At 47.6% G+C, this 57671-nt stretch carries 40 protein-coding genes (1 of these 40 running past the window's edge); 23 read left to right on the top strand and 17 right to left on the bottom strand.

The features are described 5' to 3' along the window. From QUA53_RS19395 to QUA53_RS19380, 4 genes are all read left to right on the top strand, one after another. A protein-coding gene (locus QUA53_RS19395) for an AAA family ATPase (protein ID WP_333096131.1) crosses the window boundary here: on the top strand, nucleotides 1-2746 show its final stretch. It extends 3020 nt beyond the left edge of the window; the window shows 2746 of its 5766 coding nt (coding positions 3021-5766); its start codon lies off the left edge, out of view; its stop codon occupies nucleotides 2744-2746. 461 nt (nucleotides 2747-3207) lie between these two features. After that, entirely contained in the window at nucleotides 3208-3840 is a 633-nt protein-coding gene (locus QUA53_RS19390) for an alpha-ketoglutarate-dependent dioxygenase AlkB (protein ID WP_333096132.1), read from the top strand. Nucleotides 3841-4456: 616 nt separating this feature from the next. Then, nucleotides 4457-5350, top strand: coding sequence for an isoaspartyl peptidase/L-asparaginase family protein (locus QUA53_RS19385; RefSeq protein WP_333096133.1), 894 nt, complete (start codon nucleotides 4457-4459; stop codon nucleotides 5348-5350). A 202-nt stretch (nucleotides 5351-5552) separates the two neighbouring features. After that, on the top strand, nucleotides 5553-6827 hold the full coding sequence (locus QUA53_RS19380; RefSeq protein WP_333096134.1) for a carbamoylphosphate synthase large subunit: 1275 nt from the start codon (nucleotides 5553-5555) through the stop codon (nucleotides 6825-6827). 41 nt (nucleotides 6828-6868) lie between these two features. On the opposite strand, the gene QUA53_RS19375 is transcribed toward QUA53_RS19380, so the two are convergent. Then, nucleotides 6869-7297: a universal stress protein gene (locus QUA53_RS19375; protein WP_333096135.1), complete on the bottom strand. Its 429-nt coding sequence runs from the start codon at nucleotides 7295-7297 to the stop codon at nucleotides 6869-6871. Between the two features lie 323 nt (nucleotides 7298-7620). Further along, nucleotides 7621-8934 carry a histidinol dehydrogenase gene (gene hisD / locus QUA53_RS19370; RefSeq protein WP_333041543.1) on the bottom strand — a complete coding sequence of 438 codons (1314 nt, stop codon included), beginning with the start codon at nucleotides 8932-8934 and terminating at the stop codon, nucleotides 7621-7623. An 895-nt stretch (nucleotides 8935-9829) separates the two neighbouring features. Here hisD and rpsT point away from each other — a divergent pair. After that, on the top strand, nucleotides 9830-10132 hold the full coding sequence (gene rpsT / locus QUA53_RS19365; RefSeq protein WP_333066838.1) for a 30S ribosomal protein S20: 303 nt from the start codon (nucleotides 9830-9832) through the stop codon (nucleotides 10130-10132). Nucleotides 10133-10356: 224 nt separating this feature from the next. After that, nucleotides 10357-11136, top strand: coding sequence for a TatD family hydrolase (locus tag QUA53_RS19360; RefSeq protein ID WP_333096136.1), 780 nt, complete (start codon nucleotides 10357-10359; stop codon nucleotides 11134-11136). Between the two features lie 342 nt (nucleotides 11137-11478). Here QUA53_RS19360 and QUA53_RS19355 read toward each other — a convergent pair whose 3' ends face one another. Continuing rightward, nucleotides 11479-11622: a hypothetical protein gene (locus QUA53_RS19355; RefSeq protein WP_333096137.1), complete on the bottom strand. Its 144-nt coding sequence runs from the start codon at nucleotides 11620-11622 to the stop codon at nucleotides 11479-11481. 102 nt (nucleotides 11623-11724) lie between these two features. Here QUA53_RS19355 and rpoB point away from each other — a divergent pair, with 102 nt between their 5' ends. The 4 genes from rpoB to QUA53_RS19335 all read left to right on the top strand — a co-directional run bounded on the left by rpoB (nucleotide 11725) and on the right by QUA53_RS19335 (nucleotide 22880). Then, entirely contained in the window at nucleotides 11725-15111 is a 3387-nt protein-coding gene (rpoB, locus tag QUA53_RS19350) for a DNA-directed RNA polymerase subunit beta (protein ID WP_333041547.1), read from the top strand. Nucleotides 15112-15253: 142 nt separating this feature from the next. Then, nucleotides 15254-16342 carry an HNH endonuclease gene (locus QUA53_RS19345; RefSeq protein WP_333096138.1) on the top strand — a complete coding sequence of 363 codons (1089 nt, stop codon included), beginning with the start codon at nucleotides 15254-15256 and terminating at the stop codon, nucleotides 16340-16342. Nucleotides 16343-16425: 83 nt separating this feature from the next. Then, nucleotides 16426-18300 (top strand): DNA-directed RNA polymerase subunit gamma, encoded by a 1875-nt coding sequence (locus tag QUA53_RS19340; RefSeq protein WP_333048306.1) that lies wholly within the window; start codon nucleotides 16426-16428, stop codon nucleotides 18298-18300. A 452-nt stretch (nucleotides 18301-18752) separates the two neighbouring features. Next, nucleotides 18753-22880 (top strand): DNA-directed RNA polymerase subunit beta'', encoded by a 4128-nt coding sequence (locus tag QUA53_RS19335; RefSeq protein WP_333096139.1) that lies wholly within the window; start codon nucleotides 18753-18755, stop codon nucleotides 22878-22880. A gap of 311 nt (nucleotides 22881-23191) precedes the next feature. Here QUA53_RS19335 and QUA53_RS19330 read toward each other — a convergent pair whose 3' ends face one another. After that, nucleotides 23192-23587 (bottom strand): response regulator, encoded by a 396-nt coding sequence (locus tag QUA53_RS19330; protein WP_006632892.1) that lies wholly within the window; start codon nucleotides 23585-23587, stop codon nucleotides 23192-23194. A gap of 1567 nt (nucleotides 23588-25154) precedes the next feature. Here QUA53_RS19330 and QUA53_RS19325 point away from each other — a divergent pair. From QUA53_RS19325 to QUA53_RS19315, 3 genes are all read left to right on the top strand, one after another. Next, a complete protein-coding gene (locus QUA53_RS19325; protein WP_333096140.1) occupies nucleotides 25155-27707 on the top strand; it encodes a DNA topoisomerase (ATP-hydrolyzing) in 2553 nt (850 codons plus the stop codon). Nucleotides 27708-28098: 391 nt separating this feature from the next. Further along, nucleotides 28099-29361 carry an ATP-binding cassette domain-containing protein gene (locus QUA53_RS19320; protein ID WP_445304929.1) on the top strand — a complete coding sequence of 421 codons (1263 nt, stop codon included), beginning with the start codon at nucleotides 28099-28101 and terminating at the stop codon, nucleotides 29359-29361. A gap of 125 nt (nucleotides 29362-29486) precedes the next feature. Further along, nucleotides 29487-29639, top strand: a complete 153-nt coding sequence (locus QUA53_RS19315) for a chlorophyll A-B binding protein (RefSeq protein ID WP_172186457.1) — start codon at nucleotides 29487-29489, stop codon at nucleotides 29637-29639. Nucleotides 29640-29853: 214 nt separating this feature from the next. On the opposite strand, the gene rpoD is transcribed toward QUA53_RS19315, so the two are convergent. The 4 genes from rpoD to trxB form a co-directional block, all read right to left on the bottom strand. Beyond that, nucleotides 29854-31020: an RNA polymerase sigma factor RpoD gene (rpoD, locus tag QUA53_RS19310; protein WP_190735350.1), complete on the bottom strand. Its 1167-nt coding sequence runs from the start codon at nucleotides 31018-31020 to the stop codon at nucleotides 29854-29856. A 688-nt stretch (nucleotides 31021-31708) separates the two neighbouring features. After that, nucleotides 31709-31873 (bottom strand): hypothetical protein, encoded by a 165-nt coding sequence (locus QUA53_RS19305; RefSeq protein WP_333096143.1) that lies wholly within the window; start codon nucleotides 31871-31873, stop codon nucleotides 31709-31711. 1000 nt (nucleotides 31874-32873) lie between these two features. After that, nucleotides 32874-33758, bottom strand: coding sequence for an ABC transporter permease (locus QUA53_RS19300; RefSeq protein WP_333096144.1), 885 nt, complete (start codon nucleotides 33756-33758; stop codon nucleotides 32874-32876). 264 nt (nucleotides 33759-34022) lie between these two features. Then, nucleotides 34023-35393 carry a thioredoxin-disulfide reductase gene (gene trxB / locus QUA53_RS19295; RefSeq protein WP_333096145.1) on the bottom strand — a complete coding sequence of 457 codons (1371 nt, stop codon included), beginning with the start codon at nucleotides 35391-35393 and terminating at the stop codon, nucleotides 34023-34025. Nucleotides 35394-35978: 585 nt separating this feature from the next. On the opposite strand from trxB, the gene QUA53_RS19290 reads away from it, so the two are divergent. Together QUA53_RS19290 and QUA53_RS19285 are read left to right on the top strand one after the other, a co-directional pair. Beyond that, on the top strand, nucleotides 35979-36995 hold the full coding sequence (locus tag QUA53_RS19290; RefSeq protein WP_333096146.1) for a methyltransferase domain-containing protein: 1017 nt from the start codon (nucleotides 35979-35981) through the stop codon (nucleotides 36993-36995). A 308-nt stretch (nucleotides 36996-37303) separates the two neighbouring features. Beyond that, nucleotides 37304-37498, top strand: a complete 195-nt coding sequence (locus QUA53_RS19285) for a helix-turn-helix transcriptional regulator (RefSeq protein WP_333096147.1) — start codon at nucleotides 37304-37306, stop codon at nucleotides 37496-37498. 18 nt (nucleotides 37499-37516) lie between these two features. Here the strand turns inward: QUA53_RS19285 and QUA53_RS19280 are convergent, their stop codons facing one another. After that, a complete protein-coding gene (locus tag QUA53_RS19280; RefSeq protein ID WP_333096148.1) occupies nucleotides 37517-38428 on the bottom strand; it encodes a GGDEF domain-containing protein in 912 nt (303 codons plus the stop codon). Nucleotides 38429-39017: 589 nt separating this feature from the next. Beyond that, nucleotides 39018-39512: a DUF427 domain-containing protein gene (locus QUA53_RS19275; protein ID WP_333096149.1), complete on the bottom strand. Its 495-nt coding sequence runs from the start codon at nucleotides 39510-39512 to the stop codon at nucleotides 39018-39020. A 112-nt stretch (nucleotides 39513-39624) separates the two neighbouring features. Between QUA53_RS19275 and QUA53_RS19270 the strand changes: the two genes are divergently transcribed. From QUA53_RS19270 to QUA53_RS19260, 3 genes are all read left to right on the top strand, one after another. Further along, entirely contained in the window at nucleotides 39625-40887 is a 1263-nt protein-coding gene (locus QUA53_RS19270) for a GH25 family lysozyme (RefSeq protein WP_333096150.1), read from the top strand. Nucleotides 40888-41380: 493 nt separating this feature from the next. Further along, complete coding sequence (locus tag QUA53_RS19265; protein ID WP_333096151.1) at nucleotides 41381-43342, top strand: cation:proton antiporter domain-containing protein; 1962 nt, start codon at nucleotides 41381-41383, stop codon at nucleotides 43340-43342. A gap of 222 nt (nucleotides 43343-43564) precedes the next feature. Next, complete coding sequence (locus QUA53_RS19260) at nucleotides 43565-44386, top strand: methyltransferase domain-containing protein (RefSeq protein WP_333096152.1); 822 nt, start codon at nucleotides 43565-43567, stop codon at nucleotides 44384-44386. Between the two features lie 597 nt (nucleotides 44387-44983). Here QUA53_RS19260 and QUA53_RS19255 read toward each other — a convergent pair. The 6 genes from QUA53_RS19255 to QUA53_RS19230 form a co-directional block, all read right to left on the bottom strand. Beyond that, entirely contained in the window at nucleotides 44984-45583 is a 600-nt protein-coding gene (locus tag QUA53_RS19255; protein ID WP_333096153.1) for a Uma2 family endonuclease, read from the bottom strand. A gap of 79 nt (nucleotides 45584-45662) precedes the next feature. Then, the gene (locus tag QUA53_RS19250) at nucleotides 45663-47903 is read right to left on the bottom strand and encodes a phosphoketolase (RefSeq protein ID WP_333096154.1); all 2241 of its coding nucleotides are present in this window, start codon (nucleotides 47901-47903) and stop codon (nucleotides 45663-45665) included. 210 nt (nucleotides 47904-48113) lie between these two features. Then, on the bottom strand, nucleotides 48114-49337 hold the full coding sequence (locus QUA53_RS19245) for a COP23 domain-containing protein (RefSeq protein WP_333096155.1): 1224 nt from the start codon (nucleotides 49335-49337) through the stop codon (nucleotides 48114-48116). Nucleotides 49338-49436: 99 nt separating this feature from the next. Further along, a complete protein-coding gene (locus QUA53_RS19240; protein WP_333220444.1) occupies nucleotides 49437-49778 on the bottom strand; it encodes a hypothetical protein in 342 nt (113 codons plus the stop codon). A gap of 18 nt (nucleotides 49779-49796) precedes the next feature. Further along, on the bottom strand, nucleotides 49797-49961 hold the full coding sequence (locus QUA53_RS19235; protein ID WP_333096157.1) for a hypothetical protein: 165 nt from the start codon (nucleotides 49959-49961) through the stop codon (nucleotides 49797-49799). 175 nt (nucleotides 49962-50136) lie between these two features. Beyond that, entirely contained in the window at nucleotides 50137-50703 is a 567-nt protein-coding gene (locus QUA53_RS19230) for a COP23 domain-containing protein (protein WP_333096159.1), read from the bottom strand. 686 nt (nucleotides 50704-51389) lie between these two features. Between QUA53_RS19230 and QUA53_RS19225 the strand changes: the two genes are divergently transcribed. Both QUA53_RS19225 and QUA53_RS19220 read left to right on the top strand, forming a co-directional pair. Beyond that, nucleotides 51390-51995 carry a hypothetical protein gene (locus QUA53_RS19225; RefSeq protein WP_333096160.1) on the top strand — a complete coding sequence of 202 codons (606 nt, stop codon included), beginning with the start codon at nucleotides 51390-51392 and terminating at the stop codon, nucleotides 51993-51995. Nucleotides 51996-52133: 138 nt separating this feature from the next. Beyond that, nucleotides 52134-53510: a cytochrome P450 gene (locus tag QUA53_RS19220; RefSeq protein WP_333096161.1), complete on the top strand. Its 1377-nt coding sequence runs from the start codon at nucleotides 52134-52136 to the stop codon at nucleotides 53508-53510. A 778-nt stretch (nucleotides 53511-54288) separates the two neighbouring features. Here QUA53_RS19220 and QUA53_RS19215 read toward each other — a convergent pair. Continuing rightward, the gene (locus QUA53_RS19215; RefSeq protein ID WP_006632921.1) at nucleotides 54289-54576 is read right to left on the bottom strand and encodes a hypothetical protein; all 288 of its coding nucleotides are present in this window, start codon (nucleotides 54574-54576) and stop codon (nucleotides 54289-54291) included. 494 nt (nucleotides 54577-55070) lie between these two features. Here QUA53_RS19215 and QUA53_RS19210 point away from each other — a divergent pair, with 494 nt between their 5' ends. The 3 genes from QUA53_RS19210 (at nucleotide 55071) to QUA53_RS19200 (ending at nucleotide 57411) form a co-directional block, all read left to right on the top strand. Beyond that, nucleotides 55071-55331, top strand: coding sequence for a MoaD/ThiS family protein (locus QUA53_RS19210; protein WP_015179186.1), 261 nt, complete (start codon nucleotides 55071-55073; stop codon nucleotides 55329-55331). A 370-nt stretch (nucleotides 55332-55701) separates the two neighbouring features. Beyond that, on the top strand, nucleotides 55702-57000 hold the full coding sequence (thrC, locus tag QUA53_RS19205) for a threonine synthase (protein ID WP_333096162.1): 1299 nt from the start codon (nucleotides 55702-55704) through the stop codon (nucleotides 56998-57000). A 135-nt stretch (nucleotides 57001-57135) separates the two neighbouring features. After that, a complete protein-coding gene (locus tag QUA53_RS19200) occupies nucleotides 57136-57411 on the top strand; it encodes a MoaD/ThiS family protein (protein WP_333096163.1) in 276 nt (91 codons plus the stop codon). Nucleotides 57412-57671 lie beyond the last annotated feature (260 nt).

The raw sequence follows: 57671 nt of genomic DNA, 5'->3' as shown, positions 1-57671 counted from the left end.
GAGCAAAGATGGCTATACGGCTGGCATGGAAACTGGCGACTTTCTATACGCTGGCTATAACATAACTGGTTACTTTTATGCCCATTTCTTCGCTGGGGTAGAACTAGACACTTGGGAAACAGAAATAGTAAGTTACAGCGCTGCCTTGGCTCAGGTGAAGCAATATTCTGCCCAGGGTTTGTTGGATATGACGCAGCAGATGGTGTGGAACTTGAGGGAAGCCCGTATTCTTTCGGATTGCTTAATCGGCGAAGCCTACGATGAAGCGGTGATGATTCCTAAGCACCATCAGAACAATGACCTGACAGCGATCGCCATGGCTTACATCAAAAAACTGCTGCTTGCTTACTCCTGGGGTAATTACACGGCTGCCTTAAACCATATTTGCCAAGTCAAGCCGTATTTGATGGCATTATCGGGATTGATTCATGTTCCCATTTTTCATCTCTATGCAGCTCTGACGCACTTGGCACTCTTCTCCACACAGCTAGAAACCGAGCAAGCTGAAATTCTAGACTTAGTGGAAATCCATCAAACTACTCTGCAACAGTGGGCGCAAAATGCTCCCATGAATTATCTGCATAAATGGTATTTAGTTGAGGCAGAAAAACATCGCGTTTTGGGCAATAAAGCTGAGGCGATTGAAATGTACGATCGCGCCATTGCTGGAGCCAAAGAAAATCAATTTCTCAACGAAGAAGCCCTTGCTAACGAACTCGCCGCCAAATTCTACGGGGAATGGGGCAAAGAAAAAATTGCTCAAACATACATGATTGAGGCATATTATTGCTATGTTCAATGGGGAGCCACTGCTAAGGTAACTGATTTAGAAACGCGATATCCCCAGTTACTGGCGCCAATCCAACCGGGAAGAAAAACAACTAAAACTACAGCATCTGTGACCACCACTGGTTCGGGTTCTAACTTAGATATCACCACAGTAATGAAAGCTTCTCAGGCGATTTCCGGGGAAATTATGCTAGATAAGCTAATGTCTAGCTTGATGGAAATTTTGATGGAAAGTGCAGGCGCGCAAAGAGGATATCTAATTTTATTAAGCAGGGGAAAACTGTTCATTGAAGCTGTTAGCGAAGCGTCGCACGATAGTGCGATAGGCACAATAAATTCCCAACAAGTCACCGTGTTGCAGTCAATCTCAGTTGATAATAGTCAAAAGCTTTCCTCCGCAATTGTTAATTATGTTGCCCGCACTCAAGAAAGCGTGGTACTAGATGATGCTGTCCAAGAGGGACAATTTACCAACGACCCCTACATCCAAAAGCATCAGCCCAAATCAATTTTATGTGTGCCACTGATTAATCAATCTCAAGTCGTCAGTATTGTTTACCTAGAAAACAATCTGACAGCCGGAGCTTTTACACCAGAAAGAGTGGAACTATTAAAAGTGTTATCGGGACAAGCAGCTATCTCGATTCAAAATTCTAAACTCTATACAGAAGTACGCGAAAGTGAGAACAGACTGACTCAATTTTTAGAAGCAATTCCAGTGGGTGTGACAGTGCTGGATGCTTCTGGCAAACCTTACTATATTAATCGCGCTGCTATTCAATTATTGGGTAAAGGAGTTATTCCTGAAGTCACCAGCGAGCAAATACCAGAGGTTTATCAAGTCTATCAAGCGGGAACAGAGCAGGAATATCCCTCTGCACAATTGCCGACTACGCGGGCGTTGAGTGGCGAAAGTGCCACTGTAGATGATATGGAAATTCACCAAGGTGACAAGATTATTCCGATCGAGGCTTGGGCTACTCCCATCTATGATGAAAATGACAATATTTCTTATGCAATTGTAGCTTTTCAAGATATCACGGAGCGCAAAAAAGCCGAAACTGAGCGAATAAGATTTACCAATGAACTGTTCCAACTAAACAAAGCTTACGAGCGCTTCGTCCCCAATCAATTTCTTCACTTTCTAGAAAAATCAAGCATCATTGATGTGGAATTGGGTGACCAAGTGCAGTTAGAAATGTCGGTGTTGTTTTCCGACATTCGCGACTTCACTACGCTTTCGGAAACTATGACGCCGGAGGATAATTTCAAATTTATCAATTCTTATCTTTCTCGCATGGAACCTGTCATTAATGAAAATAACGGGTTTATTGATAAATATATTGGCGATGCGATTATGGCACTGTTTAGCGGGGAAGCTGATAATGCGGTGAAAGCGGGAATTGCTATGATCGATCGCCTCGTTGAATATAATCACCACCGCGCTAATTCTGGCTATGGCCCGATTCAGATTGGGATTGGAATTAATACTGGAACTTTGATGCTGGGAACGGTGGGAGGTCAAAATCGCATGGAGGGCACAGTAATTTCCGATGCGGTGAATTTAGCTTCTCGCGTGGAGGGATTGACAAAAAATTATGGGGTGTCGCTGTTAATCACCCAGTCAACTTACTCGCGTTTAGAAAATCTATCCCAGTACGCAATCCGCACCCTCGATACGGTAAAAGTCAAGGGAAAATCTGAAGCGGTGACGGTTTATGAGGTGTTTGATTGCGATCCGCCAGAAATTAAAGAGGGCAAGTTAGCTACGCTGCAATTGTTTGCCGAAGCTTTGGAAATGTACTCGGAAGGGAAGTTAGCTAAAGCGGCGGGGCTGTTTGCCGAGTGTTGGCATCAGAATCCGGGCGATGCCGTCGCTAAAATTTACTGGCAGCGCTGTCAGTCTACTTTAAGAAATCGCACAAAAATTAAAGACAGGTCACACGATTTAGATTAATCATAAAAGTCCAAAGCTCGATCCCTACCTTGTTGGAGGGGGACCTCATTTTCATTTGACGGGGTGACAACCCCGTCAACATCGGGTCGCTAGAATCTATGTTACATTCCTGCGATAGTTGAAGATATTCTCCTCGCAGGTATTCTAGTGCGTCATTAACTACCTCATCCTTTTTAGCTTCATCTCCTGGAATTTGGACATAAGCTTCATCAAGAACAGATTTAATTATTTGAAAGCAATTCATAGTAGATAGCTAATTGACACCAACCAAGTCTTAAATCACGATTCAGGATTGGGTTGGTTAACACATAAAAACTTATGTAGGTTACAAAAAGTAATTATCCTTGTCTTGTGAAAATGCTAAAATTAGCTTTACATAATTAATGGTAAAGCTGGGCAGTGCTTGTGTCAACAACTGTATATTTATAAATTTCAGGAAAAAGTAATCAGCGAGCAGATTTATGTATACTCAACTTTCATTGTGGGAAGAACCCAAAGCAGAAAGCCAGAAGCATGGTCAGCAATTATCTCTGCCTGATGCCGAAATAATCATGTACCGCGACTTCTTCAATAACAATGAGAGCAAGGAGATATTTGCGGAATTGTACGGCACTATTAATTGGAAGCAAGAGGTGGCTCTGCTTTTTGGCAAGCAAGTTGCTATACCGCGACTTAGCGCATGGTACGGAGATGCAGGTAAATCTTACACTTACTCCAAAATAAAAATGGAGCCTAATTTATGGACACCTACACTCATAACAATCAAATCTAAGATAGAAGCAATAGCAGGTACATTGTTTAACAGCGTGTTGCTTAATCTATATCGCGACGGCAAAGATAGTGTAGCTTGGCACAGTGATGATGAATCAGAACTTGGTGAAAACCCAGCGATCGCTTCTGTAAGTTTTGGGGCTACTCGTCGTTTTATGCTCAGGCACAAATACCAAAAAGAAACGAAGTTAGAAATTCAATTAACTCCTGGAAGCTTCTTGCTGATGCAAGGAGTAACCCAGCATTTTTGGCAACACCAAATCCCGAAAGCACCCAAAGTCACTGAACCAAGAATCAACCTTACTTTCAGGAAAGTAAGCTAAAGGAATTAATGGTAGTTTGTAATTTGCCTATGCGTTTATCGGCTGTTACTTGCGGTTTTAATAAAAAAAGATGGTTACTTTTGTTAATACTAAAAGTAGCGATTTTCGCACAGCAATAACAGTACCCCCGAATTAGCAATCGCACGGGAGTGCCGCTGCTACGGCTGAATTTGGGTCAAACGGCTAGTTTGTTGCCGCTGCGAGGGTTTTTGGCGGGTAAGCAGAAAGGCTCAGAGTGGTGTGAAGCGCGATCGCACTTATTTTCTCTCAAAGTTTCATTCTTCCGGTTTACCCCTTTTGCCTGTTAATGTGTAGTGCATCGCCTTAAATTTTACCCCATCTTTACTCCCTAAATCTTTCAATTTTTCTAACTAACTCGAAGCCAAATTGCCTCACACTATTGACATAACTTTGGTCACAGGTTTATTAATAATTCGTCAAGAGCTAGGTCGGAAGGAACACAAAGCTCGACAAAAATAATTATCTCTGAAGATAGAAGAAACCAAAATTCAACAGCGCTAATCTAAAAAAATATGAGGAATAAAAAACTACTTAAAAATTTATTATTAGATTAATAAATTTTTAAGTAGGTATTAAGATTAAAAAAAGGAAATTTATGGTGTTGAGTATTATTGTTCACGGTGGAGCAAAAACCATCTCAGAAGACAAGGTTGCAGCCAACAATGCAGGCTGTACCGCAGCCGCAGAAGCTGGTTGGGCCGTGCTCACAAGCGGGGGTACCGCAGCAGAAGCAGTTGAGGCAGCTATCCGGGTTCTGGAAGCTGACCAGACATTTAACGCAGGCTTTGGATCGGTTCTCAACAGTAAGGGAGAGGTAGAGCTAGACGCAGCGATGATGGAAGGCGGTTCATTAGCTTGGGGAGCCCTCGCAAATGTTCAAGGCGTGTGCCATCCCATCTCTGTGGCACGAAAGATTATGGATAAAAAACCCATGTTCTTAGTAGCGGATCATGCAGAAAATTTTGCTGCAGAAATTGGAGCCGAGATGTGTACAAAAGAAGACTTAATCGCCGATGAGCAACAGGAAGAGTGGGAGGAGGAAAAAGAAGTTATTGACCGCCCTAATACCGTTGGTTGTGTAGCTTTGGATAGTAGTGGCACCTTAGTTGCCGGTACCTCAACAGGCGGCACTATGAATAAGCCCGCCGGTCGCGTCGGCGACAGCGCCATTATCGGCTCAGGCTTGTTTGCTGACAGTCAACAGGGCGGTTGCTCGACCACAGGGGATGGCGAGTCGATTATACCAGTAGTTCTGGCTAAGACGGCGATCGACAGTCTAGCGTCCGGCAAGCACCCAGAGGAAGCAGCGCAGATGGCTATTGAGACTCTGGCATCTAAGGTTGCAGGAGAAGCTGGGTGCATCCTCATAGACCCTCAAGGGCGGGTTGGCTGGGCGCATAACTCAACGGACATGGCTTGTGCTTATAGAACTTCACAAATGGACAAGGTGGCTGTGTTCACTAAGAAAAAACAACTCGTCCATCGTTGAAATTATTGAGGTTACATTCTCCCTAGTTGGAGAGTGTGAAAATTCCGCAACTAATATCTTGTTTCCTAGGTATTAAGTAGCTGGACATCAATAAACATTTTTGCAATTTGTAGGGCGGGCATTGCCCCCCCTACTTTTAATTATGTCGAGCTACTTATTGGCCGGCAAAACAGTTCAATTCAAACTCTACTTGAAGGTTTCTATGAACTCAACATACGACTTTCCTTACTTTCAGGGTAATTCTCTTTCCGATTTGTTTGCTCCAGACATCACAGATGCACGTTATGCGTTCATCCTCAATTACCCTGCAACTGCCAGTTGGGCTGCTTACCCCAACAGAAAAAAATACTTTATTCAAGACGGCAGCAGTGAAGCCACCAAAACTTCTTTCGACAAGATTGGTCAGAAGGAACCTTGGAAAAATCTGGCTGTGTTAGGCGATGCCATCCCAGGGATTGTGATTAATTCGCCGCCAAACTCGCTGATTAACTATTGGCGCGAGCATTTTGGCTTCAGCTACAGCAGTATGGAGATGATAGACTGCTCAACTTATCTCGAAGATCTCAGCGTAAGCGATCGCTTTGACAAACTCCTCACTCTATTTCCCTTCGACAATCTCAAACCTGAAAAACACGCCGTCCCTCCCGACATCCACTACCACTTGCTCAGCAAACCAACGCTAGCAGAATTAGGCGTGCAATGTCCGAAATACCAAACCTACAATCTGCACGAAGTCAATCTCGAAAGCATTCAGTTACCAGAGCAATTCCCCTACTTAATTAAAACATCCCACGGACTTTCTGGAGAAGGCACTTATATTATCAAAAGCGCCAGCGATCTGAACTACTGCTTGCAGGAAGTGAGGAAATATCTCGATATCAAGTTGCTGGATACGATTATTGTCTCAGAATTCGTCAAGAATGAAGTGCAGAACTATTGCGTGCAGTTCTATGTAAGCAAAACGGGAAATATCACGCTTATCGGCACTACCAGCCAACTTGTCACCCCAGAGGGCAGCTATTTAGGGGGACTAATTCACTACCGCGAAACCGACATGAGTAGGTTTTTTGAGATGATTGCCGCTATTGGTAAATATGCTCACCAACAGGGTTATTTCGGCGTTATTGGCTTCGACGTGCTGGAAGACTCTGAGGGACAGTTGTATGCCATTGATGCCAATTTCCGAGTTAATGGCTCGACTCCGCTTTGTGTGCAGCGCCATACCTTACTGGGGCTGGGAAAGGAGGTGGCTCAATATTCCAGTAGCTGGCGAATGGATGGGACTTTGGAATCGATTCTTGTCACGCTGAAACCAGAACTCGCTCGCAAAGACTTGATAATCCTGTCGGCTTTAGAGAAGGTTAAATACGGAAAAATCTACACGGAAATTTACGGGATAGTTGCGGGTGAGGATATGAAGGAAATGCAGCACATCGAGGAGAATTTTCACAGTAAGGGATTGCAGCAATTTGGTTGATATCTACTCTACCCATTGCAGCGGTTGTGCGGTTTTCCCGCTCATCTGGCGCGCACCACCAACACCGAACAAGGAGCCTCAGCCACAACCTCAGCACTCACCGAACCCTCCAAAATCCGCTTTAAACCAGTCAAACCCCGACAGCCGATCGCAATTAAATCGGCCTTATAGATATGAGCCAAACGGACAATTTCTTCTGCAGGTTGTCCCGAAACAATCTCCAATTCGCTCTGGCAAGGCAACTTTTCCTGATAAGATTGCAGTAACTTCTCCACCTCTCGGTAAGCAATCTCATCTCCCTGAGCGTGAGGTCGATCGACAACCGCGTCAAAATCTGACGTACCAGAACTGACAACATGAACTAGAATCACCTTTGCCGTCGGTTCTAGCCGAAATTGCCCTACAACTTGCAAAACCCGTTCTGCAAGCTCTGAATTGTCGATCGCTACCAAAACAGTATTCAATACCATGCACCTTTAAGTTTCAGATATTTAGACTTTAAATTTTTCGATGATTCTCGCCTACTGTCCACAATTTCGCGCTTCCCATTCACATCATTATTACCTACCCCGAAACCCGGTTTCTTGACATAATTGCGTCATTTAAGCAAGATTCTTGAAGAAACCGGGTTTCTTAAGCCCGCAGTGGGTAAGTAGATAGGTGCAAATAAACTGGACCGCTTGTCACAGAATGTAAAGCTACCATAATCTCAAGAGAATTGCTTCCTTTCCTTGCATTTCACTCGCTTTTGACTACCTATGTATTTTGCCGATCATCTACTTAAATCTACCATCTAAAACTCACCCTTTCCCTCATTTTCAGTCCGCAGCCGTACCGAATCAGCATGAGAAGGAAGCCCCTCTGCTTCGGCTAAAACATTAATCGCCCTACTCACCTTCTTAAGTGCTGCAGGTGAATATTGAATCAAACTCGAATGCTTCATAAAAGTTTCGACACCCAGCGGCGACGCATAGCGTGGAGCCCCAGAAGTCGGCAAAGTGTGATTCGGGCCAGCCAAATAATCACCTACAGCTTCCGGCGTCGAGCAGCCCAAGAAAATCGCCCCAGCGTGGCGAATTTGGTCGAGCAAAGCCCAGGGATCTGCAACTTGCAATTCCAAGTGTTCCGGGGCAAACTCGTTAGAGAGTTCCGCCGCGGCTTTGAGCGAGTCAACTACTACGACTAAACCATAGTTGGCGATCGCCTTTTCTGTTAAAGTTCGGCGCGGGTGATTTGCCAACTGTCTGTCCACCTCAGCCACCACTTTCCTTGCCAGCACCGAATCCGCCGTCAGCAAAATTGCCGACGCCATCGAATCGTGCTCAGCTTGAGCCAACATATCTGCAGCCACGTGCACGGGATTCGCCGAACCATCCGCAATAATCAACACTTCCGACGGGCCAGCCAGAGAATCAATCCCCACAGTCCCGTAAACCAGTTTTTTAGCCAGGGTGACGTAAATATTCCCCGGCCCAGTAATTAAATCCACCTTCGGAATAGTTTCCGTACCGTAGGCTAAAGCTGCGATCGCCTGCGCCCCGCCTACCCGATAAATCTCATCTACTCCCGCTTCCTGAGCCGCTACCAGCACCGCAGGATTCATTTTCTTCTCCTGTCCGGGGGGAGTACACATTACCAGTCTCGGCACCTTGGCGACCTTCGCAGGAACCGCATTCATGATCACCGAGCTTGGATAGGACGCCTGACCGCCAGGAATGTAGATTCCCGCTCGATCGACCGGGGTGTAGCGCTTGCCCAAAACAATCTCGTCATCGCCAAACTGCACCCAAGACTTGGGTACGCGCTGTCGGTGAAACGCCTCTACCTGTTTGCAAGCCAGCCGGATGGCATTTAATAATTCTTTCGACACCTGCTGGTAAGCAGCATCCAATTCGGCGCCGCTGACCCGTAAATCTTCCACATTTAGGGTCATGCGGTCAAATTCAGCAGTGTAGTGCAGCACAGCCTGATCGCCTCTGCGCCTTACAGCTTGCAGCACCTCGCGCACGGTGGCTTCTTTGTGAACAACAAGTTCGTCATGGGTGCGATCGCAGATCCGTCGCAGTTCAGCTTGTGCCTCAACCCACTGAGTAATGATTCGCAGCATGGAGATTAGGAATGCCGTCTATAACTTCACTAACATTTGCTTGACAATTGGGGATTTTTGTGGGGTTCTCCTAAAGAAGTAGGCCACCACCAGTCCACAAGCTTAAACCGCGAGAGTCGCGGCATTTTCCAAGGCTTCAGTGCAGCGTTTAAATCTCTGTCGAGGATTTTGCAACACTGAGGACAAGTCACAACCTTCTCTCTTGAATTGCCCGCCAGAGAACCGGTTGCGGAGGGAGAGGGTGGGAACGCAGAGGGGGAGAGTGTCCGACCCCGATAATATCCGAGAGGGAGAGTGTTCGAGCGGGAGAATTTTGATTCTGCCTTCTACCTTCTACCTTCCGATCCGGCTGTCTTCTACCTTCTACCTTCTACCTTCAGCTTTTTACCTTCTACCTTCGGTAAGTGCTTCTTGCCGAAGCCCAAATAACCCGTATTCTTTGTTATAGCTTAACTTGGATTTTTCAGAGAAGTGGATTTTAAGCAGAATAGGTGCTATATTAGTTTTTCCAACACCTGATAATTTTTTTATAAAAAAACGCCAAATTATTGTATACTTGAAAATTGCGCGCAAGAAACCGTGACTTTAACTCGTGACGGTGGAAACACCGCAAAACGCCTCTGTAACACCCATGTCCTACCTTATGGGTATTGTCAGGGGTAAAAAACAGGTAGTTAAATGAGTCAATAAAAAATTATTGCGCGGGCGTCGCCAAAAAGTAGCCACAGACTCAGCTCAATCTGAGCTAATGGAAAGTTGGCTGTCTCACTCCGCCTTTAAAAATCAAGCTTTTTGCGGATCGATCCCGAAAAGGTTGTCCTTCAAAATCCCCGTGTCTTGAGACTGTCTTGAGACTAGGGTGTATCAATGAATACCTACTTCCAGCAACTGAACTATGGCAAATATTAAGTCCGCCGTCAAACGAGTCAAAATCGCCGAACGTAACCGCTTGTACAACAAATCTTACAAGTCAGCGGTCAAAACTTTGATGAAGAAGTATTTCGCTGCCGTAGACAAGTACGCCGCAGCTCCGAGCCCGGAATTAATGCAAGAAGTCCAGCAGCGAATGTCTGAGGCCTACAGCAAAATTGACAAAGCTGTCAAAAAAGGTGTACTCCACCGCAACAACGGCGCTCGTAAAAAGTCCCGCTTGGCAAGAACCCTCAAGCCACACGAAACATCCTCGGTAGCGTCTTAAGGAAGCAGAAAGTTCGGCAACGAAGCAGTGTACAAGATTGAAGGGATGGATGTTGAGGGAAGAAGTCAAGCGTGAAGAAGTCAAGCGTGAAGAAGGAACAAGGAAGAAAGAAGACGGAAGATTTTTCCCACGCACTCTCTGCCACTCCCACTCCCAGACTCTCTCACTCGCCCTCGCCCTATCCCACCAGGACTCTCCCGTATCACCTCTAATCTGCTTCCCCCATGCAGCTCATCGACACTCACGTTCATATCAACTTTGAGACCTACAAATCTGAGTTAGAAGCCATTCGAGAACGCTGGCGCGAAGCTGGTGTAGTTCGGCTGGTTCATTCTTGTGTAGAGCCAGAAGAGTTTGCCGGCATTCAAGCAATCGCCAATCAGTTTGCCGAAGTCTCGTTTGCGGTTGGACTCCACCCCCTAGATGCCGAGAAGTGGACAGACGAGACGGCGAGCCAGATTAGGGAATTAGCGAATTCGGACTCTAGGGTAGTGGCGATCGGCGAAACCGGACTGGACTTTTATAAAGCTGACGATCGAGAACACCAGTTTAAAGTGTTTGAGGCACAGCTTGAAATCGCCCAGGAACTTGACAAACCAGTCATTATCCACTGTCGCGACGCCGCCGCCCCAATGGCCGAAATGCTGAGGAACTTTTGGCAAACACGCGGGCCAGTGCGCGGGGTCATGCACTGCTGGGGAGGCACGCCCGAAGAAACCCAGTGGTTTTTAGACCTAGGTTTCTACATCAGTTTTAGCGGAACAGTCACCTTTAAAAAAGCCTTGCAAATACAAGAATCAGCTTGTATGGTAAATAGCGATCGCATCCTAGTCGAGACAGATTGCCCTTTTCTCGCCCCCGTACCCCAGCGGGGAAAACGCAACGAACCAGCCTATGTCTACTACGTAGCCGAGCAAGTTGCTAAATTGAGAGGAGTTTCTCTCTTAACTTTGTCCGAGCAAACAACCAAAAATGCCTGTCAGCTATTCGGCTTTTCAGTTTAGTTATAGCAGAACAGAGAAACGAGGAAAACAGGTCGATTTAGGAGCCAGCGATCAGGACAATCCCATTTCTATCCTGCCAGAAAAACCGGATTCATCCTTTAGTGGAGATTCTTTTGGCGTTGCCTGTTGCGATCGGATTTGCGTCCTATAATAAAAAGAACCGACCGATCGGGCGTTGGCTTAGTATCCGCGACTGCGATGTCGCCCACGAACTACCAACACAACGCGAGTACGCTAACCTTCGGGATCGGTCAAAACTTCACGCAATACCTCAAACTTACACATCAGAAGAAACTTGGAACCTCAGCCATTTGGCAATAGCTGTCAAGTCAATTTTAGGAGTCAAAAGTGTAGGGAATTCACCCCGAGATACCACGATATCAGAGCTAAAAGCATCTCGATCGAAACTAAAATCCGCACAAAAATACTGCGAGCCACCAGCAATAATAACCGTTGCAGCAGTTGGAAGGCGATCGAAAACATCATATAAATTCTCTCACACAATCCATCAAAAAAACGCAACAAGGTAAAAAAGCCCAGCCTTGGCGCCATGTAAAAAGCTAGAGCCACTGCGGAAAAAGGATACCCATGACCACTAAAGATTACACAGAATTCGCCTTCACCTTGCCCGACCTGATCGAAATCCAGCGGGCAAGTTTCCGCTGGTTCCTAGAAGCCGGACTGATCGAAGAACTCGACAGCTTCTCCCCGATTACCGACTACACGGGCAAGCTGGAACTCCACTTCATGGGCAAAGACTTCAAACTCAAGCGCCCAAAATACGACGTGGACGAAGCCAAGCGCAGGGACAGCACCTACTCGGTGCAAATGTACGTCCCCACCCGCCTGATTAACAAAGAAACAGGGGAAATTAAAGAACAAGAAGTCTTCATCGGCGACTTGCCCTTGATGACCGAGCGCGGCACTTTCATTATCAACGGCGCCGAACGCGTGATTGTCAACCAAATCGTGCGATCGCCCGGCGTGTACTACAAATCCGAAACCGATAAAAACGGCCGCCGTTCGTATAACGCCTCGCTCATCCCCAACCGCGGCGCGTGGCTGAAATTTGAGACAGACAAAAACGATTTAGTCTGGGTCAGAATCGACAAAACCCGCAAACTCTCGGCTCAGGTGCTGCTCAAAGCCCTAGGACTCACAGACGGCGAAATCTACGACTCCCTGCGGCACCCGGAATACTTCCAAAAGACGATCGAGAAAGAAGGACAATTCGGCGAAGAAGAAGCTTTGATGGAGCTCTACCGCAAACTCCGTCCCGGTGAACCCCCCACCGTGGCGGGCGGCGAACAGCTCCTCAACTCGCGCTTTTTCGACCCCAAACGCTACGATTTGGGCCGAGTCGGCCGCTACAAACTCAACAAAAAATTGCGCTTGACAGTCCCCGATACCATGCGGGTGCTGACATCGCAAGATATCTTGACGGCGATCGACTACTTAATTAACCTCGAATTCGACATCGGCTCCACCGACGACATCGACCACTTAGGCAACCGTCGCGTCCGCAGTGTCGGAGAACTGCTGCAAAACCAAGTCCGAGTCGGCCTCAACCGCCTAGAACGGATCATCCGCGAAAGAATGACCGTCTCGGATGCCGACTCCCTAAGCCCCGCTTCTCTGGTCAACCCCAAACCGCTGGTAGCAGCAATCAAGGAATTCTTCGGTTCCTCCCAGCTATCGCAGTTCATGGATCAAACCAACCCTCTGGCAGAACTGACTCACAAACGTCGGCTTTCAGCCTTGGGCCCTGGAGGTCTGACTCGGGAACGCGCCGGGTTTGCAGTGCGGGACATTCACCCGTCCCACTACGGCCGGATTTGCCCGATCGAAACACCAGAAGGCCCCAACGCAGGTCTGATCGGTTCCTTGGCAACCCACGCCCGCGTCAACCCCTACGGCTTCATTGAAACTCCTTTTTATCCAGTAGAAAAAGGACGGGTGCTGCGCGACAAAGCCCCTGTTTACATGACAGCCGACGAAGAAGACGATTTGCGCGTCGCCCCCGGAGACATCAGCCTCGACGAAAACAACAACCTCTTGGGCGAAACCGTAGCCGTCCGCTACCGCCAAGAATTTACGACGACTACACCGATGCAGGTGGACTACATGGCGATTTCGCCTGTGCAAATCGTCTCCGTCGCGACATCGCTGATTCCGTTCCTGGAACACGACGACGCCAACCGAGCTCTGATGGGATCGAATATGCAGCGGCAAGCTGTGCCGCTACTGAAACCAGAACGACCGCTAGTCGGTACGGGCTTGGAAGCTCAGGCGGCCCGAGATTCCGGGATGGTTGTGGTTTCCCGGATCGACGGCGAGGTGATTTACATCGACGCTACCCGGATTATTGTCAAACCCCTGGCTGTAGATGCCGAATCCAATTCCAGCGAAGAACATTTCCTGATTAAGGAATACGACGATCTCAAAGTCAAACAGCCCTCGGTTTGGAAGCAAAAATATGCTGGCTGCATCGAACACGAACTGCAAAAATATCAGCGCTCTAACCAAGATACTTGTTTAAACCAGCGTCCGCTGATTTATGAGGGCGATCGAGTCGTAGCAGGTCAAGTGCTCGCCGACGGTTCCTCCACGGAAGGGGCAGAACTCGCTCTGGGTCACAACATCCTCGTAGCTTATATGCCCTGGGAAGGCTACAACTACGAAGACGCGATGCTAATTAGCGAGCGTTTGGTGTACGAAGATGTCTACACATCGATCCACATTGAAAAATACGAAATCGAAGCCCGCCAAACCAAACTCGGCCCAGAAGAAATCACCCGTGAAATTCCTAACGTCGGCGAAGACGCGCTGCGCCAGCTAGACGAACAAGGAATTATCCGCAAAGGAGCCTGGGTAGAAGCCAGCGACATCCTAGTCGGCAAAGTCACCCCCAAAGGCGAATCCGACCAACCGCCGGAAGAAAAACTGCTGAGGGCAATCTTCGGCGAAAAAGCCCGCGACGTGCGTGACAATTCCCTCCGCGTCCCTAACGGCGAAAAAGGCCGTGTGGTGGACGTGCGGGTGTTTACCCGCGAACAGGGAGACGAACTGCCCCCCGGCGCCAACATGGTCGTCCGCGTCTACGTAGCTCAAAAACGCAAGATTCAAGTCGGCGACAAAATGGCCGGCCGCCACGGGAATAAGGGTATTGTGTCCCGGATTCTGCCGATGGAGGATATGCCTTATTTGCCCGACGGGACTCCGGTTGACATCGTGCTCAATCCCTTGGGCGTACCGTCGCGGATGAACGTGGGTCAGATTTTTGAGTGCTTGCTGGGATGGGCGGGTGAAAATCTGTCGATGCGGTTCAAGATGGTGCCTTTTGATGAAATGCACGGCGCTGAAAAGTCGCGGGAAACCGTACACGGCAAGCTACAGGAGGCACGCGAAAAAACCGGGAAGCCTTGGGTGTTTAATGAAAAGCACCCCGGCAAGACTATTGTCTACGATGGCAGAACTGGGGAACCGTTTGATCGCCCAATCACAGTCGGCATCGCCTATATGCTGAAACTGGTTCACTTGGTAGACGATAAGATCCACGCCCGCAGCACAGGCCCTTACTCGCTGGTAACGCAGCAGCCTTTGGGCGGCAAAGCGCAGCAGGGGGGTCAGCGGTTCGGAGAAATGGAAGTCTGGGCTCTGGAAGCGTTCGGCGCAGCTTATACTTTGCAAGAGTTGCTGACTGTGAAGTCGGACGATATGCAGGGGCGGAATGAAGCGCTGAATGCGATCGTCAAAGGCAAAGCTATTCCGCGCCCCGGTACGCCGGAATCTTTCAAGGTGCTGATGCGGGAGTTGCAGTCTTTGTGCTTGGATATTGCTGTGCACAAGGTGAATACGTCCGACGAGGGCAGCGAGCACGTTGAGGTGGATTTGATGGCAGATGCTGGGGGCAAGCGATCGCCCTCCCGGCCTACTTACGAATCGCTTTCTCGTGACGAACTTGACGAGGATTAGGAATTAAAGATTAAAGATTAAAGATTTTTTGACAGCATTCAATTCTTTAATCTTTAATCGACACTCTCAAATTAAAATGCCTCAGCAGTGGTACGAACACTGCTGAGGCGAATCAACGCTCTAAACAGGAGAGACGCTGAACATGAATATTGTAACAGTTGTCCCAGGAATTCAAGGAGAAGTTGACCGGGCGACGGGCTGTATTAATTGGCAAGGGAGCAAGTTTGGCAACGGTTACGCGCGCAAGTGGATCGATGGCAAAACAGTATTAGTCCACCGTTTAGTGCTCGAATCAAAAATAGCAGGATTCCTCGGTTCCGGTTATTTTGGTTGCCATACCTGCGACAATCGAAGCTGCATCAACCCGGCACATCTGCTAGTAGGTACTGCTGCTGAGAATACCGGGCAGATGATTGGGCGCGATCGCAAAACTCCCAGATGCAAAAGTATTCCCGGTATTGGCATATTGTCGATCGAACAACTACGGGAAATTCAGACTAAATATTTATCTGGAACCATCAAGAACCACCTAGCAAAAGAGTATGGAGTACAACATGAAACTATTACTAAGATACTTCAGACAAATATTCCCGATAACTTCACTACAGTTTCACCCAATTTTTTAGGAGAAATTCAAGACAGTGGCTGCATCATTTTTCAAGGTTCAAAAGACGGTCCAGGTTATGGCCGGTACTTGAAAAATGGAAAATCAAAATCAGTGACTCGTGCTGTTTTAGCAGAGAAATTAGGATACGAACTTCCGGCTTCGATGGATGCTTGTCATACCTGCGACAATCCCAGTTGCATCAATCCAGAACACCTTTGGGCTGGTACTCGCTCCCAAAATTCATTAGATGCTTCCAAGAAAGGACGCACCCAAGGCAAAAGTCATCCCCTTTCCAATGCCAAATTAGACTGGGAAAAGGTGCGAGAAATTCGGCAAAAGCTAGCAGCAGGAAAGAGGATGAAGGATGTAGCACAGGAATACAGTGTAGACCGCAAAACCATACACGATATTAAGTATCACGTCACTTGGAAAGAAGAAGGTCAAGAGGTTCCAGTTCCCCGCATGGGTGGACATCTCGAACGCAAGCTAACTTTTGCTCAAGCTATTGAGATCCGAGAACGAATCCAAGCCGGAGAATCCCTTGCTAAAATAGCTCAGGAATTTGGAGTATCCAGAAATATCATTTCTGATATTAAAAGAAAGGTCACCTATAGAGGAGAGTAATATTGATTTGAGTTCAAAACGAAGCAAACAAAAAATATAAATTGCCAGCACTAATCGACAGTAAATAATCAATTGGAGTCAAAATGGCTAAAATAGAACAACGCTTTGATTACGTCAAGATAGGATTAGCTTCTCCAGAAAGGATTCGACAGTGGGGAGAGAGAACTTTACCCAACGGTCAGATAACCGGTGAAGTGACAAAACCCGAAACAATAAATTACCGGACATTAAAACCTGAAATGGACGGCTTGTTTTGCGAGCGCATTTTTGGGCCTGCAAAAGATTGGGAATGTCATTGTGGGAAGTACAAACGAGTTCGCCATAGAGGCATTGTTTGCGAAAGATGCGGTGTTGAAGTCACTGAATCTCGCGTCCGCCGCCATCGCATGGGCTTTATCAAATTAGCAGCTCCAGTAGCTCACGTTTGGTATCTCAAAGGCATCCCGAGTTACATGGCAATTCTGTTAGATATGCCGCTCCGAGATGTCGAACAAATCGTTTATTTCAATGCTTACGTTGTCCTAAATGCAGGTAATGCAGAAAAGCTGCAATACAAGCAATTGCTCACGGAAGATGCTTGGCTGGAAATAGAAGACGAACTTTACAGCGAAGATTCCACGCTGACGGGCGTAGAAGTAGGCATCGGTGCAGAAGCTTTGCAAGTTTTGCTCCAAAACATTCCGCTAGAAAGTGAAGCGGAAAAGTTGCGGGAAGATATTGCTAATGCTAAAGGTCAAAAACGGGCAAAGTTAATTAAACGTTTGCGGGTAATTGACAACTTCATCGCTACGGGATCTCAACCCGATTGGATGGTGCTCAATGTGATTCCGGTGATTCCCCCGGACTTGCGGCCGATGGTGCAGTTAGACGGCGGGCGTTTTGCAACGAGTGACCTCAACGACCTCTATCGGAGAGTCATCAACCGGAATAACCGCTTGGCGAGACTGCAAGAAATTCTGGCGCCGGAGATTATCATCCGCAACGAAAAGCGGATGCTACAAGAAGCTGTGGATGCGCTGATTGACAACGGTCGCCGGGGCCGGACGGTTGTAGGGGCAAACAACCGCCCGCTGAAGTCGCTGTCGGACATCATTGAAGGGAAACAAGGTCGTTTCCGGCAAAACTTGCTGGGGAAACGGGTTGACTACTCCGGGCGTTCGGTGATTGTGGTGGGACCAAAACTGAAAATTCATCAGTGCGGTTTGCCGAGGGAAATGGCGATCGAACTTTTCCAGCCTTTCGTCATCCACCGCTTGATCCGCCAAGGATTGGTCAACAACATCAAAGCTGCCAAAAAACTGATCCAGCGCAACGATCCCAGCGTTTGGGACGTGCTTCAGGAGGTGATTGAAGGACACCCGGTAATGCTAAACCGGGCGCCGACCCTCCACCGTTTGGGGATTCAAGCCTTTGAGCCGATTTTGGTGGACGGGAGGGCAATTCAGCTTCACCCGCTAGTCTGTCCGGCTTTTAACGCTGACTTTGACGGCGACCAAATGGCCGTGCACGTGCCTTTGTCTCTGGAATCTCAGGCGGAAGCGCGCTTGCTGATGCTGGCTTCTAACAACATTATGTCGCCTGCAACCGGAAGGCCGATCGTTACTCCTTCTCAAGATATGGTGCTCGGTTGCTATTACTTGACAGCCGAAAATCCTGACGCTCAAAAAGGAGCCGGTCACTATTTTTCCAACCTTACCGACGCGGTTGTAGCTTACGAACAAGGAGTCGTTGACTTGCACTCTTATGTGTGGGTGAGGTTTCAAGGTGCCATAGAAAACACAGAACCCGAAGGAGAACCGCTGAAGGTGGAACGCTCTACCGACGGTATCGTGACGAAAGAATACAAGTTCCGCCGGGTTCGGGAAGACGGAGACGGCAAGGTTCTCAATCAGTTCATTCGCACTACTCCGGGCCGGATTATCTATCACCAAACGATCGAATCGGTAATTAACAATTAGAAATGGGTAAGGGTAAAAGGTAATGGATAAGAGGTAAGAGGTAAGAGGTAATGGGTAATAACTGACAAATAATCGCTAACAAATAATAGTGATTGAAGCCGGACAAATTACCCATTAATACTTACCAATACTTCGGCTACGCGGTTCCTGAGCGAAGTCGAAGGGCAGTAAAAGTTACCAATTACCAATTAAGTAGGTAGGTGCAAATAAACTTTACTATGGGAAGGGCAGGTGAGTGCATTAATCTCCTAGCTTAGCTCTCTTCCTTATACGCTAAACCCACCCCTACAAAATGCTTGTTGTTTTTTACCGCCACTCTACTTATCAATTACCAATTACCAATTACCAATACTTCGGCTACGCGGTTCCTGAACGCTTCGGATTCGCTCAGGGGAACCGAAGTCGAACGGGAATAAAAGTTACCAATTACCAATTACCACTACTTACGAAAGATGACAGAAAATAAGGAAATTGTTTTTCGCAATCGAGTTGTTGACAAAGGTCAGCTCAAAAAATTAATCTCTTGGTCCTTCATGCACTACGGAACGGCCCGTACAGCGCAAATGGCCGATAAACTCAAAGACTTGGGTTTCCGCTTTGCGACACGAGCAGGAGTTTCGATCAGCGTAGACGATTTGCAGGTTCCCCCGTCAAAACGATCGCTCCTGGATGCAGCCGAAGAAGAAATCCGCATCACCGAGCAAAAATACACCAGAGGCGAAATCACCGAAGTCGAACGCTTCCAAAAAGTAATCGATACCTGGAACAGCACATCAGAAGACCTCAAAGACGAAGTAGTCAAAAACTTCCGAGCCACAGACCCCCTAAACTCGGTCTACATGATGGCCTTCTCCGGGGCGCGGGGGAACATTTCTCAAGTGCGGCAGTTGGTGGGAATGCGCGGATTGATGGCTGACCCCCAAGGCGAAATCATCGACTTGCCAATTAAAACCAACTTCCGCGAAGGACTCACCGTCACCGAATACATCATCTCTTCCTACGGCGCGCGCAAAGGCTTGGTAGATACAGCGTTGCGGACGGCAGACTCTGGCTATTTGACTCGCCGTTTGGTGGACGTATCCCAAGACGTAATTGTGCGGGAAGTGGACTGCGGCACTCAGCGGGGAATTCGAGTACGGCCGATGACGGACGGAGCAACAGTGCTGATTCCCCTCAAGGACAGGCTGCTGGGGCGCGTTTTGGCCCGAGATGCGGTTCACCCCAAAACCGGGGAAATCGTGACTTACGGCAGCGAAAAAGCAGTCCGAAATCAGCCAATTACCGATGAGTTGGCGACGGAAATTGGTAACGCTGGGGTGGCAGAGGTGTATTTACGATCGCCCCTGACTTGTGAATCTACCCGATCGGTTTGTCAGCACTGCTACGGCTGGAGTCTGGCCCACTTGAAAATGGTGGACATGGGAGAAGCGATCGGGATTATTGCAGCTCAGTCGATCGGGGAACCGGGAACCCAGCTCACCATGCGTACGTTCCACACCGGCGGCGTATTCACCGGAGAAGTCGCGAAACAAGAACGCGCCCCCTTCCCCGGCGTTGTGAAATTCAAGAACTTGCGTACTCGCTCGTTCCGCACCAGACACGGCGAAGAAGCACTGGTGGCAGAAAACAACGGCAAACTTGTATTTGAGGGCGACGGATTTGAAGAAGGGAAATCTGGTGCCAAAAATCAAAAACTGAAAATCGAATTGGCGATCGTCCAGGGCTCTACTCTGATGGTCAAAGACGGACAGCGCGCCATTCCCGGTCAAGTTTTGGCAGAAGTGCCGATCGTCGGTCGCGCCGCCCGCAAAACCACTGAAAAAGTGACTACAGACGTGGCTTCCGACTTAGCCGGAGAAGCCAAATTTGCTGATTTGGTGCCAGAAGAAAAAACCGACCGCCAAGGGAACACCACCCGCACAGCCAGCAAAGGCGGGCTGATTTGGATTCTCTCAGGAGAAGTCTACAACTTGCCCCCAGGCGCGGAACCTGCAGTGAAAAATGGCGATCGCATTCCGGCCGAAAGCGTGATTGCCGAAACTAAACTCGTCTCAGAACACGGTGGCGTAGTCCGCATCGCTGACCCCAGAGAAATTGAAATTATCACCGCCCAAGTCCTGCTCGACCAAGCAGTCGTGCGGGCTGAAAGTGCAGGCGGCCGCGACCACTACACGATCGAAACATCTTCTAAGCAGCGGTTTTCCCTGAAGACGGCTCCTGGGAGCAAAGTGATTAACGGGGAAGTCGTCGCCGAACTGCTCGACGACAGCTACCGGACAGCTACAGGGGGCATTGTCAAGTACGGCGGGGTGGAAGTCCACAAGCGCGGCAAAGCTAAACTTGGCTACGAAGTGGTCAAAGGTGGCACTCTGCTCTGGATACCGGAAGAGTGCCACGAGGTTAATAAGGATATTTCTCTGCTGCTGGTGGAAGATGGCCAGTACGTTGAGGCTGGTACAGAAGTCGTTAAGGATATTTTCTGCCAAACCAGCGGGGCAGTGGAAATCACTCAGAAAAATGACATCCTCCGGGAAATTGTGATCAAACCGGGCACACTCCATGTAGTAGACCGCCCGCCGCTAACATTTGGGGAAGGTCAAATCGTCAACGCCGGTCAAGAAATTTTCCCTGGCTTGGTTGCCGAAGAGTTGGGCTATGCGGAGTATATCGAAACTCCCGAAGGCCCGGCTTTGCTGCTGCGGCCTGTGGTGGAGTTTCCAGTGCCGGATAAGCCACCTGTGCCTTCTCAAACGGCGCTCAATGAGTCCATCTCTTTGAAAGCGGTGCAGCGACTTCCTTATAAGGATGGGGAGCGCGTCAAGTCTGTCGAGGGATTGGAACTGCTGCGGACTCAGCTTATCTTGGAAATTGGTTCCGGAGCTCCGCAACTGGCGGCGGATATCGAGCTGCTGCCGGATGAGGACGATGCTATGGCTTTTGGGGCGGATGGTTCGGGCCCGGCTTGGGGATCGGCTGAAGACGGTACGGAGTCGCAAGAATTGGCTATGACAGTAGCCGATGGGGGCGATCGAGCTTCAAAGACTTTCCGCTTGCAGTTAGTGATTTTGGAATCGCTGGTGATTCGGCGGGACGTATCTGCCGATCCGACTCAAGGCAGCACCCACACGCGGCTGTTGGTCGAAGATGGGCAGTCGATCGCGCCCGGGGCAGTAGTCGCCCGCACAGAGATTCTCTGCAAAGAAGCGGGTATCGTTCGAGGCATCCGTGAGGGGCATGGCGAACCAGTGCGCCGCCTGTTGGTGATGCGAGATGCGGATTCTATTTCGATCTCTGTGGCGGGTACGCCGGATGTGAGTCCGGGGCAACTGCTGGTGGCTGGTACTGAAATAGCTCCGGGAGTTGTTCTCGAAGAGTCCGGCCAAGTTGTGAAGGTTGTACCTGGGTCGGAGACAGAACCGGCGAAACTCTTGCTCAGGGTGGCTCGTCCTTACCGGGTTTCGGCCGGTGCGGTGCTGCACGTAGACGACGGCGACTTGGTGCAGCGAGGTGACAATTTGGTGATTCTGGTGTTTGAGCGGGCAAAGACTGGGGATATCATTCAAGGTTTGCCACGGATCGAGGAACTTCTTGAAGGACGGAAGCCGAAGGAAGCTTGTATTTTAGCCAAGCGGCCGGGGACGGCTCGCGTGGTTACGGATGACGATGTTGTGGAACTTGCGGTGATTGAGGATGATGGCCGGATTGAGGAGTATCCTTTGTTGCCTGGTCAAAACCCGATCGTTTCCGACGGACAGCGCGTAGGCGTCGCGGAAGCTTTGACCGATGGGCCCGCCAATCCTCACGAAATTCTGGAGGTGTTCTTCCACGTGCTCAAGGAGCGGCAGTCTACTTTTGAGGCTGCCTTAGAGAGTTTCCAACAGGTGCAGACGTTTTTGGTGAATGAGGTGCAGTCGGTTTATCAGTCTCAGGGCGTAGATATTTCCGACAAGCACATCGAGGTGATTGTCCGCCAGATGACCAACAAAGTCAGGATGGAAGATGGCGGCGATACTACTATGCTCCCCGGCGAGTTGGTAGAATTGCGGCAGGTTGAGCAGGTGAATGAGGCGATGTCAATTACTGGTGGAGCGCCGGCGGATTATACTCCGGTGTTGCTGGGGATTACTAAGGCTTCGCTGAATACTGATAGCTTTATTTCCGCTGCTTCGTTCCAGGAGACTACGCGGGTGTTGACTGAGGCTGCGATCGAAGGTAAGTCTGACTGGCTGCGCGGGCTCAAGGAAAATGTGATTATCGGCCGCCTGATTCCTGCGGGTACTGGGTTCAATGCCTATGAGGATGCTGGGGTTCAGGATGCGGGTTTTGATGGTGCTGTGTTTGATGACGACATCCACGATTTGCAGGAGGATGTGGTACTTGATGACCGTACGGCCCGCCGCGCTTATACGATCGAGAGCGGTTTTGAGATCGGGCGCGCCTCTGATCTTGAGCCTGATGAGGATTTTGAGGAAGTTGAGGTTGATGAAGACGATTTTGTCGCTGAGACTGAGGATGATGCCTTGGGACCGGATGATGATGATGATGATATCGGTTTTGACTTCGATGAGGACGAAGACTAATCATAGTTTTGAGATTGCATGAATGAATGAACAGCGTTGCGCTCGCTGAGGATAAGTTGCTTCCTCGCCGCAACGCACACTTCGATTTCATGAGTTGAAAAATCTCAAGTTTTTCCTCACTAATTCAAGCTGCGAACTCATAGCATCGTGTAATCGGGACATCCAAAGGAAGAAGGAAGAAGGAAGATTCAGAGTTTAAGCAAACTTTGTAATTCTAGAGTTTTAATTGTTTGTGGGTTCAAACAAACAATTCTTTCTTCCTGCTTCCTTTTTCCTTCTCCCTTCTTATTTTTTATTCATGTATGGTTCACTCAATCAGGTAGCAAAGCCTTGATTTGATTAACAAACTCTTGATGGTCTACCACAGGTTTAGAGATGTAACCGTCGGCACCGCTTTGATCCAGAAATGTTTCTTTATCACCAGCCATCGCGTGAGCAGTCACCAAAATAATCGGCAGCGAGGCCGTTTGCGGGTCAGCTTTGAGCAGTTGAGTAATCTTAATGCCGTCAACAGATTTGCCCTGGTACACGCTGCGCGAAAGAGACACATCCATTAAAATCAAATCAGCTTCGCCGTTGGCAGCAATCTGCATCACCTCTTCAACATTTTCCGTGTGCTTCACGGCTAAGCCCCCCCGCTTAGTCAGAATTTTGGAAAAAACCCGAGCATTAACCAAATCGTCCTCTACAATCAGAACGGTTTTCATAAATAAATATGGGAAGTATAGAAACTTTGTGACTTTAGTCCAAAGAGGAACACGAGACGGGGACTACATTCCCCGTCAAAAATGCAGAGTTTTTAGCGCCATCAGCCGGGAACCCTGCAAAACCCGTATGTATATCCTTGAGCCACTAGCTGTGAGAGGGTTTACAGATGCCTAGAAGCATCCAGTACCATCATTTAGACTACTACACACAGACAGTTTAGTTCTTTTTTATAACTAGACCTGACACTGGTGAGAGTCTCAAGATTCTCAGGTAGCAGGTTTCTAGTACAATCCAGGACGCAGGGACGACGCCTCGCAACCGGGTTTTTGCTCGTTTCGGCGGGCTATAACGAACTATTGTTATGAAAAAACCCGGTTTCTGACTACCCGTGCGTCCTGGACTTATAATATCCTTTCTTTCGGTCAAGCCTCCGGCTTCTACCATTTCTGATTTTATATTTTATATTTTAGATGGGAACTGATTGACTGGATATCAGTTTGGATCACTCGCCTACAGTTGCATTATTTTTTGAACTGGTATTAGAATCGGGAATGTGTGATAATTATTTCCTTCCTCGCGTCGCCACAGAAATCGAAGTAGCGAATCTAGCGGGGATTGTTGGAGATTCCTAATTCTGAGTTTTAACCCATCAAAACGGCTTCAAATATCGACGCTTTCTTTCATCAAGCGGAGGCCAGACTACGAGATATCGCCAGGAGAGCTTTTGAGTGATGAATTCATCGATATCGGCATTTTTGACACTCTCAGTGAGGGGAGCATTTCATAATTTGTACAAACACTTCTTCTGGCTCCTTCCTTCTTCCTCTTTCCTCCTGGCTCCTGTTTCCTGCCTCCAATTTCTAGCTTGGGTGCTTTCATTGAGATGCTTCATCAGTGAGTCACGGCCACGCTCTATGGTTGAATAAGCCCAAAACAGGGACTTCACTCATCGTCCAGTCGTCTCTACACGCTCAGAACAATTACCACTACCAGGGGTATTCCAATTGCGCTTACTTTTCTTTTTTAATACTTTCGGAGTCCATCACGCTTGCCAAAATACGGTAAGCTCGATCGTCAACCGTTGCTGCTCGATCCACACTACGGCTGTACTGAGACGAGATCGATCCGGGGTTTCTCCTGAATAGAATATTTCTTCGTGTAGATGGTTATTCCTAATTGCAATTAAATTCTATCATAGATTGACGGGGACTCAAGTCCCTCGTGACGCTTGCCTAGGAAGAGCTACAGCCTCACTACGTTCTGAGTTTCTGGCATTCCGTGTTCTCCTGTCTATTTACCTTCTCACGGCAGAAGGTAAATAGACAGGTAGGCGCAAATGAAGGCAACATAGAGGTTAGGGTAAGAGTGGAGAGTAAGAGGCAAGTGTTGCCCGTCTTCGGGACTCTGATTCTGCTTTCACAAGTTAAGTTTATTTTTATTCTTCAAATGGGCGGTTGGGTCGAACTTTCGGTTCGCCAGCAGCAAAGGCTTTTCAATCGAGACAGGGAACCTCGGCATTATTGACAGAGGCTGTTTTCACTCAGGAATTAACGGACACAAGGACTAATGGCTAAACAACTCAACCTACTTTCCGGGCAAGTAATTTCTACGCCTCTGCACGCCGAGATGCAGCAATCGTACCTCGAATATGCCATGAGTGTGATCGTCGGGCGAGCTTTGCCTGATGTCCGCGACGGTTTAAAACCTGTTCACCGTCGAATTTTATATGCGATGCACGAACTCGGTCTGACGCCAGACCGACCTTACCGTAAGTGCGCCCGGGTAGTTGGAGATGTTTTGGGAAAATATCACCCCCACGGCGACCAATCGGTTTACGACGCTCTGGTACGCATGGTTCAGGAGTTTTCGAGCCGCTATCCTTTACTGGCGGGTCACGGCAATTTCGGTTCGGTGGACAATGATCCGGCGGCTGCTATGCGCTATACGGAAACTAGGCTGGCACCGATCGCCCACGAAGCTATGCTAACCCAAGTCGGCGAGGCAACTGTTGATTTTACTGGAAACTTTGACAGTTCGCAGCAGGAACCGACGGCGCTGCCTGCTCAGTTGCCATTTCTGTTACTCAACGGCTGTGCTGGCATTGCTGTGGGGATGGCAACTAATATCCCGCCGCACAATTTGGGGGAGGTGGTAGACGGTTTAATTGCTTTGATTGAAAACCCGGAACTATCCGACGAGAAGTTGATAGAACTGATTCCGGGCCCGGATTTTCCAACAGGAGGGGAAATCGTTGCTACAGAGGGCATTGTTGACGCCTACACTAAGGGCCGAGGCAGCATTGCGGTCAAGGGTGTGGCCGGGGTGGAAGAGGTGCCTGGTAATCGCAAGGTGCGTACTAAAACGGCGATCGTGGTGACGGAGTTTCCGTTTCAGGTAAATAAGGCGGCTTGGATTGAAAAGGTGGCGGAGTTGGTAAATGCTGGCCGCCTCGATGGTATTTCTGATTTGCGTGACGAGAGCGATCGCGAAGGCATTCGAGTGGTGATTGAACTCAAGCGGGAATTTTCCCCAGAAGCGGTTCTCGCTCGCCTTTACCAACAAACTGACCTGCAAACAAATTTTGGGGCGATTTTGCTGGCAATTGTCAACGGTCAACCGCGACAGTTGACGCTGAGACAATTGTTGCAGGAATTTCTGGATTTCCGGGAAGTGACTCTTACCCGCCGCTACAATTATGAGTTGCAGGCTGCGGAACGCCGCTGTCACATTGTCCAAGGCTTAATGTTGGCTTTGACAAATCTCGATACAGCGATCGACATTCTCAGAAATTCTCCTGACGGCTCTACTGCTAAGCAAACTTTGCAAGTTCGCCTCAATTTGAGCGAAAGTCAAGCTGATGCGATTTTGGCGATGCCTATGCGTAGGCTGACTGGTTTGGAAAGGCAAAATTTACAGTCTGAGTTTGATGAGTTGACGGCTAATATTCAAGAATTGCAGCGGTTGTTGAGCGACAGGCGCGAACTTTTGAAGGCTTTAAAGAAGGAATTTCGCTCGCTAAAACGCAAGTACGCTGACCCCCGCCGCACTAAATTCGCCAATGGAACCGCACGCGCAGCAAACGCCGAACCGCAATTTTCGGGTAAGAAAAATTCTGCGGTGAAGCAGTTGTCGCCTGCAACGATTCAGCCTAACTTATTGCCCGTTGTAGAGGCAGAGGAAACTATTGTTGAATTTTCACACAAGCAGTACGTGCGACGCTTGCCGGCTGGGGAAAGGCCGCGCTCGAAAAGTCGCGAAAAATCGGTTTCAGCTTTAGAAAAAAATGAAGATTTTATTGTGACGGCAAATCTGACAAAAACAGATCGCACTTTGGTCGTCTTAACTCCTAATGGCAAAGCTTACCCGCTGAAAGTGGCGGATATTCCTAGTAGTAGCGCCAAAGACCGGGGAACGCCGATCGTTAGTTTGTTGTCGCCGAGTGCTACTAAAGATAGTGCGGGTCGCGCTTTGTCAGAAATCACAGTTGCACACTTTATTTTGCCGGAAAATTCGGAAGCAGCAGATTTAGTAACTCTGACTCAGCAAGGGAAAATTAAGCGCTTGCCGATGCAGGAATTTGCTGATTTGACTAATCGCGGCGTTACTGTTGTTAAACTTAAGGAGGACGATCGGCTGCGCTGTGCGAGTCTGGCTAAAGTAGGCGAGCAAGTGGCGATCGCAACTTCAGGAGGCCGAGTCCTCCGGTTTGAGATCGATGATGAACAACTGCCGCCAATGGGCCGCGCGGCCCAGGGTTCTCAAGTCACCAGGTTGCGGAAGCAGGAAGAGTTGGTGGGTTGCATAACTCTCGACCCGGACGACAGTCTGGTGCTATTTTCCGAATTGGGTTGGGCAAAACGAATGCCTGCAGGTTCTGTCAGACTTACTAACCGGGGCGAAATTGGCACTCAAGCTTTTCGTTTCTCCGAGCCTAAAGATGCTTTAGTTGGCTTGCTGCAGGCTGTTCCGGGTACGGATGTTAAACTTTTTACTAATTCTGGCCGCCTGCTGCGATCTGCTATTGATGCTATAGCTTTTTGGGGGAAAGATGCTGCGGGCGATCGAGTTTTTGACCTCCATCCAGGTGAAAAAATTATCAAAGTTATCAGCAGTCAATAGTCATTGGGCATTGGGCATTGGGCATTGGGTATGGGGCATTGGGCATTGGGAATTAATCTGATTTCTGACCTCTGACTTCTAAATTCAACATCCATCCGTTAAATCATTTAAATCCCGTATACTGATCGTTGCCGAACTTCCTCCTTCCTTGAATACCTCAATTACCAATGCCCCATGCCCGTGCCCCATGCCCAATCTAAAATCTAAAACCTAAAATTGTTTGATGGCGCAAGTTTTATTAGAAAATATCTACAAAAGTTTTCCGCTCCGCCAAGGGGAACAGGAAAAAGAAGCAAACACCGTCGCAGAAAGTGTCTCGCCTGTGGTCGATCGTCCTTCGTCTAACAGCGTTTTGCGACGCATTAACCTAACGGTCGAAGACGGCGAGTTCATGGTGCTGGTGGGGCCTTCTGGCTGCGGAAAAAGCACTTTGCTGCGATCGATCGCCGGTTTGGAAGTTTTGACGGGCGGTAATATTTGGGTTGGCGATCGGCTCCTTAACGATTTGCCTCCTAAAGACCGAGATATCGCTATGGTATTTCAAAATTATGCTCTCTATCCTCACTTAACAGTTTACGATAATCTCGCCTTTGGATTGCGCCGATCGGAAAGGGAGAAAGACGAAAGAAGGAAGAAGGAAGAAGGAAGAAGGAAGAAGGAAGAGGGAAGAGGAAAGAAAGTAGAAGGGATAAGGGGGAAGATACAAGGAGAAGAACGAAGCATCCAGAATATAGAAAAAATTAGGAATAAGGTAGAAGAGGTTATTAATGATTTAGCTTCTAATTATTTTAAAAATCCTCTAAGTTATCCTTTGTTTGAGGACTTTTTAGGAGGAGCGACTCGCAAGTTGCCTCCGGGTTGGCGCTATTTGTCGGAACGGGAAAAATCCATAGGAAAACGAGTGCGGGAGGTAGCTGAATTATTGCAAATAGAATCTCTTTTAAATCGCTTGCCCAAACAACTTTCGGGAGGGCAAAAGCAGCGGGTAGCTTTGGGTAGGGCGATGGCTCGAAATCCTCAAGTTTTTTTGATGGACGAACCGCTATCTAATCTTGATGCGAAATTGAGGGCGGAAACTCGATCGCAAATTGTGCAGTTGCAGCGACAGTTGGGAACTACAACTATTTATGTGACTCACGACCAAACTGAGGCGATGACTATGGGCGATCGGATTGCTATTATGAATAGAGGTCAGCTTCAGCAAGTAGCTCAACCTCTAGAGCTTTACAACAAGCCGACAAATCTTTTTGTTGCTGAGTTTATCGGTTCTCCGCCGATGAATTTTTTGGCGGTGGAATTTAGTGCTCCGCTGTTGATTTCTCACCCGCAATTTCGCTTTACTTTACCCGATATTTGGGCAAAAAGTCTACAACAATATGACGGGCGAGGGCTTATTTTGGGCATTCGGCCGGAACATTTGAGCATTAACCCTCCCGCTACCAAAAATCTTTCGGTACAAGTGGAAATTGTAGAGGCTTTGGGACACGAAACTTATTTGGGGGTTTGTTTGACGGATGCTCCGGCGGTGCGGATGCAAGTGCGGGTTCCTCCTGAGCGATCTATCCGAGTTGGCGAGGAGCTTTGGTTGGCCATCGCCCATGACAAAATTCACTTGTTCGACTCTGATACCGAGTTGGCTATTTTTCCTCGTTAGGTAAAATCATCAAGGTCGATCGACCGTTGTGACCGATCGCACTAATCACAAGCTTGCATTTTGATCGAGGAATGTTATATTTATTCACATAAGCCTTACACAAGTTAACGAAAGGAGTTCGCACTATGCAAGAACAAAAACGCAACGCTTGGAACTGGGGCTTCAGCGAAGGAGCCGAAAATTGGAACGGTCGTTTGGCGATGATTGGTTTCTCTGCGGCTGTCATCATCGAATTGGTTTCCGGTCAAGGCCTGCTTCACTTTTGGGGTCTGATGTAATTTTATAGTTAAGACTTTTGTGACACCGCAAAGGTTGGGAGTTCCGTGACGGACTCCCTAAATTTTGGCAGCGGGATTTTGGCAGCCAATAGTCGCTTGCTCCGGGCAGTTAGGAGCATAAAATTTAACAGCTATAGCCCAAACCGGGGCGGGGGGTCTCCCCCCCAAAAAAAAGAGTGCGAATCACTCTTTTGGGTGATGCTAGCAAATTACTCTAGCGGATATATTCTTTTAAGATGCTGTTGCGGTTGGGATGGCGTAACTTCCGCAGGGCTTTAGCCTCGATTTGGCGAATTCGCTCACGAGTGACGTTAAAGATTTGACCAATTTCCTCCAAGGTCTTCATCCGTCCGTCATCTAAGCCGTAACGCAGTCGCAGTACATCTCGTTCTCGGGGGCTGAGAGTATCCAAAACGCTTTCCAAGTCTTCCCTGAGCAAGTTTTTCGAGACTTGATCTTCAGGTGTTTCCCCGTCTGATTCAATAAAATCTCCCAGACGTGAGTCTTCCTCTTTGCCGATCGGAGTTTCTAGAGAGATGGGCAACTGTGCGGACTTAGCGATGAACCGCAACTTCTCGATAGTCATCTCCATGCGGGTAGCAATTTCTTCTTCCGTAGGCTTGCGACCCATTTCCTGAGACAGGAGTTTGGTAGTTTTCTTGATCCGCGAAATGGTTTCGTAAAGGTGAACCGGCAGGCGGATAGTGCGCGATTGGTCGGCGATTGCCCTGGTAATGGCTTGACGTATCCACCAAGTTGCGTAGGTAGAAAACTTGTAGCCTTTTTCGTGATCGAATTTTTCAGCAGCGCGGATCAGCCCCAAAGAGCCTTCCTGAATCAAATCTTGGAAAGACAAACCGCGATTCATGTATTTTTTGGCGATCGACACCACCAAACGCAGGTTTGATTGCACCATTTTTTCCTTTGCCCGACGGCCGACGTGGAGTCGGTGACGGAATGCAGGAAGTGCCATATCTACAGCATTAGCCCATTCGCTGTCTTTAGGTTCGCGGTTATACTCTTCGAGCAATTGTTCTCGAACTCGCTCTAATTCCAGCAAATCTGCAATCTTGCGCGCTAGTTCAATCTCTTCGTCAGCTCGCAGCAGTCGAATCCGACCGATTTCTTGCAGGTAAAGACGAATAGAGTCTTCAGTATAATGCTTTTTCTTTGCCTGTGCCCGACGGCGGGCTTTGGCGCCTTTGCCAGATTTAGGGTCTTCCTCAGATTGAGAGTCTAAGAATTCTTCTCGATCGTCTTCTTCGTCGATAAAGAGTTCTAACTCGCTCTCAGGTAGAACGCTTTCGGCGCCCCGAAGCAACTCGATTGTTTCCATTTCCGGTGTAATTGTGGTTTCGAGTACGGTGTTAGCCTGGATCATGCCGTCTTCCTCATGCTCCTGAATTAAAGAATAAATAACAGTGGAATAGTGTCGTCTGTTTGTAGTTTAGACAAGTTAGCCAGTATTGACATTCCCGCAGGAAAAAATAGTGGGATTTTCGGTCTGCTAGCTGAATCTGTTACCGAAATTGCACCATTTTTATGAGTCAAAGCTCGAGTTCGGGTTTGAAGCAGGCAGCGCATTCAATCGATCGCAGATTTTAACATCGCGACCTTAAATTGAGCTAGCGGCTTTTTTTTCGGAGCGAGTTACCACATCATCTGCAATACCTTGCCCAGAGAAGCAAACCATGAAGTGCGATCGATCGCACTTCCAAAAATACTGACTTTTTTACTCGGTACTTCGAGCTTTTACCCGTACAAGTTTTCCGGCACGGAACCCTCTAACTTTTGTATTGGAGGTGTCGAACTTTTGATTCGCCTTGCTTTCACTCTGGTTGTCAGACATGACAGTTGCACGGCAAGTTTTCGCCACCTTGGATGCTAGTCTGCTGCCTCAAATGCAACAGCAGAGGGTTGAAGCACCAAACGGGGAGAATCGGATCTTGCAAAGACCTTCCCGATTGTAGCCTTTCTCACAAAAAATGGAAGTTGTTTTCCATTGTTTGTCAAGAACTAGGAAAACTCTGTCAGCTTAGCTTGACAATACTAACTCATGTCCGGCTCTGCTAAATCCTGAGAACGGCCCGCAAAAACTTTGGCACGATCGAACGGCGCTGTTTTCTGCGTATATCTGGGTGAACGGCTGCGGCGTAGTTGGCCAGACACTTAGCAGACAATTTTTGAGTTGCCCAAATTGGAACCAATACAATCCGTGTAGATACACCCATCATTACCCTGTTTCCCTGAATTGAATCATACGCAATCTGCGATTGAATAAAGCTCGTAGCTTTAGTTTTAAGCCGGCCGCTCTGGATTAGAGACCGACTCTGACCCCCCATGAAGCGTTGCGGGTTGAGTAGTGCAACAGGGGCTTTCATTGTTAAGTTAGCTCAAATCTCAGAAATTGGGTTTAATTTTGACGTTAAATCACATTAAGTTCTTAACGTCACATTCTTATTTAAGCAGTTCGACACGAGTTTGTCGCGTCAATGGCAAAAACCACCCGGATAAATTCTACTAAGAGTTAACCCGCCGCGCAACTCTCGACTGCGGATTTCTCTAAAATTTTTTGGCTTTCAGTGCGCACTGTCGCGATCGCACTTTTTTCTCACAAACAACACAATTCGCCATCTTCCGGAAGTATAACTTCACGATCCCTTTAAATATATCGTGACACTGTGAAGATTCCATAAAGCCCCTCAATAAATTTTAGGTAGCATTCCCCAATTGTCTTGATAATTTCAAGCAGACGCAAAAAATTCCCCAGCGGATGTTGATGCAACTGCCTGATGATAACTCCGCCAGGGAAGAAAAATTTGCCAGTTAACGATGTGCTTGCTATGGTTAGAGAAGACCTAAACTCCAGGATACTTAAAGCAATGGAACGGTAGGACGTTGGTGCGATGCTCAAAATTTTGTTATTATTTACAGCGTCTCATCAGAAAGCACAGAGCCTTGCTTGATCCTCTGCTCTGGTTTAAATTATGTGGCTTGACCTTTAGAAGATGAAGCTATCAAGCAAAATTTCCGATCCGCGTCTATATTGACAACCCAACGAAGGTTGACTACCTAGAAAGAATTAACCTGATTGAGAGAAAGATATAGTAATTAATCGGGCAGAGATTACCATCTCTTTATATTGCCTGTTTCTAGTCAGGACTTCAGTTTTTTTTATATTTGTGAATAAGCACTAAAGTCCTGACTGCCAACTTAATTTAACCGCGAGACAAATTACTGCTGATTCCGCAGGCGAGGGTTGACAAATTCGTTTAATCCTTCCCCCACCAAAGACAGTCCCACCACCATTAAAGTCATCGCCAAACCGGGAAACAAAGCCGTCCACCAAATGCCAGTAGGTAGCGCATCTAAAGCTAAACGCAAGTCGTGTCCCCATTCGGGAGTTGCTTCGGGAAGTCCTAATCCGAGAAACCCCAAACCTCCTAATGTTAAAATTGCATCGGCAGCGTTGAGCGCAAACAGCACAGGTACGCTCTGAATCACATTCAGAAACAGGTAGCGCGAAAGCACTGTCCAAGTGTCAGCACCCATTGCTCGCGCGGCTTCGACAAACAATTCGGTTTTGACGCTGACGGTGTGATTCCTGACGACGCGGTAGTACTGAGGGATGTAGGAAATGCTCAGGGCGATCGCAGCATTCAAAACTCCTTTCCCCACTACAAACGCTAGCGTCAAAGAAAGTAGCAGCCCCGGCAAAGTATAAATTGTATCCATTAAAAATAACAACACTCGATCGAGCTTACCGCCCAAATAACCGCTAACCAAACCCAGCGGCACACCGATAAACAAACTCAAAGCAGTGGCTAAAATTACCACTTGCCAAGCCGCGCGAGAAGCAAACAGCGTGCGGGAAAACACATCGTAGCCGCTGCGGCTAGTACCGAACCAATAATTCGCCGAGGGCGGTTCGTGGATGGGGTTAATCAAAGCCTCGGTAGGATTTTGCAGCCATCCCCAAGCTTGCATAGCTGGAGACAAGGTGGCTACCAATACAAACACGGCTGTTATTGTCAAACCTGCCCACATCATTTTCATTGACAGGCTTGAGGGCGAGGCACTGTTGAGAAATCGCGGCAGTCGGAGACGGCTTTGAGCCATAATGACGATCGACCTATATAAGACTTTTCGATTTTAGTAGCACTCAGGCGAAAAAACCCGGAACGGTCAAAAATCCTCTTTCTCATTCGCCAAACACTCGCGACAAACCGGGTTTTTTTGCGCGATGCGGCTAAAAAAAATCGGTTTCTCCCCTGCACGGGACTGGCGCGCAGGGGAGAAACCTGGTTTTTGGCAGGTGGGACGCAAGTCGAGTTTAGGTTAAATCTCTCTTAGCGAACCTCAAATCTAAAATCGATCGAATTCCTACAAATTACTGGCAATTAACTCGCGGTACTGGCTTTTAGGCTTAACTCCTTTGAGCTCAGCTACCAAATCTTTGTCTTTGAAATACTGAATCGTCGGCGTACCGATCACGCCAGCATTTTCAGCAATTTCTGGATCTTCTTCGATGTCAATTTCCACGTAGTGGATCTTGCCCTCGAACTCATCTACTACTTTGCTCAAAATCGGCTTGAGGCTGTGGCAAGGCCCACAACTCGGAGAGGCATATTTGACCACAATCAGTCGATCGCTATCGTGGAACAACTTCCGCAAAGCATAACCTCCTTCGTGGCGCGTATCTTGGATATCAAAGTTCTCGCTGGTTTTGCGTACTTTTTGAGCTTCCGGCGCTGCGACGGGTTGCTCGGATTCCTCGGCTTGATGGAATTCCTGAGCTAAACCATTGGACGACAGCCACCTTTCTGCCAGCATCGCCCCCATACAACCGCTACCGGCGGCGGTGATGGCTTGGCGAAACTCGTGGTCTTGCACGTCGCCGACGGCGTAAACTCCCTCGACGCTGGTTTCTACCGAACCGTGCTTGGTAACGATATAGCCTACTTCGTCGAGTTCTAGCTGACCTTGGAACAGTTGAGTGTTGGGAGTGTGACCGATCGCGTAAAACAATCCCTTCACCAGCAAATCGCTTTCGGCACCCGTCTCAATATTTCTAATTCTCACCCCGTCCATTTTTCCGCCCGGTTCGCCCAAGATATCCACTGCTTCGGTGTTCCAGTGCACGGTAATTTTAGGGTTGCTCAGCACTCGGTCTTGCATGGCTTTGCTGGCGCGCATTTGATCGCGCCGCACCAGCATATGTACGTGAGAGCCGTATTTTGTCAAATAAATAGATTCTTCCGCTGCTGTGTCGCCTGCGCCGATTACAGCTAAGTCTACTCCTTTAAAAATTGGGGTAGCGCCGTCGCAAATCGCACAGGCAGAAATGCCGTGACTCCAAAATACGTGTTCGCTAGGCAGCCCCAGCCGTTTCGCCGTCGCGCCTGTAGCTATTACTATCGTGTGGGTTTTGATTTCTCTGTCTTCCGATCGCACTGTAAACGGCCGCTTGGTCAAATCCACAGAAATTACATCTTCTGTGTATAATTCTGCACCCCAGCGCACTGCTTGAGCTTTCATCCGATCCATGAGTGCCGGCCCGGTGATCCCTTCAGGGAAACCGGGGAAGTTTTCTACTTCTGTGGTGGTCATCAGTTGACCGCCGGGGACGCCTCCGGCTTGGTAGCCTTCAAAGACTAAGGGTTTCAGGTTTGCCCTCCCGGCGTAGATGGCTGCTGTATAGCCTGCGGGCCCTGAGCCGATAATTACTAGGTTTTCTACGGTTTCGTTGGTCATAGCTATTTACTTAAACTCATAACGACTTCGTTTTACTAATTTTAGCAGAGTTCGATCGAGTTTGGTTGGATGTCATTGGGCGATCGAGCATCTGTATCTATTTTTGAGGGTCGATCGGTCTTCGGGGCAATTACAACTATTTTAATAAGCAAAAACAATCTAAAAATCGATTTAGTTTTAAATGTTCGATCTATTTTGACTGCTGAAATCTTAAGAAAACCTAAAGATGACCCAAATTATTGACTTCATTCTCAATTATTTTACCTATTTAGTTGCTTTGAGGCTTATGGTAAGATTTTCACAATCCAGGGGCATTATGACTAATTTAAATTTTTGGCGCTGAAAGCTTTTAAAATCGTAAAATTAACGAACTCTGCAAATGTAACAAGTACAATTATTTATGCAAAATCCGCATTTTATGGTTTAAGAATTGTAAAGGATATTTGGGTCAATTTGACAAAGTACATGATTAGTGGTATGTAAGGTGCGGTCGGGGGGAAATTCGATAGAACTTTTTAACCGCTTCGGAAGCACAGGCGGGACGGCCGTGCCACGATTAACATAGAATTTTGTATTTGTATCTGAATGGATAAAATCAAGATATTGTTTGTGTGCAGCCGCAATAAGTGGAGGAGTTTGACTGCCGAGAAGATATGGGAGAATGTTAGCGGCTACAGCGTGCGATCGGCTGGAACGGAAAAAGGTGCAAGAATTAGAGTAACTGAGGGTCTTGTAGGTTGGGCAGATGTGATATTTGTCATGGAGAAGAAGCATGGCGATCGACTCCGCAGCAAATTCCCGGAAAGTCTCGAAGGCAAGAAAGTTATTTGTCTGCAAATCCCGGACAATTACGAATATATGGAACCGGAGTTAGTCGAGCTTTTGCAGGCGAAACTTAACCCCTATATAAAAATGCCAGATAATGAGATAAATTTTATGCAGCGAGTTTTGGAACCGGAAGTGATGGATTCCTTGGAAGAGGCGATCGAATACGATTCGATGGACTTTGCTGAGGTTAATGCTGCTTTTGCTCAGAGTGCTGCGGCGTTGGGACCGATTTTTGGAAACGTTTTGGATGCGGGGACGGGTACCGCGAGAATTCCGATCGCCCTTTGTCAACTCCGGCCAGTATGGAAATTGACTTGCATTGATTTGTCGGCAAATATGCTGAAAGTCGGGGCGGAAAATGTGGAAAAGGCGGGCGTGCGATCGCAAATTAGTCTCGAATTAGTCGATGCTAAGGCCATGCCGTATCCAGACAGTTATTTTGACATGGTGATTTCCAACAGTATTATCCACCATTTGGCAGATCCGCTGCCATTTTTGCGCGAAGTCAAGCGAGTCTTAAAACCGAACGGAGCAATATTTTTGCGCGATTTACTCCGACCTATGGATGAGGCAATGAGGGTTCATTTAGTCGAGATCTATGCGGGAGATTGCAACACGCATCAGAAACAGTTATTCAGCGATTCCTTGCAAGCAGCATTTACGCTGGATGAAGTTGAGGAGATGCTCCGAAATGCCGGGTTGGATGGGTTGAGGATTTATGAATCTTCAGACAGGCACTGGACGGCGGAGCGTGCTTGGTGCGAGTCTTTGTAGGCACGGGACGATCGTCCGATAATATTTTATACGCAGTATTGCACACCTTCAAGCTAAATACTTGTCCAAATCTGACCAACTGCGAAACTGACCCACGACGCTTCTATTGTCAATTGGGAAGCAGGCGAACAATAACCTAGGAATTCAGACGCTGTTTGTAAGGCATAATCGATTCATGTTCCTTTCCAAAATTGTCTAATCAATTTATTGTTTAGTCAAGATGCTTAAGCATCTTATTATATAAAAAATGTGCGATCGAAGTTATGCCGAAAAAGCCTGTTCCGCGACCAGAAGATGAAGAGTAGCATTTGAAGAAGCTCAGGGAAGAACTGGAGATGAGTCAGGAAGATTTGGCGCGAGAGCTTGGCGTTTGGTCGCAAACAATCAGTGGTTGGGAGTTGGGAAAGAACGTGCCGACGTTCACCGTCAAGCAGATGAAAGCTTTGGAGAAATTTCTGGCTAGCATCGGCAGGTCGATCGGCGATTTGCCAGCCAATCTGTGATGGAAACGATTTTCCAATCTAAAATCCATCCGTATCTAAAATTACTCGATCGCGCCCTCGGTTTTTAGCTTGATAAAGCGCGCGGTCTGCCGCTGCAATCAAGTTTTTTTGTGCTGCAGACGATCGAGGAAATGTACTCGCTACCCCCAAACTCAGCGTCACGAGAGAACCCACCGCAGAATTAAGGTGTTCGATTTCTAGTTCTTTTACGCAAACTCGAATTTGCTCTGCAATCCAAACAGCTATTTCAGACGAAGTGCGGGGTAAAATTACCGCAAATTCTTCACCTCCGTAACGGGCTACTAGAGTGTCCCCCGAAACTTTGCCTGCTGAGTAATTTACCGCTGCCAAAATAGCTTGGGCTACCTGCTGCAAGCAAGCATCTCCCGCCTGATGTCCGTAAGTATCGTTGTATTTCTTAAAAAAGTCAACATCGCATAAAATTAAAGATATTTCTGCTGCGGCTGCTCCCAATTCTAGCCATTTTTCCTGTAAGTATTCGTTAAAACAGTGGCGGTTGGCAATCTGAGTTAACCCATCTAAGTTGGCAAGGCGATATAATTCGGAATTAGCTGCTTTTAATTGAGAATTAGCTGCTTCTAGCTCGGATTGCGTAAGCGATAAATTGTAATAAAGTTCGCTCATAGACCAAGTAGCTTGTTGGTGAATTTGGGATAAAGCTACCCACAGTTGATGCACGTCTAAAAGTCGGTAAACTTGAGGTTCTAACTGCACAACAATCGGCTCGTAAAGCTGTTCCGGCGGTCGGTGTACGGAGCGCTGAGCTGCCAGGACAATTAAGGCTACTCCTGGTAAAATCAAAATATCGCTTTGAGCTATTTGATACAAGGCTATAATCGGTCTGCAAGCAAATATATCTACTCCGTAAGGGCGGCTCATGCGTTCCATAAACCGCCGACGGGATATCATCCCTAAAAATTCCCCATTTACGGTCAAGATAACTCCCGGAAGCAGGGGGTGAGATTAAAAAAAACGAGCTACTTCTTTGGCGAGATATGAGGAGTCAACCTGAAAATTGAATAGAGCCAGATCCTTAAGAGTAGACTCTAAAGATAAATTGTTGGGTGAGTTTTCTGGCGAGTTAGACGGCTCAATAAATTCAACAGACACAGCGCAGATCCGAATAAACAATAAAGCAGCAACAAAGCTAGTCTCAACTATTAACTTATCTTAGTATTTGTTTTTTACCATTGGCTGTATTTTGACTACACTATACATTTAAGGGAATAAGCTCATGCTTTAGTTTATGCCCAGCCTGCATTGCCTTGCATTGCCTTGCATTGATGCCTCCTCAATCAATTAGAGATTTATTGAATTATTAGTCATTTTTAACTGTTTGCTTTTTGCAGGGTAAAAAAACGATTTTACCGCCATTTCTCAACTCATTCACGGGTCACACAAACTCAATAAATCAGGTTTTTATAACTAGGTTTTGCGTAATAAAAAAACGCGGTGTCTGCCGCTGTTTTTAACTCAAAACTCACCACTCAACATTCCCTCACCACCCCCAAGTTCCTGGTCCTCCCTTAAACGGGCCAACAATATCTTTGGTAATCCAGCCACCGTAAAAATCCCCTGGTTGAGATTGCACTAATTCCCCGTCCACATAACAGGCATCCATCTTGCTCGGATAAAAAGCCACATAATCTTTAATAGCTGCAAAAACCTGATTGGGATTGGGATAAAACCAAGCTGCATTTACTACTTCTTTCGACTCTACCGTCACAGTGTAATAACTGGCTTGTCCCTTCCACTCGCACCAAGAACCCCGTAAAGTTTTGTGCAAATATTCCATTTTGATGTCATCGGGGCAGATATAGTAGGCAGGAGGGTGACTTGTCTCCAATACCCGCTGAGGACGGCGCGTATCGGCGATCGTCACTCCATTAAAAATTATCTGTACGTGTTTGGTCGATTCCTCAAGCCGAGGGGGACGTGGGTAATCCCAAACAGACTCTTGACCAGGACCGGGATCTATTCGATCGAAGTTCATTTGCACCATCTCCCCTGGAAAAAAACACTTAGCGACTTAGCATTACAATTTAATGTACCCTTAATCGAGTCGCTACTTCAGAGCAAACCAGCTTTTTTCAACTCTTCGTAATATGAGTATTCGCGGTATAGATGTTTCCGACTACCAGCCCAATGTCAATTGGCCAGCAGTTGCCCGGGATGGTATTGTCTTCAGTTTTGTCAAATCGACGGAAGGTGCCACGTTAGTTTCCCCAACTTTCGCTCGCAATTGGGCGGCGATGAAAGCGGCGGGGATTCAACGCGGTGCTTACCACTTTTTTCGACCTGCAAGCAGCGTTCAAGAACAAATCGATTTGTTCCTCAAAACTGTCAAACTCGAAGTCGGGGATTTGCCGCCAGTCTTGGATATGGAAACTACAGGCGGTTTGAGTGTGGATCAATTTTGCGATCGAGCCGCAATTTGGCTAGAAGCAGTCGAAAAAGCCACCTTGATGCGGCCGATTATCTACACCTACCCCGGTTTCTGGGACAACCTGGGGACAAAACGGTTTGCCGATTACCCACTGTGGATTGCTCACTACACCACTGCTGAGGAACCTTGGGTTCCCGGCGGCTGGAAAACTTGGACTTTTTGGCAGTACAGCGACACAGGCACCGTGTCCGGCGTTTCGGGCAATGTAGACACCAATATTTATGAAAGTGTCCGAGAAGGTGCCGTAAGTTATAAAGTGGCAGACATCCAGAGGGAATTAAGAATTAAAGGTTTTTATCCAGGTGCGATGGATGGTAAATTTGCAGCCACTACCACAGCGGCGCTCATCTCGTTTCAGAAATCTCAAGGTCTCAATCCAGACGGCATTGCAAGTCTCCAAACCTGGGCCGCTTTGATGCGAAAATCTCCCAAAGTAGTTGTCCCCCCTCCAGCGCCGACTCCCGCTCCAACTCCCCCTCCCATATCAGCCGTGCGGCTGACTCAGGTATTTTCGTCTTATCGAGCTAGCGCTAGCCAAGATACTGCCTTAATTTGGCTGCAAAGTCAAGTTTCTACCTCTATTTTAGGGGAATTCGCTCAAAAATGGCGGGCAACTACCTTACCTCAAGACAGTAATTTGCGATTGATAGATGTCGGCAAATTTTATCGCGGTTTAGCACAACAAGACCAAGCTTTAGATTGGCTGCAAAAACAAATTTCTCCGGCTATTATTGCCGAGTTTGCCCAAAAGTGGCGCTCTCAATCTACTGGCACTAATTCTCCGATTCGGTTAATAGATGCGTGCAAATTTTATCGGGCCGCACCCCAGCAAAACCAGGCTTTAGATTGGCTGGAAGGGCGAATTTCGCCGACCATTCTATCGGAGTTTTTTCGCAGGTGGCAGAATGCCAATCGATTATAGATTATAGATTTTAGATTTTAGATTGACTCTACAGATGAATCTTGCGGTTTGACCTTTTAGAGGGGAAATCTACTCTAAAGATGAGTCTGGGGGTGCTCGATTTGAGATGTGAGCTTTTTGATTGGAGATTGACTCCACAGATGAATCTGCGAGTTGAAGTCCTCTATAATGGAAAGGCAGGGAAATCTTGGTATCTGAGATGTAAGATTGACTCCCCATCAAAATTCGTCAAATCCTCTCCCTCTGTGCCCGCATCCCCATCGGACTCTGTAACATAACAGACAATCTCTCGCTTAGCTACAGCTTACTGCCATCTTTGACGCCAAGAGAATTATCTGATAAAGTTATAGCCAATATCAAGGTTTTTTAATCTTATTCGCAAAAATCCAGTGCCGTGCCGAGCTGGTAAGCTGGGCCGAAAATAGCGCCTGCACTCCAATTACCCGCGATCGAACATTTAAAACTAAGCGGGCAGCCTGTAACAATTATATCTATGGAAATCTCCTTTAACATCACCCTGTTGATGGTCATGACCGTCATCTGTGGCATCAGCGCTCAAGTTCTCGCCGCTTATTTGAAAGTTCCGGCGATCGTCTTTTTGCTGCTGTTTGGAATTTTAGCCGGCCCAGACTGCTTCGGAGTGCTGCACCCCAATCTGCTGGGCAGCGGTTTGGAAGTTATGGTATCGCTTTGCGTAGCGTTAATTCTGTTTGAAGGCGGCTTGAATTTGGAATTGCGAGATTTAGGAAAACTTTCCGGCAGCATCCGCAATTTAGTTACCGTAGGCACTTTAATTACGCTAATAGGCGGCGGAATGGCCGCACACTGGTTGGGGGAATTTCCCTGGCCGATCGCATTTTTGTATGCTTCTCTAGTAGTAGTCACAGGCCCGACAGTAATCGGCCCTTTGCTCAAACAAGTATCGGTTGACAAACAAGTCGCAGCTTTGCTAGAAGCTGAAGGCGTTTTAATCGACCCTGTCGGAGCAATTCTGGCGGTATTGGTGCTGAATATTATTTTAAACGGCAATGCTGATTTGGTGGTTTTGTTCCGAGATTTAATCGTGCGGCTTTTCGTTGGCGCAGTCGTCGGAGTTGCGGGCGGTTGGTTGCTGGGATTCATTCTCAAGCGATCGCAATTTCTCTCCGAAGACCTCAAAAACTTAGTAGTTTTAGCCGGTTTGTGGGGGTTTTTCGGTTTAGCAGAAGAAATCCGCAGCGAATCGGGACTGATGGCAACTGTCGTATCGGGCATCGTCCTCAGAGCCGCTGCTGTGCCGGAAGAAAGGCTGCTGAGGAGGTTTAAAGGTCAACTGACAGTCTTGGCTATTTCCATGCTGTTCGTGCTGCTGGCGGCCGATTTATCCCTCGCTAGTGTGGTCGCCCTCGGTTGGGGAAGTTTGTTTACAGTTTTAGCTTTAATGTGGGTAGTGCGGCCGATCAACGTTTGGCTGTGTACTTGGAACAGCGGACTGAATTGGCGGCAGAAATTATTTGTTTGTTGGGTAGCGCCGAGGGGAATTGTCTCAGCGTCGATCGCATCTTTATTTGCAATTTTGCTCACCCAGCGGGGAATCAACGGCGGCGACTCGATTAAAGCCTTAGTTTTCCTAACAATTATTATGACAGTTTTCGTCCAGGGACTAACGGCCGGACGGATGGCTCAACTTTTGGGCATCACCTCAAAATCTGCAACCGGTGCTGCAATTGTGGGGTCAAATCCTTTGAGCAGATTAATTGCTCGCTTGTTTCAAGAACGGGGAGAATCGGTGGCAATTATCGACACGAACCCGGAAGCTTGTGCACAAGCAGAACGAGAGGGTTTGCGGGTGTTTTTGAGCAGTGCTCTCGACCACAGCGTGTTAGAAGAAGCCGGACTAGAATCGATGGGAACTTTTCTGGCAATGACTAATAACGGCGAGGTAAACTTAGTGTTAGCTCAGCGGGCGGCAGAAGAGTTTGCACCGCCGAGGGTTTTGGCAATATTTCCCAAAGATCCGCAAGCAAATACGCCTGCAAATCCGACTAAAATTAATCAAGCTTTTGTCTCGGATTTGTCGCTGAAGGATTGGAACGAATATTTGAGCGATGGTGAAGTAAAATTGGGGGAAACTGAGTTAAAAACAGAGGGATTGCAGTTTCAGATTGCTCACTTACAAGCTTTGGTTAAAGCCGGGGAGTTGGTGCCGCTGCTGCTGGAAAGGCAAGGATACTTGCAAGTAGTGTCGGCGACTCAGATTTGGCAAGCAGGCGATCGAATAATTTATTTGTTGTACGATCCGACGCCGAAATTGTTGAAAAGATTGTCTGGTTCGTCTCAGTCTCGTTTGACTTTGGAAAAGCATCAGGTAGTTGAAGAAGTGCCGATTCCTGCTGCGGTTTTAAAGCAGGTTTTGGAAGAAAAATCAGTAATAGCCAAGGAAAAGGAAATTTTGCAGCCACCAGTTTCTAGGTAGGGCATTAATCCTAGGTCTGACTAGCGCTAATACCAAGCCTGAAAAATTATTGCTACCATAGAATTTTTGGGTTTGTTTCGTCCATTCAATGTGTAGGGTGCGTCGCCGAAAAAAAGTCGATTAAATTTAGGGATTGAGCCAGCTACGCACCCGAAGATTACTGTTGCACGATTGGAAAAATGGTATAAAATCTAGGCGTCCAGCAAGAAGAAGGATAATTTTATGACAGCAGAAGGTTCGTATCAAGCAAGTACGTTCAATCGAGACCTTGAGACAGAAATCCAGCGGTTAAAAGCTCAAGTTCACCTCAGTTGGGCAAAGGAAGCGCGCACTTTAAAGTGGTTCGGCTTGACCGACGGGATGAATGTTATGGAAGCGGGTAGCGGGCCGGGATTCTTCACGGAAAAACTTGTAGAATTCCTGCCCAACAGTTCGATAACAGCGGTAGAAATTGACCCCGTACTGCAGGAAAAAGCAGCAGAATATTTGCACCGAAAAGCGGACGGTCGAGTAAATTATGTGCAAGCATCGGTTGGGGATACGGGTTTACCTACTAACAGTTTTGATTTCGCGATCGCCCGTTTGCTGTTCCTTCACCTCCCCGATCCTGTCGCAGCAGCTAGAGAAATATTCCGCATCTTGAAGCCTGGGGGAAAACTGGTAATTATCGATGCCGATGGGGATCTGTTTTGGCTGACAGATCCACCTTTGTCAGTGGAGACTCTCAAGAAGAAATTAAACCAGGTAACGGCATTGCGGGGTGGCCATGGATACTTTGGACGACATCTGTGTCGGCTTCTGAAAGAAGTTGGATTTGTTAGCGTTGATTTAGAAGTGGCTGTCAGCCACAGCGATATTATCGGAATTGAAGCATTTGAATCTTTGCTGGACTCCGGGCCCATTTTACAAATGGTCAAACAGGGGTTGATTTCAGAGTCAGACATAGAAAGCTACCTGGTTTCGCGGGATGAATTTTTAGCTGCGGGCGATAGACGATTAATGATGAGTTTTTGGCTAATGGCTTGCGGGGAAAAAAATGAATAAAATTAAGGCAATTTTTTTCACTAAACGTTGATATTCCGCTACAGCGAAGCTTCTAGCACTATCGCTAAATTCGCAGCTAACAAAGCAAACTTATCTAACAGTAAAACAAGAAAAACTTCCGAATAAATTCTCCCCTCAGCATTAGGTTAAAACTTCACCTATAGCTCTAGAATCGTATCCGCTCAAATCGGGTAGAATCGTTCTGGTCAAATCGAGTCAACAGTCAACCATCACGGATGCTGCCACCGAACTCGATCTAATTCATCTGCGTTAATCTGTGTTTATTTGCCCTCATCTGCGGTTTTAAAAAGAGAAATTTTCGGATCGCAGATGACAATGGATTGACGCAGGTTCACGCAGCTCAACAGAATAGACATAGGAATAATTCCGATCCTAAAAGATTTCATATAAAAGCTATAAAATTTCCTCTTTCTGAGCTTAGTAACTTGACACCTACCAATCTAACAAATCCTGGGAGCCGATCGCGCAAAGGTTGTTTGTGAGAGTCAATTGTTGTCTGTCACATTTTAGCTTAACCAATCAAGCCGTTAGCGAGGCCCTCGTAGTCGATCGTACTTTTTACCACCTCCTCAGCATTCAACCCACTTGCCGAATTCCATTAAGAAACTCTGTCCTTGCCTCAATCCTTGAAGGCATTAAAACGCAGCGTACCAACAATTCTAAATCCAACTCCGGCAAAAACTCGCTTCTTGAAACTTGCTCGTAATCATCCTCGCGCAGCCGATAGACAGCAAGCTGATTATTTTCCCAAAACCAAACTTCCGCAATGCGAAGTCGCAGATATTTAGCTAGTTTATTTGTGCTACCGCTAGTAATCGTTACTTCCACGGCTAAATCGGGATGTTCTTTTCTTGAACCTATATAATAAGACTCGTCTGGTTCAAATGATACATCTCTTGCCCGGTTTCTGCGAGTCGCACTACCTACAGGAATATATTCAATTCCCATTTCACAAAAGTAGAGTTGTAGCAAAAAATTAAGAATACAACTGATTGTCTCATGTGCTTCACCCAGTGTCATAAACTCGATCCACCCATCAAGATAAGTTATCCGCAAACCCGGAGAGTCTGCCATTAAAGATTCGAGATCCTCAAATTGCTCCCAAGTATAATAACCGGGGAGAAGCAATCGCTGTTCCGCAAGCGTACCTTTTTCTTCTAAAAGTTGTGCAGTCACAGGTATCACCATCCTATTTTAAATATTACTAGCCCCTACCCAGGACAAACCAGGCAGGGGCATTCACTCATATTCTAACTTAATGAACTAGCTCGATCGCCCTTTTAGTCAACGCCTCAGCAGTCAACCCATTAAACGCCATCAACTGACCAGCACTAGCAGTCGTTTCCCCCCGCTTCCAAGCGAAAGTATCCCGCTTGCAATTGCTGCGGAGCATCACAGGTTCCAACATCCCAGAAGCACCGCCTGTCACGCCAATCAAAGCATCTCCGCCAAACAATTCGGCAAATTTCTCATCGCTCAAAAAGCCGCCGTCAGCTTCCGAACAAGTATCCCAAGCAACATCGCTAGCACGGTACAAACGCCGGGGATTCACAACAGAAACAATCCGCACTCCAATCCCTTCTGTTTCCAAAAATGCCGCCGCTTCAAACACTGGCATTAACGTCATGTCGCCGACAACTGCAAACACAACTTTCTTGCTCCCCCCTTGATTGTGGGGAGCTTGCGGGGAATCGACTTCGTGCAGCACTATTGCACCGTCTTGCAAACCTTGGCGAGTCTGTTCAAAAGTAGTGCGAATTGGCAGTGGCGACTTGCTTGCAGTAATCACAACTCCCTTATTTTTAGCAGTCAAAGCCCACTCATAACAAGCTTGAATGCTGTTAGCATCCGGTGGAAACAAAGGAAACACATTTCCGTTCCGCATCATCGCCGCAAAATAAGCCTCAATTTCCGGCCGCTGGTGCGTCCAACCGTTCCGGCCTTGTTCCAATGCACCCGCTGTAAATAAGGTGACAGTTGCCGGAGTTGGACGGCGCAATTCTGCCATTGCTTGGGTTACAGTTTGCCAAATTGGTAAACCGTTAATGGCAAAAGATTCGTAGGAACACCACAAACTCCGCGCTCCAAATAGCGATAAACCTACGGCTAAACCGGCGCAAGCATCTTCGCTCAAAGGTTCGTAAACTTGACCGTTGGGCGATTGATTGTAGAGGTCATCTGTCGTGGGGTGAATAATCTTGAGAGCTTGGTTGATATTGGCAATTGCCGATGCTTCATTGCCGTCAGCATTAGTGACAAGAAAAGTACGATCGCGCTCGCCAACTTTCCCTACCAAAAACCCCATTGCTGTTGTCGAAATCTTCGGTTCTCCCCCAACCGCAAATTCTTCCAAAGGTAATTCGCCTAAATCTGCCAGCGGCAATGTAAACTCAGTAACAACTGTTTTCGCCGCCGGCCCGCCGCCCGCACGCTCGCAATTTGTCCGCACCAACTCCCAAGCACCAGCAGTCAAAGCGCGCTCTTTTAAAGCACTGATAATGTGCGGAGCATCCAGCGTATCTTTCGGATAAAGGTTGTGAGATTTTGCGCCGCGCGCGTGGACGCCGGCACCTTTCAACTGTTTGATGATAAATACAGTTAATTTGCCGCCGAGAGCAGATTTTGCCGCTTTGTCAACTCCTTGTAAAACAGCTTTGGTAAATGCCATACGCTGTTCGAGGGAAAAAGCAGTGCTGTCAACATAATCTTCCGGTTGATTTTTATCGTCAAATTCCTTAGCATCAACTAAGATAACTTCTTCAAAACCGTTGCCTTGCCAATAAGCAATCATTTCAGCATTAGTTTTAGTCGAAACCATGCTGTGATGTTCCTGAGAATATCCGTTCCAAACCAACACAGGCAAAAAGTTAGTAACACTCGGATAAGCAGTGTGGAAATGCGCCATGCTGCTCATCGGATAGGGTTCGCCCATGCCGCCGTCGCCCATTGTGAAAGCAAACAGTTTTTCGCGGTGCAAAATCGCTCCAGCCATTGCGAAATGCTGCCCTTGTCCGAGGGGACCGGCCGGTGCTAAAAGGCCGGGAATGAAACCGGAAAGATGCCCTAACAAACCGTCTTTTTCTCGGAATTTATCGCGCATTTGCTGCACGTTAACAATTCCCATATCCTCTAAAGATCGATCGAGAAACATGGCACTGTAAAAGCCAGGGGCGTGATGGCCGACTTCGGTGACAATGTTCTTGTGTCCGAGCATCACCAAAGCGGCATAAGCCTCAGCTTGGCTAGCAAAACCCCCCGGATGTCCCGATGCCTTGCTGGCGGTAACTTGCAGCGTCAGGTAGCGCAGGGCGTCTGCTCCCAGCATCGTTTGAAAGACGGCGACGGGATCGGCAGGATCGGCGATCGACTTGCTCCCCTCGGCGATCGCAGGTGCTTTCCCATAAGTCTCAAAACCAGGGAGTGTTTCCGAAAAATATTGAATGCCTTCGCAAAAAGCGGGCGTTGTTGACGTTGCCTGCGGGGTAGTTGCTGTCATGCTTGATACCTAAAAAATTTGAATTCGATTAATGTAAGAGTAATTTTATAGCTTCCGCGTTCCAAAAAATCATGAGTTCTATTATGTCAGTGATAAATAAGTAAAATATCTCAATTTTTAAGCTAACAAGTAGTTGTTTGAGAACCCCGACTTTTTGCATAAGTCGGGGTTCTGTGTTTACCCATTACTAATCCATCTCAACTCCCAAATCTAAAATTGTTCCAGCCGTTCCCGGACATCGATATAAAGCGCAGTACCGCTTTCAGAAAGAGAAGGCACAGCCTTTTGATTCCCCAGCCAAACAAAAAAACTGCTAAGTGCAGGAGTCGGATCTTGATCGCGGCGCAGCGTGTAGATCAAACCTTCGCAAGGCCCATTAACGCGGCTTGTAGTGCAAATCGCTTTCTGGTTATTTACAATACCCACCGTGACATAATTTAGCTGTTTATTTCGGTTATAATTTTCAAGGCGCTGAGTCACTTGTTGGCAGCGAGTTAGAGGATCGTAGCCCGAACTAGAAAAGAAATTAGAATTCCAGCGAATCCAAGGCTCCCTGAACCCTTGCGGATTTTGATACACAGTCACGGGCTCGCCCGTCGAGGTATCGCACACAAATCCTCCATAACCCAGACTCGGCTGGTTTTGACCAGAGGCGGTGCTGATTGAAAGATTGCTGAGAATATCAAATCCGTTACGCTTATTTTGTGATAGCAACTCCCTAAAAGCATCGATCGGGATTGCCGCGTTCAACCCCGTTTTTATCTCCTCAATCTGACCGTTCCACTGACTTCTAATTGTGCCAACAGTATCCCCCTGGCCGTGAATTCCTACCACCCTGCCATCAGCATCAAATACAGGCCCGCCACTCATCCCGCGCCTGGTTACAGCTTGGTAGCGCAGACGATACCCCGATGAGGCGGTCCCCAAGCGAGAAGAGATGATACCAGCAGTAAACTCAAGTTTTCGTTCAAATCCCGAAATTGGCAGCGGATAGCCAGAAACGTAAATAGCAGAACCAACAACAGCACGTTCTGACTGGCCCATTGGTGCTACTGGATACTGTTCTCGGCTCTGAAACTGTATCAATGCCAAGTCTATATCCCTGTCATTTTTCGGTAGTCGCTGTATTCTAATCGCAGCATAGTCCTTCTCCAAATGAGTGCGAATGCTGTATTTTTGAGCGAGGCTTGCCACTACATGATTAGCTGTCAGAACAGTGTAAATATTACCCTGTTTGGCAATAATTACTCCCGATCCGCTAGCAAAAAACCCCAGCGTATTGTTGACTTCCACAGTTGTCAAGGTCGCTAGCTGGGCAATTTCTTCGGCTGTTTTGGCACAGGCAGCATATTGTTGGCTGACAACCGCCGTCACTGTTAATGCACCTGTCAAGATGATTGTTAGCGCGTCAAACCGCAAACTCCACACATTCATCGATAACTCCCTAGATAAGACGAGGCGAACTGCAAGTATATACCGAGCGGAATTCCCTAACTGGATTTAACCATTTTCTTCCATAATTCCGCTATTAATTCATATCAAATCCGGGTACATCGGAAGGATATATAGGAAACGGCACTGACGTTTCCCTACAATTAATCGCGGTAGGGAAACGGCACTGCCCTGTCGAAAGCTGTGGGTAATATTAATTTCGATGCTACCGAATTTGATATCACTTCCATCTTCAAAAGCATAGACGCCAAAATTTGGATCTCGATACTTGCCCCTACCGTTAATCCCAACCAAGAAACCTTTGGCATTAAAAATCGGGCTGCCACTCATGCCGATTTTAACCTCATTTGTATAGCCCAAGCTATAACCTTGAGCCAAAGATTTGGGTAGCAGCACCGAAACGAAGTCCGCGTCACCGCCCAAGCCCCAACCTCAGCAACCCTAGGAGACTGCCAGCACGGGATCTGACACCGCTTCTGGCTCGCTGCTTAATGGTGCTATTTTATACTCGATCGCCCTGGGAAACTGAACGATCGCCGGCTCGATATCGCCCAGCCGCCTCAGAACTCCTAGCAGTGGGTGGAGGAGACCGTCGTCGGTGACCATTGTCCGATCGCCACAACGTGCTAGTTAGTCAGCACCCTATAGGTTTGCCCCTGCTGCCGGACGATCGTCCCGCAACCAGAAGATTTCCCCGTCTGGATGCGTACCGCTGTTTAACGCGCCAAGTTTTCGACATCCACCCTTGGAATTGGTGACGAAATGGAAAATTTTTCCATCTTTAAGGCAGTCCCGACGGCGGGGAAAAAGGGGGCAGTTGCGCCTCATCATCCATTTTTTCCCCTAGCTTTTCCCTGACATCAATGTAAGGAATTTTACTGGTTTCATCAAAAGACGGCATCCCGACATATCCTTGGCGCCAAGCCAACAAATTATACAAAGAGCCGATCGGGTCTTGGCCGGGTCTGAGGGTATAAATCAAATTTTGACACAGCCCATTGACTTGATTCGCCGTGCAGATGACGTTCTGGCCGTTCATCTGACCTGCAGTAATGTACTTAAGCATTCGTCGGCGGCGATAGGTTTCGAGGCGTTGACTCACTAATTGACACCGAGTTACCGGATCGTACCCAGAACCGGAGAAATAATCGGAAGTCCACTCAATCCAAGGCTCTACGGCACCTTGAGCGTTTTGGTACACCGTCACCGGCGCGCCGGTCGAGGTACTGCACCAAAATCCACTTTCCCCCTGTGCTCGCCGAGCGTAACTAGGTTGAGAAGCAACCGTCAAGCCGCTGAGGGCGATCGCTGTTGCCACCAAAACTTTTGTCAATAATTGCTGTTTCATGATTTTTTCACTGTGTTTTATGAGATTTGGCACAAAATCAGCGAACGCTCCTATAACACCCTTGAGACGCCTGTTCGTTAAAGATCGGCTGACTGGGGAATTATGTGATTCACGACTTGACCAGAAAGCAGTTTTTTTTACGAAAACACTTCGTTGCAGCTCTTATGCCTGGTTAAAAAACCCGGTTTCTTTGCTCTTGATTCGTAAGTTTTGATATTGTTCGCGACTTGCACATTCCCTCTAACGGCGATTTCGGCGCTGTTAAAAAAGCGCTCCGAAGGCGAGCTTAAAATGCCCCCGCCAGTCTGAACTATGTTGTCATTACTACTAATCCAACTCAGGCTGTCGCAAACCGGAAAGAGGCTCTTGGTCTCAGACATTGGGATGGCTCGAATTGCAACGGTACATCTGACCACTGACACGGTATTTGGTATCACTTAAGCTCTAGGTCGCTAGCTTTATCTGCTGAGATACGGAGACGCCTGGGTTGCACAGATGAGGGGTATTACCCTATGTGCCTGATCGAACACTAAATTGAACGTATTAACCAGAACTCTTAACTTGTTTTCATCTCCGGATTAGGGATACCTAGAAATACTTCTAAGTGAGTGTAATCAGGGAGTAAGTGCTTTCTACCACCAAAGTTCATCCTCGGTACACTAACGTTTAGTTGAGTATTAAAAACTATGAACCGTATCTGCAAACAGTTCGGGTATTTAGCGACTGGATTAATTCTGACTGGCGCTAGCAGTTGTTCTAGCTATGATGCAGCTAACTCGGCCGAAAACCAGAGGCAATTCCCAGCAAGCGGGCGTCAGTTCCCACACTTACAGCTAATGGGAAATCAAATTGAGGCTCGATCGAGCCAATTAACGCAGCCTTCTAACTCTGTTGCCTCAGTTTTAGGCAGTGCTGCCCTCTCAGAAAATACTGCCACCGTTACGGTTTATAAGGTAGACAATCTGTGTCAAACTCTGAAGCCGGAAACAGTTACAGGCCCAGACAAACAGTTAATGTCATCCGCGGTTAATGAAGTGTTAAAGCAGCAGATTTTCGATAGTCTTGGTTTGGCTGGTTATCGCCTCAAGATCGATCGCAACCTCGGAATAGCTACCGTGGATCTGCGAGCCTCCGGAAATTCGCGGCAGAAATTGCAAAATCTGTCCAGTTGTCAGATGTTAGGTTTGTTCGGGGGCGTGCGCCAAACTTTAACCAGTTATGCTCCTTGGCAAATCAAAACTGTTCGTTTTACAGAGCTTGGAGAGGATATTTTGAGCACCGTTCGAGAATAAGCTATTAAAATTATTGGAGATGGGACTTACGCAATTCTCCCCTTAAAAAAAAGCGTTGGGAGGGATTGAACAAACCTTCAAACCGTTTGAGATTTCTTGATGCTGCTAAGTCCTGTGACCCAAACCCCGGTAATTCCTATGACGCTACCTAACGGCCCCAAAGCTCCACCCCTTGTGCAGCTAATTCAATGGATCGGCGATCCGCTGACATACATGGATAAATGTGCCAAACAATACGGCGACATTTTCACAGCTCAAGTGAACAACGGGAAACCATTGGTGATGATCCACCACCCCCAAGCTGTCCAGGAGATGCTCAATAGCAGCGCGTTTCACGCTCCAGGCCGCCTGAACAGCATCCTAAAACCCTTGATGGGAGAACAATCCATGATTATGCTGTCGGGAGAAAGGCACAAACGCGAGCGCCAATTATTGATGCCACCCTTTCACGGGGAACGGATGCGGAATTACGGCCAACTAATTTGCGATATAGCTCAAGATGTTGCCAGCAAATGGTCGGTCGATCGACCTTTTGTGGCCCGCAGCGCGATGCAGGAAGTCACCATGCGGGTAATCTTGCAAGCTGTCTTCGGCATGGATGACGGGCCGCGATTGGAAGAGATCAGGCCCCTACTTGCCTCAGTCCTCGATATGACCAACTCTCCCCTGCGATCGAGTATGCTGTTTTTCGGCTGGATGCAGCAAGATTGGGGCGCTTGGAGTCCTTGGGGACGTATGAAACAGCGGCAGCGGAAAATTGACGAACTGATGGACGCGGAAATTGAAGAACGCAGACTGCAACCAGACGCCAATCGCACCGACATTCTCAGCTTAATGATGGCCGCGCGTGACGAAAACGGGCAACCAATGACGAATGAAGAATTGCGCGACGAGTTGATGACGCTGCTGTTTGCAGGCCACGAAACCACAGCAACGGCCCTAGCTTGGGCGTTTTACTGGATTCACCACTTGCCCTCCGTGCGCCAGAAGTTGCTGCAAGAATTGGACAGTTTGGGGGAAAATCCCGACCCGATGGAGATTTTTCGCTTACCTTACCTGAGTGCAGTTTGTCAGGAGACGCTGCGAATTTACCCGGTGGGAATGCTGACGTTTGCGCGAGAAGTGCTCAGGCCCGTGGAACTGATGGGACATCAACTCGAACCGGGAACGGTTGTCGTCGGCTCGATTTATTTGACCCACAGACGGGAGGATTTGTATCCAGAACCCCTGCAATTTAAACCGGAACGGTTTTTACAGAGGCAATTCTCGCCTTACGAGTATTTGCCTTTTGGAGGCGGCAGCCGCCGCTGTATCGGCTTGGCGCTGGCGCAGTTGGAGATGAAACTCGTGCTGGCCACCATTTTGCGGGATTTCGACCTAGTATTGGCCGAGAAAAAGCCCGTACAGGCCAAACGCCGAGGGGTGACTTTAGGACCTGCCGGCGGCGTGCGGATGGCCCTGCTGGGGCGGCGGATGCGGCAGCAGATGCCTGAACCTGTCGCTAGTGGGGTTTGATGTCGCAGCGGTGGCAGCGGGCGATCGAACTTTCTGCTTTGAGTGCCCACCATTTAGGGAGAAGGTGCGATCGTCCGCAAATGCCACCATTTTTTGTAGCACCCGCTACAGATAAATAGCTATAATCCTTAACCTGTAACCATCGCCCCTCTCAATTTTCAAATTTTCAGTCTAAAATAGTTGCAGCCTTGCAACATTGGTAACAAGTTAAGCTAAGAAAGCATTTGTCAATCAGCAATTATGCTCAACATTTACTCGGATTTTGGGCATAAAACTGAGATTTGGGCGATCGAGGAATCCTGCCGAGGGTGATATTTATACCTACTCCCTCTCAAATCGTGAATTTTCCACTCCTCAAAAAGCAGTTTTTTTGAGTAATATTACTGATTGACAAATGCAATTAAGTTTTAACTTGTCACCAATGGCCTTGCAAACACAGCCTGAAAGCAAAAGTGGGTGATTGCAATAGTCCTCTTGATATCTCAAAAGCCTGCCTGCCATACTTTAAAAACATATGCATACCCTGTTATTCAGCAAGGTCGGAAGCGTGTTGGCATTGCCAGCAATCTTCCGGCCTCTTTATTTTTTGGGCTACTTGAGGCATTGGGAACAAGATGCAGAAGGCAAGGCAAAAGTATAAATTCTCCTCCTGTCCTCGTCTACCCCTGTCCCCAATCTAGAGCTTCTGCCTCTAATTCCAATAGAATCCGACAGCAAGTTTAAGGAATCACTAAGGAATAATTAATGATTTGTTAAATTATCTCCTTCTGTCCTTCTCTCAATCTTCTGTTTTCAGAAATTCCGATACCGAGACAGACTTCGGGAGACTCTCCAGATCTTGAATTTCGCTTTCGTGGGCAAAGAACTCGACTTCTTTGTCGTCAATCTGGATCTGATAGCTAGCGGTAGCTGTCACAACCCGTCGCTTTTTTTTATCTTCTATTAAAACCCAACACACGACAGGTCTTACCCATCTCTCAACGTGCTGGCTTTGCTTGGTACTCCCAAAGGCATACCAGCCTTTCGCTTCAATAATTTGAAGCACTTTAAAATCGTTATTTGCCATATATTTATATCGCGTTAACTTCAGTATTCTTCTTAGATAGAACTGCTAGCTTACTAAGCAGGGCAAAGGTTTTGCAATTCTAAGCCGCACTAGATAACCTGATTTTTATTCAAGAGAAGCGGGTTGACAAGGCATTGTCTGCGTTGTTGCCCGCTAAATGTAGTGCGAGCTTTTTGTACTCTCCCACAATTACTGTCAAGTATCTATACCGCATCCTCAAAAATTATTCTCGCATTAGCCTCAACAGCAGCCAACTAGACCTTAGCTAGCTGCATCTAACTGGATGCCAACAGCTTCTAACGCTTGGTTGGTGAGAGAGATCGGCATACAATCTTGTTAAGACTTTTTGCTGCAATCAACTATCATCTTTACCCGCTGGGGTAAAACTTAACTAGAGGTTGCCGCTTTCAATTCTAAGCCTCGGCGCGCCTAATTCCTAATTAATTGTATGGTGTAGTTGATAATTGCCAAACTGTCGATCGCACTCAACAGCCGTGTCTAACTCTTCGATTACCATCACCGTTAAACTTTTCGCCGCCTTCGGTGAAGCCTACGGCGTTTCGGAACTTACATTAGAACTTCCTCCCGAAACCCCAGTGTCTCAAGTGCTCGAAAGCTCGATCGCCCAATATCCTCAATTAGAACAATGGCGCGACCGCACCCGCTTCGGCCTCAACCTGGAATTCGTCTCCCCCGACACCATCCTCCAAGACGGCGACGAAGTTGTACTCATCCCCCCCGTCAGCGGCGGCTAGGTTAAGTTGGTTAATCAAAAATTCGAGGTTTTGTAGTTGTGTTCGATCGCACGACTGCCCAATTGCGATCCCAAAAAAGGTTTATTAAGTTTTGTAACAATTTCGTCGGCAAATCATCCTTGAACTCGATCGGGATCGGGTGCGGGCCTGACAATCTGGATTCCCAGCCCGATCCAGAAAACAAGTCAAATCCTTGTGGGGTCAGCGTCCCGTCCGCCCAAATATCTAAGTTAAATACACCGCTGTTTAACTCAAAAGTAACTGAAAAATCAATCCCGACTAAAAAAATCGGGTATAGTTGACGGGCTAAATTGACCGTGCTAATCTTGCACAAGACTAAGAAAACATCGCAAAACTAGAGAGTTGAGCTATGACCCAGGCGACCAGAACCCAATCCACAGCAGCAACCTTCACAGCCCTTAAATGTAAAGAATGCGGCGAAGAGTACGAACTCCAAGCCAAGCACGTCTGCGATTGCTGTTTTGGCCCGCTAGAAGTCAAGTACGACTACGACGCCATCCGCCGCAGCGTCACTCGCCAAACCATCGAAGCCGGCCCCAACTCGATATGGCGCTACCGCGCATTTTTACCAGTCGCTACAGATAACGTCATCGATGTCGGCACCGGCATGACTCCTCTATTAAAATCCCACCGCTTGGCGCGCCGCCTCGGTCTAAAAAATCTTTATATTAAAAACGATGCCGTCAATATGCCCACTCTCAGCTTTAAAGACAGAGTGGTGTCAGTCGCCCTCAGCAGAGCCAGAGAATTGGGTTTCACAACGGTATCCTGTGCCAGCACGGGCAATTTAGCTAACTCTACGGCTGCGATCGCCGCCCACGCCGGACTCGACTGCGTAGTCTTCATTCCCTCCGACTTAGAAGCAGGCAAAGTCCTCGGCACTCTGATTTACAATCCAACTGTCATGGCAGTTCACGGCAACTACGACCAAGTTAACCGTCTCTGTTGCGAAGTCGCCAATACACATGGCTGGGGATTTGTCAATATCAACTTGCGGCCCTACTATTCCGAAGGCTCAAAAACCCTCGGCTACGAAGTTGCCGAACAGCTAGGCTGGCAATTGCCCGATCACATCGTCGGTCCCCTCGCCTCCGGCTCTTTGTTCACAAAGATTTACAAAGGCTTTAATGAATTCATCGAAGTCGGTTTAGTGGACGAAAAGAAAGTTCGGTTCAGCGGCGCTCAAGCTGACGGCTGTTCCCCCATCGCCCAAGCATTCCGCGAAGGTCGTGATTTCGTCACACCGGTGAAACCGAATACAATTGCTAAGTCGATCGCGATCGGCAATCCAGCAGACGGTATGTACGCCTTGGAAATCGCCCGCAAAACAGGTGGCAACATTGAATCCGTCAGCGACACCGAAATCATCGAAGGCATGAAACTGCTAGCAGAAACCGAAGGCATATTCACTGAAACCGCAGGCGGCACCACAATCGCAGTCTTGAAGAAACTCGTAGAAGCAGGTAAAATCAATCCCGATGAAACCACAGTCGTTTACATCACCGGCAACGGTTTGAAAACGCAAGAAGCAGTTCAAGGCTACATCGGCGAACCCATCACCCTCGAACCGAAACTAGAAGCGTTCGAGCGCGCCCTAGAACGCGCCCGCACACTGGAACGCTTAGAATGGCAACAAGTTTCGGTTTAACAGCTATTAGCCAGTAGTCGGCAGTCATTAGTCATTGGTTGTTAAGCTGTTGACTGATGACTACTGACTGATTACTGAGGACTAATGACTGAGGACTAATAACTAATAAATGACTACTGACTAAGGACTAAAAAAATGACCGTCAAAGTTTTAATTCCCACTCCCCTGCAAAAATTTACAAACAATCAAGCCACCATCGAATGCGCCGGCGAGAACATTTCCGAACTAATTGAATCGCTGGAAACAAATTGTCCCGGCATCAAAAAAAGCCTGTGCGACGAAAAAGGAGAGCCCCGCAGATTTCTCAACTTCTACGTCAACAGCGAAGACATCCGCTTTTTGGACGGCTCAAAAACTGCTCTCCAAGATGGCGATGAAGTCAGCATTGTTCCAGCAGTTGCTGGTGGCTGATTTTGCAACCGCAGATGGTGGCTGATAAATACAGATGAACGCAGATAGAATTAATTACTATCTGCGTTCATTTGCGTTTATCGACGGTTAAAAACTATTCGCTCACTTAGTGATACCAATTCACTATGAAGATACACTAAATGAGCTGGCGGGGTGACAACCCCGCCGCAACCAAGATAGAGTGAGGTGTTAACCGACTTGTGGTAAAAAAAGATAGGTCAGAAGAAGGTTCCCAACGACCTATCAAAAAATATGCTACC

This window comes from Microcoleus sp. Pol12B3 (genome assembly GCF_036701355.1).
In the GTDB taxonomy this organism is placed as follows: Bacteria; Cyanobacteriota; Cyanobacteriia; order Cyanobacteriales; family Microcoleaceae; genus Microcoleus.
Note: the sequence above shows the minus strand (reverse complement) of the source record. Positions and strands in the feature narration are given on the sequence as shown.

Coding starts and splice junctions, on each gene's coding strand:
- QUA53_RS19390 (WP_333096132.1), top strand. CDS start 3,208: ATGTATACTCAACTTTCATTGTGGGAAGAACCCAAAGCAGAAAGCCAG.
- QUA53_RS19385 (WP_333096133.1), top strand. CDS start 4,457: ATGGTGTTGAGTATTATTGTTCACGGTGGAGCAAAAACCATCTCAGAA.
- QUA53_RS19380 (WP_333096134.1), top strand. CDS start 5,553: ATGAACTCAACATACGACTTTCCTTACTTTCAGGGTAATTCTCTTTCC.
- QUA53_RS19375 (WP_333096135.1), bottom strand. CDS start 7,297: ATGGTATTGAATACTGTTTTGGTAGCGATCGACAATTCAGAGCTTGCA.
- hisD (WP_333041543.1), bottom strand. CDS start 8,934: ATGCTGCGAATCATTACTCAGTGGGTTGAGGCACAAGCTGAACTGCGA.
- rpsT (WP_333066838.1), top strand. CDS start 9,830: ATGGCAAATATTAAGTCCGCCGTCAAACGAGTCAAAATCGCCGAACGT.
- QUA53_RS19360 (WP_333096136.1), top strand. CDS start 10,357: ATGCAGCTCATCGACACTCACGTTCATATCAACTTTGAGACCTACAAA.
- QUA53_RS19355 (WP_333096137.1), bottom strand. CDS start 11,622: ATGATGTTTTCGATCGCCTTCCAACTGCTGCAACGGTTATTATTGCTG.
- rpoB (WP_333041547.1), top strand. CDS start 11,725: ATGACCACTAAAGATTACACAGAATTCGCCTTCACCTTGCCCGACCTG.
- QUA53_RS19345 (WP_333096138.1), top strand. CDS start 15,254: ATGAATATTGTAACAGTTGTCCCAGGAATTCAAGGAGAAGTTGACCGG.
- QUA53_RS19340 (WP_333048306.1), top strand. CDS start 16,426: ATGGCTAAAATAGAACAACGCTTTGATTACGTCAAGATAGGATTAGCT.
- QUA53_RS19335 (WP_333096139.1), top strand. CDS start 18,753: ATGACAGAAAATAAGGAAATTGTTTTTCGCAATCGAGTTGTTGACAAA.
- QUA53_RS19330 (WP_006632892.1), bottom strand. CDS start 23,587: ATGAAAACCGTTCTGATTGTAGAGGACGATTTGGTTAATGCTCGGGTT.
- QUA53_RS19325 (WP_333096140.1), top strand. CDS start 25,155: ATGGCTAAACAACTCAACCTACTTTCCGGGCAAGTAATTTCTACGCCT.
- QUA53_RS19320 (WP_445304929.1), top strand. CDS start 28,099: ATGGTGCTGGTGGGGCCTTCTGGCTGCGGAAAAAGCACTTTGCTGCGA.
- QUA53_RS19315 (WP_172186457.1), top strand. CDS start 29,487: ATGCAAGAACAAAAACGCAACGCTTGGAACTGGGGCTTCAGCGAAGGA.
- rpoD (WP_190735350.1), bottom strand. CDS start 31,020: ATGATCCAGGCTAACACCGTACTCGAAACCACAATTACACCGGAAATG.
- QUA53_RS19305 (WP_333096143.1), bottom strand. CDS start 31,873: ATGATGGGTGTATCTACACGGATTGTATTGGTTCCAATTTGGGCAACT.
- QUA53_RS19300 (WP_333096144.1), bottom strand. CDS start 33,758: ATGGCTCAAAGCCGTCTCCGACTGCCGCGATTTCTCAACAGTGCCTCG.
- trxB (WP_333096145.1), bottom strand. CDS start 35,393: ATGACCAACGAAACCGTAGAAAACCTAGTAATTATCGGCTCAGGGCCC.
- QUA53_RS19290 (WP_333096146.1), top strand. CDS start 35,979: ATGGATAAAATCAAGATATTGTTTGTGTGCAGCCGCAATAAGTGGAGG.
- QUA53_RS19280 (WP_333096148.1), bottom strand. CDS start 38,428: ATGATATCCCGTCGGCGGTTTATGGAACGCATGAGCCGCCCTTACGGA.
- QUA53_RS19275 (WP_333096149.1), bottom strand. CDS start 39,512: ATGAACTTCGATCGAATAGATCCCGGTCCTGGTCAAGAGTCTGTTTGG.
- QUA53_RS19270 (WP_333096150.1), top strand. CDS start 39,625: ATGAGTATTCGCGGTATAGATGTTTCCGACTACCAGCCCAATGTCAAT.
- QUA53_RS19265 (WP_333096151.1), top strand. CDS start 41,381: ATGGAAATCTCCTTTAACATCACCCTGTTGATGGTCATGACCGTCATC.
- QUA53_RS19260 (WP_333096152.1), top strand. CDS start 43,565: ATGACAGCAGAAGGTTCGTATCAAGCAAGTACGTTCAATCGAGACCTT.
- QUA53_RS19250 (WP_333096154.1), bottom strand. CDS start 47,903: ATGACAGCAACTACCCCGCAGGCAACGTCAACAACGCCCGCTTTTTGC.
- QUA53_RS19245 (WP_333096155.1), bottom strand. CDS start 49,337: ATGAATGTGTGGAGTTTGCGGTTTGACGCGCTAACAATCATCTTGACA.
- QUA53_RS19235 (WP_333096157.1), bottom strand. CDS start 49,961: ATGGTCACCGACGACGGTCTCCTCCACCCACTGCTAGGAGTTCTGAGG.
- QUA53_RS19230 (WP_333096159.1), bottom strand. CDS start 50,703: ATGAAACAGCAATTATTGACAAAAGTTTTGGTGGCAACAGCGATCGCC.
- QUA53_RS19225 (WP_333096160.1), top strand. CDS start 51,390: ATGAACCGTATCTGCAAACAGTTCGGGTATTTAGCGACTGGATTAATT.
- QUA53_RS19220 (WP_333096161.1), top strand. CDS start 52,134: ATGACGCTACCTAACGGCCCCAAAGCTCCACCCCTTGTGCAGCTAATT.
- QUA53_RS19215 (WP_006632921.1), bottom strand. CDS start 54,576: ATGGCAAATAACGATTTTAAAGTGCTTCAAATTATTGAAGCGAAAGGC.
- thrC (WP_333096162.1), top strand. CDS start 55,702: ATGACCCAGGCGACCAGAACCCAATCCACAGCAGCAACCTTCACAGCC.
- QUA53_RS19200 (WP_333096163.1), top strand. CDS start 57,136: ATGACCGTCAAAGTTTTAATTCCCACTCCCCTGCAAAAATTTACAAAC.